Annotated in this window: 51 protein-coding genes, 6 tRNA genes, 1 rRNA gene and 1 riboswitch (1 of these 59 running past the window's edge); of the genes, 23 read left to right on the forward strand and 35 right to left on the reverse strand. The window is 41.6% G+C overall.

The annotated features are described in order from the left end of the window. Window positions 1-125 (reverse strand): 16S ribosomal RNA (locus tag FTU64_RS06245); the annotation flags it as partial. A 525-nt stretch (window positions 126-650) separates the two neighbouring features. Between FTU64_RS06245 and FTU64_RS06250 the strand changes: the two genes are divergently transcribed. Genes FTU64_RS06250 through FTU64_RS06260 form a run of 3 tightly spaced genes read left to right on the forward strand, consistent with a single transcriptional unit; the run spans window position 651 to window position 2853 of the window. After that, complete coding sequence (locus FTU64_RS06250) at window positions 651-1151, forward strand: YfiR family protein (RefSeq protein ID WP_180055830.1); 501 nt, start codon at window positions 651-653, stop codon at window positions 1149-1151. Then, window positions 1148-2365 (forward strand): diguanylate cyclase domain-containing protein, encoded by a 1218-nt coding sequence (locus tag FTU64_RS06255; protein WP_180059411.1) that lies wholly within the window; start codon window positions 1148-1150, stop codon window positions 2363-2365. The genes FTU64_RS06250 and FTU64_RS06255 overlap by 4 nt, the downstream gene beginning before the upstream one ends. Window positions 2366-2373: 8 nt before the next feature. Further along, the gene (locus tag FTU64_RS06260; RefSeq protein ID WP_180059412.1) at window positions 2374-2853 is read left to right on the forward strand and encodes an OmpA family protein; all 480 of its coding nucleotides are present in this window, start codon (window positions 2374-2376) and stop codon (window positions 2851-2853) included. A 112-nt stretch (window positions 2854-2965) separates the two neighbouring features. Here FTU64_RS06260 and FTU64_RS06265 read toward each other — a convergent pair. From FTU64_RS06265 to secA, 10 genes are all read right to left on the reverse strand, one after another. Beyond that, window positions 2966-3042 (reverse strand) — tRNA-Pro (locus tag FTU64_RS06265). 3 nt (window positions 3043-3045) lie between these two features. After that, window positions 3046-3121 (reverse strand) — tRNA-His (locus FTU64_RS06270). Between the two features lie 105 nt (window positions 3122-3226). Further along, window positions 3227-3303: transfer RNA gene (locus FTU64_RS06275), tRNA-Pro, on the reverse strand. A gap of 3 nt (window positions 3304-3306) precedes the next feature. Next, window positions 3307-3382, reverse strand: a tRNA-His gene (locus tag FTU64_RS06280). Between the two features lie 44 nt (window positions 3383-3426). Further along, a tRNA-Arg gene (locus FTU64_RS06285) sits at window positions 3427-3503 on the reverse strand. A gap of 45 nt (window positions 3504-3548) precedes the next feature. Then, window positions 3549-3625: transfer RNA gene (locus FTU64_RS06290), tRNA-Pro, on the reverse strand. 154 nt (window positions 3626-3779) lie between these two features. After that, the gene (gene nadA, locus FTU64_RS06295) at window positions 3780-4847 is read right to left on the reverse strand and encodes a quinolinate synthase NadA (protein WP_078191211.1); all 1068 of its coding nucleotides are present in this window, start codon (window positions 4845-4847) and stop codon (window positions 3780-3782) included. Between the two features lie 153 nt (window positions 4848-5000). Next, the gene (gene argJ / locus FTU64_RS06300; RefSeq protein WP_180011740.1) at window positions 5001-6221 is read right to left on the reverse strand and encodes a bifunctional glutamate N-acetyltransferase/amino-acid acetyltransferase ArgJ; all 1221 of its coding nucleotides are present in this window, start codon (window positions 6219-6221) and stop codon (window positions 5001-5003) included. 160 nt (window positions 6222-6381) lie between these two features. Then, entirely contained in the window at window positions 6382-6738 is a 357-nt protein-coding gene (locus tag FTU64_RS06305; RefSeq protein ID WP_078194125.1) for a hypothetical protein, read from the reverse strand. A gap of 144 nt (window positions 6739-6882) precedes the next feature. Next, window positions 6883-9606: a preprotein translocase subunit SecA gene (gene secA / locus FTU64_RS06310; RefSeq protein WP_180059413.1), complete on the reverse strand. Its 2724-nt coding sequence runs from the start codon at window positions 9604-9606 to the stop codon at window positions 6883-6885. 337 nt (window positions 9607-9943) lie between these two features. Between secA and FTU64_RS06315 the strand changes: the two genes are divergently transcribed. The 3 genes from FTU64_RS06315 to FTU64_RS06325 all read left to right on the forward strand — a co-directional run bounded on the left by FTU64_RS06315 (window position 9944) and on the right by FTU64_RS06325 (window position 12291). After that, window positions 9944-10579 carry a peroxiredoxin gene (locus FTU64_RS06315; RefSeq protein WP_078194127.1) on the forward strand — a complete coding sequence of 212 codons (636 nt, stop codon included), beginning with the start codon at window positions 9944-9946 and terminating at the stop codon, window positions 10577-10579. Window positions 10580-10874: 295 nt separating this feature from the next. Continuing rightward, window positions 10875-11702 carry an MBL fold metallo-hydrolase gene (locus tag FTU64_RS06320; RefSeq protein WP_168378781.1) on the forward strand — a complete coding sequence of 276 codons (828 nt, stop codon included), beginning with the start codon at window positions 10875-10877 and terminating at the stop codon, window positions 11700-11702. A 49-nt stretch (window positions 11703-11751) separates the two neighbouring features. Continuing rightward, window positions 11752-12291 (forward strand): dual specificity protein phosphatase family protein, encoded by a 540-nt coding sequence (locus FTU64_RS06325; protein ID WP_373683584.1) that lies wholly within the window; start codon window positions 11752-11754, stop codon window positions 12289-12291. Window positions 12292-12311: 20 nt separating this feature from the next. Here the strand turns inward: FTU64_RS06325 and FTU64_RS06330 are convergent, their stop codons facing one another. From FTU64_RS06330 to trpA, 4 genes are read right to left on the reverse strand one after another with little or no spacing between them, the layout of a single operon-like run. Continuing rightward, on the reverse strand, window positions 12312-13331 hold the full coding sequence (locus tag FTU64_RS06330; protein ID WP_373683938.1) for an SPOR domain-containing protein: 1020 nt from the start codon (window positions 13329-13331) through the stop codon (window positions 12312-12314). Beyond that, the gene (gene folC, locus FTU64_RS06335) at window positions 13322-14605 is read right to left on the reverse strand and encodes a bifunctional tetrahydrofolate synthase/dihydrofolate synthase (RefSeq protein WP_180049949.1); all 1284 of its coding nucleotides are present in this window, start codon (window positions 14603-14605) and stop codon (window positions 13322-13324) included. The genes FTU64_RS06330 and folC overlap by 10 nt, the downstream gene beginning before the upstream one ends. Beyond that, window positions 14602-15498: an acetyl-CoA carboxylase, carboxyltransferase subunit beta gene (gene accD, locus FTU64_RS06340; RefSeq protein WP_111885388.1), complete on the reverse strand. Its 897-nt coding sequence runs from the start codon at window positions 15496-15498 to the stop codon at window positions 14602-14604. The genes folC and accD overlap by 4 nt, the downstream gene beginning before the upstream one ends. After that, on the reverse strand, window positions 15495-16298 hold the full coding sequence (gene trpA, locus FTU64_RS06345) for a tryptophan synthase subunit alpha (RefSeq protein WP_078191221.1): 804 nt from the start codon (window positions 16296-16298) through the stop codon (window positions 15495-15497). Before trpA ends, accD begins: the two co-directional genes overlap by 4 nt. 363 nt (window positions 16299-16661) lie before the next feature. Between trpA and FTU64_RS06350 the strand changes: the two genes are divergently transcribed. Further along, window positions 16662-17996, forward strand: a complete 1335-nt coding sequence (locus tag FTU64_RS06350) for a Na+/H+ antiporter NhaC family protein (protein WP_180059414.1) — start codon at window positions 16662-16664, stop codon at window positions 17994-17996. A gap of 85 nt (window positions 17997-18081) precedes the next feature. On the opposite strand, the gene FTU64_RS06355 is transcribed toward FTU64_RS06350, so the two are convergent. Beyond that, entirely contained in the window at window positions 18082-19110 is a 1029-nt protein-coding gene (locus FTU64_RS06355) for an AraC family transcriptional regulator (RefSeq protein ID WP_180059415.1), read from the reverse strand. A gap of 145 nt (window positions 19111-19255) precedes the next feature. Between FTU64_RS06355 and FTU64_RS06360 the strand changes: the two genes are divergently transcribed. Further along, entirely contained in the window at window positions 19256-20131 is an 876-nt protein-coding gene (locus FTU64_RS06360; protein WP_180059416.1) for a metal-dependent hydrolase, read from the forward strand. Window positions 20132-20182: 51 nt separating this feature from the next. On the opposite strand, the gene FTU64_RS06365 is transcribed toward FTU64_RS06360, so the two are convergent. The 6 genes from FTU64_RS06365 to FTU64_RS06390 all read right to left on the reverse strand — a co-directional run bounded on the left by FTU64_RS06365 (window position 20183) and on the right by FTU64_RS06390 (window position 26627). After that, window positions 20183-21175: a DUF2804 domain-containing protein gene (locus FTU64_RS06365; protein ID WP_078194136.1), complete on the reverse strand. Its 993-nt coding sequence runs from the start codon at window positions 21173-21175 to the stop codon at window positions 20183-20185. 139 nt (window positions 21176-21314) lie between these two features. Further along, a complete protein-coding gene (locus FTU64_RS06370; protein WP_180055840.1) occupies window positions 21315-21839 on the reverse strand; it encodes a DUF1543 domain-containing protein in 525 nt (174 codons plus the stop codon). A 22-nt stretch (window positions 21840-21861) separates the two neighbouring features. Continuing rightward, the gene (locus FTU64_RS06375; protein ID WP_180059417.1) at window positions 21862-22587 is read right to left on the reverse strand and encodes a CPBP family intramembrane glutamic endopeptidase; all 726 of its coding nucleotides are present in this window, start codon (window positions 22585-22587) and stop codon (window positions 21862-21864) included. A 207-nt stretch (window positions 22588-22794) separates the two neighbouring features. Beyond that, a complete protein-coding gene (trpB, locus tag FTU64_RS06380) occupies window positions 22795-24021 on the reverse strand; it encodes a tryptophan synthase subunit beta (protein ID WP_111885382.1) in 1227 nt (408 codons plus the stop codon). After that, window positions 24005-24646, reverse strand: coding sequence for a phosphoribosylanthranilate isomerase (locus FTU64_RS06385; protein ID WP_180059418.1), 642 nt, complete (start codon window positions 24644-24646; stop codon window positions 24005-24007). Before FTU64_RS06385 ends, trpB begins: the two co-directional genes overlap by 17 nt. A gap of 160 nt (window positions 24647-24806) precedes the next feature. Then, entirely contained in the window at window positions 24807-26627 is a 1821-nt protein-coding gene (locus tag FTU64_RS06390) for a TonB-dependent receptor domain-containing protein (protein ID WP_180005545.1), read from the reverse strand. 127 nt (window positions 26628-26754) lie between these two features. Then, window positions 26755-26912, reverse strand: a riboswitch (cobalamin riboswitch). 236 nt (window positions 26913-27148) lie between these two features. On the opposite strand from FTU64_RS06390, the gene FTU64_RS06395 reads away from it, so the two are divergent. The 3 genes from FTU64_RS06395 to FTU64_RS06405 all read left to right on the forward strand — a co-directional run bounded on the left by FTU64_RS06395 (window position 27149) and on the right by FTU64_RS06405 (window position 30526). Continuing rightward, a complete protein-coding gene (locus FTU64_RS06395) occupies window positions 27149-28996 on the forward strand; it encodes a TonB-dependent siderophore receptor (RefSeq protein ID WP_257222203.1) in 1848 nt (615 codons plus the stop codon). A gap of 46 nt (window positions 28997-29042) precedes the next feature. Continuing rightward, window positions 29043-29627, forward strand: a complete 585-nt coding sequence (locus FTU64_RS06400; RefSeq protein WP_180059420.1) for a cob(I)yrinic acid a,c-diamide adenosyltransferase — start codon at window positions 29043-29045, stop codon at window positions 29625-29627. Window positions 29628-29812: 185 nt separating this feature from the next. Next, window positions 29813-30526, forward strand: coding sequence for a glycerophosphodiester phosphodiesterase (locus tag FTU64_RS06405; protein WP_180059421.1), 714 nt, complete (start codon window positions 29813-29815; stop codon window positions 30524-30526). A 66-nt stretch (window positions 30527-30592) separates the two neighbouring features. Here the strand turns inward: FTU64_RS06405 and FTU64_RS06410 are convergent, their stop codons facing one another. Further along, complete coding sequence (locus tag FTU64_RS06410; protein ID WP_180059422.1) at window positions 30593-31126, reverse strand: META domain-containing protein; 534 nt, start codon at window positions 31124-31126, stop codon at window positions 30593-30595. 189 nt (window positions 31127-31315) lie between these two features. Between FTU64_RS06410 and FTU64_RS06415 the strand changes: the two genes are divergently transcribed. The 4 genes from FTU64_RS06415 to FTU64_RS06430 all read left to right on the forward strand — a co-directional run bounded on the left by FTU64_RS06415 (window position 31316) and on the right by FTU64_RS06430 (window position 35169). Further along, complete coding sequence (locus FTU64_RS06415) at window positions 31316-32476, forward strand: acyl-CoA desaturase (RefSeq protein WP_180027147.1); 1161 nt, start codon at window positions 31316-31318, stop codon at window positions 32474-32476. A gap of 121 nt (window positions 32477-32597) precedes the next feature. Then, window positions 32598-34043, forward strand: coding sequence for a YdiU family protein (locus FTU64_RS06420; protein WP_180059423.1), 1446 nt, complete (start codon window positions 32598-32600; stop codon window positions 34041-34043). Window positions 34044-34155: 112 nt separating this feature from the next. Beyond that, window positions 34156-34761: a murein L,D-transpeptidase family protein gene (locus tag FTU64_RS06425; RefSeq protein WP_180009088.1), complete on the forward strand. Its 606-nt coding sequence runs from the start codon at window positions 34156-34158 to the stop codon at window positions 34759-34761. Window positions 34762-34800: 39 nt separating this feature from the next. Further along, complete coding sequence (locus FTU64_RS06430) at window positions 34801-35169, forward strand: MmcQ/YjbR family DNA-binding protein (RefSeq protein WP_180059457.1); 369 nt, start codon at window positions 34801-34803, stop codon at window positions 35167-35169. A gap of 73 nt (window positions 35170-35242) precedes the next feature. Here the strand turns inward: FTU64_RS06430 and FTU64_RS06435 are convergent, their stop codons facing one another. The 6 genes from FTU64_RS06435 to FTU64_RS16335 all read right to left on the reverse strand — a co-directional run bounded on the left by FTU64_RS06435 (window position 35243) and on the right by FTU64_RS16335 (window position 42451). Continuing rightward, window positions 35243-35998: a hypothetical protein gene (locus FTU64_RS06435; protein WP_180009091.1), complete on the reverse strand. Its 756-nt coding sequence runs from the start codon at window positions 35996-35998 to the stop codon at window positions 35243-35245. 296 nt (window positions 35999-36294) lie between these two features. Continuing rightward, window positions 36295-37650, reverse strand: coding sequence for an amino acid permease (locus FTU64_RS06440; protein WP_180055851.1), 1356 nt, complete (start codon window positions 37648-37650; stop codon window positions 36295-36297). A 354-nt stretch (window positions 37651-38004) separates the two neighbouring features. Beyond that, complete coding sequence (locus FTU64_RS06445; protein ID WP_180055852.1) at window positions 38005-39702, reverse strand: carboxypeptidase regulatory-like domain-containing protein; 1698 nt, start codon at window positions 39700-39702, stop codon at window positions 38005-38007. Between the two features lie 438 nt (window positions 39703-40140). Beyond that, window positions 40141-41232: a hypothetical protein gene (locus tag FTU64_RS06450; protein WP_233945001.1), complete on the reverse strand. Its 1092-nt coding sequence runs from the start codon at window positions 41230-41232 to the stop codon at window positions 40141-40143. 26 nt (window positions 41233-41258) lie between these two features. Continuing rightward, a complete protein-coding gene (locus FTU64_RS16330) occupies window positions 41259-41864 on the reverse strand; it encodes a hypothetical protein (RefSeq protein ID WP_257222205.1) in 606 nt (201 codons plus the stop codon). Window positions 41865-41869: 5 nt separating this feature from the next. Further along, window positions 41870-42451, reverse strand: coding sequence for a hypothetical protein (locus FTU64_RS16335; RefSeq protein WP_257222206.1), 582 nt, complete (start codon window positions 42449-42451; stop codon window positions 41870-41872). Window positions 42452-42482: 31 nt separating this feature from the next. On the opposite strand from FTU64_RS16335, the gene FTU64_RS16250 reads away from it, so the two are divergent. After that, window positions 42483-42731 (forward strand): hypothetical protein, encoded by a 249-nt coding sequence (locus FTU64_RS16250; RefSeq protein ID WP_218947314.1) that lies wholly within the window; start codon window positions 42483-42485, stop codon window positions 42729-42731. A gap of 27 nt (window positions 42732-42758) precedes the next feature. Here FTU64_RS16250 and FTU64_RS06460 read toward each other — a convergent pair whose 3' ends face one another. Continuing rightward, window positions 42759-43445 (reverse strand): response regulator, encoded by a 687-nt coding sequence (locus FTU64_RS06460; protein WP_111885370.1) that lies wholly within the window; start codon window positions 43443-43445, stop codon window positions 42759-42761. Between the two features lie 12 nt (window positions 43446-43457). Then, window positions 43458-45134 (reverse strand): sensor histidine kinase efflux regulator BaeS, encoded by a 1677-nt coding sequence (baeS, locus tag FTU64_RS06465; RefSeq protein ID WP_180055853.1) that lies wholly within the window; start codon window positions 45132-45134, stop codon window positions 43458-43460. A 134-nt stretch (window positions 45135-45268) separates the two neighbouring features. On the opposite strand from baeS, the gene FTU64_RS06470 reads away from it, so the two are divergent. The 3 genes from FTU64_RS06470 (at window position 45269) to FTU64_RS06480 (ending at window position 49992) form a co-directional block, all read left to right on the forward strand. Next, window positions 45269-45898 (forward strand): hypothetical protein, encoded by a 630-nt coding sequence (locus tag FTU64_RS06470; protein ID WP_180059424.1) that lies wholly within the window; start codon window positions 45269-45271, stop codon window positions 45896-45898. Between the two features lie 316 nt (window positions 45899-46214). Next, window positions 46215-48017 carry an acyl-CoA dehydrogenase C-terminal domain-containing protein gene (locus FTU64_RS06475; protein WP_078194152.1) on the forward strand — a complete coding sequence of 601 codons (1803 nt, stop codon included), beginning with the start codon at window positions 46215-46217 and terminating at the stop codon, window positions 48015-48017. A 193-nt stretch (window positions 48018-48210) separates the two neighbouring features. Continuing rightward, window positions 48211-49992 carry an acyl-CoA dehydrogenase C-terminal domain-containing protein gene (locus FTU64_RS06480; RefSeq protein ID WP_078194153.1) on the forward strand — a complete coding sequence of 594 codons (1782 nt, stop codon included), beginning with the start codon at window positions 48211-48213 and terminating at the stop codon, window positions 49990-49992. A gap of 44 nt (window positions 49993-50036) precedes the next feature. Here FTU64_RS06480 and FTU64_RS06485 read toward each other — a convergent pair whose 3' ends face one another. Then, on the reverse strand, window positions 50037-50672 hold the full coding sequence (locus tag FTU64_RS06485) for an FMN-binding negative transcriptional regulator (RefSeq protein ID WP_180055883.1): 636 nt from the start codon (window positions 50670-50672) through the stop codon (window positions 50037-50039). Between the two features lie 169 nt (window positions 50673-50841). Between FTU64_RS06485 and FTU64_RS06490 the strand changes: the two genes are divergently transcribed. Further along, complete coding sequence (locus FTU64_RS06490) at window positions 50842-51339, forward strand: phosphate-starvation-inducible protein PsiE (RefSeq protein ID WP_180059425.1); 498 nt, start codon at window positions 50842-50844, stop codon at window positions 51337-51339. Window positions 51340-51407: 68 nt separating this feature from the next. Here FTU64_RS06490 and FTU64_RS06495 read toward each other — a convergent pair whose 3' ends face one another. Continuing rightward, the gene (locus tag FTU64_RS06495; protein ID WP_373685226.1) at window positions 51408-51872 is read right to left on the reverse strand and encodes an RcnB family protein; all 465 of its coding nucleotides are present in this window, start codon (window positions 51870-51872) and stop codon (window positions 51408-51410) included. 183 nt (window positions 51873-52055) lie between these two features. On the opposite strand from FTU64_RS06495, the gene FTU64_RS06500 reads away from it, so the two are divergent. Then, window positions 52056-52514, forward strand: coding sequence for a hypothetical protein (locus FTU64_RS06500; RefSeq protein WP_180059426.1), 459 nt, complete (start codon window positions 52056-52058; stop codon window positions 52512-52514). Between the two features lie 89 nt (window positions 52515-52603). Here the strand turns inward: FTU64_RS06500 and FTU64_RS06505 are convergent, their stop codons facing one another. After that, window positions 52604-54070 carry a phospholipase D family protein gene (locus tag FTU64_RS06505; RefSeq protein WP_180059427.1) on the reverse strand — a complete coding sequence of 489 codons (1467 nt, stop codon included), beginning with the start codon at window positions 54068-54070 and terminating at the stop codon, window positions 52604-52606. A 109-nt stretch (window positions 54071-54179) separates the two neighbouring features. Next, window positions 54180-56264, reverse strand: coding sequence for a zinc piracy TonB-dependent receptor ZnuD (gene znuD, locus FTU64_RS06510; RefSeq protein WP_180059428.1), 2085 nt, complete (start codon window positions 56262-56264; stop codon window positions 54180-54182). Window positions 56265-56411: 147 nt separating this feature from the next. Between znuD and FTU64_RS06515 the strand changes: the two genes are divergently transcribed. Both FTU64_RS06515 and aspS read left to right on the forward strand, forming a co-directional pair. After that, a complete protein-coding gene (locus tag FTU64_RS06515; protein ID WP_180059429.1) occupies window positions 56412-57191 on the forward strand; it encodes a DUF4184 family protein in 780 nt (259 codons plus the stop codon). A 160-nt stretch (window positions 57192-57351) separates the two neighbouring features. Next, window positions 57352-57671: the beginning of an aspartate--tRNA ligase gene (gene aspS / locus FTU64_RS06520; protein ID WP_180055859.1), read on the forward strand. The gene runs 1465 nt beyond the window's last position; only the first 320 of its 1785 coding nucleotides appear in the window; it begins with the start codon at window positions 57352-57354; its stop codon lies off the right edge, out of view.

Genomic DNA, 57671 nt, shown 5'->3' on the forward strand with positions numbered 1-57671 from the left:
TTCCTAAGCATTACTCACCCGTCCGCCGCTAGAAATCGGTAGCAAGCTACCTATTCCCGCTCGACTTGCATGTGTTAAGCCTGCCGCCAGCGTTCAATCTGAGCCATGATCAAACTCTTCAGTTTAATACTTTGTAGCACCTTAAAGGGTGCCAATCTTGGCTCATCAATTACTGACAAAAATTTGCTCAAATAAACTTCGAGTAATTTCTACCATCAATCAATGAAAATAATTTCGATCGATCAATCAGTAAAAATCCACACAAGTTGTTCTTCATAATCTCTTAATGATCTTCTTGTTGGTTCGTCACCAGCAAGCTAGGTCGGCTATATTACTCTTTATTTCTAAAGAGTCAACCAGTAATTCAAATTATTTTTAAACTTATCAAATAAAACCCAACTTAATCAATTCAACCAAGTCATTGTTTTATCAGAAGTTTTAATCTTCATCACTGCCAATGGATGTGCATTCTACAGTATTTCACATTCGTTGCAACACCTTTTTTATGATTTATTTTACGCATGTCGCTTTTTTAAACACATAAACATTCTTTTGTATTATTATTGGGCTATATACGCCCTATTTCATATAATAAAACGTATATACACCCAATTTTCTTTCCATTTAATTTAAGACTTTTTTGATTTCGTATGGTTGTTTTTAAAAAAACTGCCTATTTAATAATGGCGTGCTCTATTTCCCCCTTATTATATGCAGCTCCCACAGCAAATATTTTCACAACCACTTTCTCTATTTTGAGTTATGCCAAGTGGGAAACCACTTCACCCAAATTTTGCGTAATTAATAATTCAAGTTTAGTCAATGATTTTAAAAAACTTGCGCCAACCCACAGCACTTATAAAATTACAGCCATCAATGTGAATGACATCAAATCCAGTCATTGCCAAGTTTTATTTTTTTCCAACCTAACAGCAAAAGAAGAACAGAGCATTTTAAACAATCATGTCAATTTCCCTGCCCTCTCTCTAAGTAGCAACAATAGTGAGTGTGAGTCGGGCAGTGCATTTTGTTTGTATAAAAAAAATCAGAGTTATTCGTTTAAAATTAATATGGAAAGCTTAACGCAATCACAAATACATATTGATCCACGGGTTTTATTACTGGCGAAGTCATCGGAGTCAGCTGAATGAAACAACTCTATAACCCAATTACATTACACCAATTATTTACACGTTCGCAGCTCACCATCTTTGCTTTAACTTTTACGATTTGTTCTGCGATTTTTTTGGTGATTTCCACCTATACCATGCATACATATGCAAAAAACAGCTTAACGATTTTATCGAACGCGATAAACGAACGCGTTCAACCTGCTGTGGTCTTTAATGACCAAACAACGATGCGTCAAATTTTAAATGAATACACCCAACTGTATCCTATTCGCTCTATTGAAATTACAAACCATCAAAATGCATCGCTTGTTCATGCCGAGCAACAAGAAATTTCAACATTTTCCAGCCAAGCGATTTTGGATTATTTCTTTTTTAGCCAACCGATTCGTTTAGATATCCATCATGATCAGAAAAGTTATGGCGAACTGATCGTATATGGAAACTCTTCAGATTTAGTTAGTTTCTTCCATAAAATTTTGCTGGGTTTATTTTTAGGTTTTATTCTTTTATTGGCTACTGTGTTTTGGTCGGTGAACTCTGTTTATCAATACTTAATGCAATCCGTTCGCTCTATTGTTGAATCAGCTCAAACCATTAGTATTAAGAAAGATTATAAAATGCGGGTTTCAAACTCTGATATTCAAGAATTACACGCACTCAGTACCGCCTTTAATGGTTTACTTAGTGAAATTGAACAGTCAAATAAAAACTTAATTTCAGAAAATGACAAGCTAATTCATCTAGCACGTCATGATGCATTAACCCAATTACCAAATCGCAATTATTTTTATGAAAAGCTGTTTGAGCTATTTGACTTACAAGCGAACGCTGCCGTGTTCTTTGTCGATATTGAAAACTTTAAACATGTGAATGACCAATATGGACACTTAGCTGGGGATGCTGTACTGCGCGCCTCATCACACTGTTTAAAGCAAGCACTGCCAGATGATGCTTTCGTTGCGCGACTCGGTGGTGATGAATTTGCAATTATTATCAATCGTTTAAATTTCTTGACAGAACTCGAAGTCTTTTGTCACAAAATACATGAATGCTATGGTTCCACATTTGTTTATGAGCAACATAATATTGCATTACAAGCTAATATTGGTGTGGCACTGATCCAAAATGCGAAATCACCAGGAGATCTGATCGCAGATGCGGATCGCGCCATGTATGATGCTAAACTTTCGAATAATCATTGTTGCATTGCACCACAACTCCCCAACTCATAGGATTTGCTATGTTAAAGAACGCATTTAAAGTTTTATTTATACTTGCATTCACGGCCACTATGACAGCCTGCATGAGTTTAGGTAATTTAAGCTACAAACAAGCACGCATGCTTAAAAAAGAAGGTTTTGTCTTAACCAATGATGGTTGGACACTTGCCTTACCAGAACGTCTTTTATTTGGTTTTGATGATTATCAAATTCAACCGCACCAACAAGGCAAGTTAAATACACTCGCCACTCAACTGATTAAATATGACCTGAATAAAATTAAGTTTATTGGTCATACGGATAATGTTGGACAAGCCAATTATAACCAACAACTGTCAGAAAAACGTGCGCAAAGCGTCGCAAACGTCTTCTTAAAGCAAGGTTATAACAGTTCAAATATTCAAATTATTGGTCGTGGTGCTGAACAGCCGATGGTCTCTAATGACACCGAAACAAATCGTGCCATCAACCGTCGTGTAAATATCACCATCGTTCCATAAATAGCGAAAAATAAAAAAGCCACCATAAGGTGGCTTTTTTATTTTTTATAAATTTCAGGCATAAAAAAACCGCTAAATGCGGCATCTTTTACAGTATTGCTTTTGAGATAAATGGTCGGAGCAGTAGGATTCGAACCTACGACCCCCTGGTCCCAAACCAGGTGCACTACCAGGCTGTGCTATGCTCCGAATTGGGGTGAATGATGGGATTCGAACCCACGACAACCGGAATCACAATCCGGGGCTCTACCAACTGAGCTACATCCACCATCATGTTCTTGCTTGTGAATAACCAATATAACTCATTTTAAATTACAGGCATAAAAAAACCGCTGTATGCGGTATCTTTTATCGACCGTTTTCCTTGAGAAAATGGTCGGAGCAGTAGGATTCGAACCTACGACCCCCTGGTCCCAAACCAGGTGCACTACCAGGCTGTGCTATGCTCCGAATTGGGGTGAATGATGGGATTCGAACCCACGACAACCGGAATCACAATCCGGGGCTCTACCAACTGAGCTACATCCACCATCACAACAAGTTTCAGATTCTATTATCAGAACACCATTAAAATGGCGCGCCTGACAGGATTCGAACCTGTGACCATCCGCTTAGAAGGCGGATGCTCTATCCAACTGAGCTACAGGCGCATTACCGATGACATAGACTATCACGCGATTTTTGCCTTGAGAAATTGGTCGGAGCAGTAGGATTCGAACCTACGACCCCCTGGTCCCAAACCAGGTGCACTACCAGGCTGTGCTATGCTCCGTTTCATCTCAGCTTTCGCTGTATCGCATATCGTGCGGTACGGTGTGCATTCTAGGCGTGACGTTGATTAACGTCAACACCTATCTTCAAAAAAACATAAAAAATCATTTCAAGCGATTATTTATCAAGCACTTTAATCATTTTTCAAGCAAAAATTAACGTTTTAAACTGGCGCTGAAATTCAACATCCGATCTAAGGGCAATTTAGCACGCTCAGCCAATGCCGGATCTACAAAAATTTCCTGATCGCCTTTTTGTAAAACTTCCAGAATGCCATCCAATTCATTCATCGCCATCCAAGGGCAATGCGCACATGAACGACAAGTCGCTCCCTCACCTGCCGTCGGTGCTTCGATGAGAATTTTATTCGGCACAGCTTGCTGCATTTTATAAAAAATACCGCGATCTGTTGCCACGATTAAACGTTCGTGTGGCAAGGTTTGTGCAGCCTTGATCAATTGCGAGGTGCTACCGACGGCATCTGCAATATCCACCACAGATTCTGGTGACTCTGGATGTACCAAAACTGCTGCATCAGGATACAGCGCTTTCATATTGGCAATACCACGTGCACGGAACTCTTCATGGACAATACATGCCCCATCCCATAGCAACATGTCTGCACCGGTTTTCTTTTGAATATAGCGACCGAGATGCTGATCGGGTGCCCAAATAATTTTTTCACCTAAACTATCTAAATGCTCAACAATTTCAACAGCACAGCTCGAGGTTACCACCCAATCTGCACGCGCTTTCACTGCCGCCGAGGTATTGGCATATACCACAACCGTATGATCCGGATGTGCATCGCAAAATTTGGTAAATTCATCGACAGGACAACCCAAATCAAGTGAGCATGTTGCTTCTAGGGTTGGCATCAATACAGTTTTTTCAGGAGATAAAATCTTCGAGGTCTCCCCCATGAATTTCACCCCTGCAACCACCAACGTCGTTGCTTCATGATCCCGACCAAAACGTGCCATTTCAAGTGAATCCGAAACGCATCCACCGGTCAGTTCTGCTAGTTCCTGCACTTCAGGATCACAGTAATAGTGTGCAACAAGGACAGCGTTACGTTTTTTGAGTTCCGCTTTAATTAATTCAAACTTTTCAAGCTTTGCAGCTTCCGTTAAGTGATGCTCTTTAACATCACCCAAACGATCCAAATGCGCTTGTACAATTGATTTTGCTTCATTTGCAATTAAGTTGTTTGCATTATTCATCACAACGTCTTCTCTATCCTTAATGCCTGCTACTACACAGGTGCTTCACAACTGACCCATAAATATGGCACTTGGCTATTTTTTACCGGTCATTAAAAAGTTCCACTTATAAAAAAGCCTCACAACGGAGGCTTTTCAAAAACATCAAATATCTTATGAACGGTAATCTGCGTTAATCTTGACATAATCATACGACAGGTCACAGGTATACACAGTATCTCGAGCACTGCCACGTCCTAAATCTACACGGATCGTGATCTCAGATTTCTCCATCTCTGCAGCCCCTGCTGCTTCGGTATAATCTGCTGCGGCACCACCGTCTTTACAGATTTGAATATCACCTAACCAGACCTGAATTTTTTCAACATCTAAGTTTGGCACACCTGCATAACCAATAGCTGCCAAAATACGGCCCCAGTTTGGATCTGATGCGAAGATTGCAGTTTTAACCAACGGTGAATGTGCGATGCTATAAGCAATATCACAACATTCTTGAGTATCTGCGCCGCCTTCTACCGCCACAGTAATAAACTTCGTCGCACCTTCACCATCACGGACAATGAGCTGTGCAAGACGCTTCATTACACGTGTTAACACGTCTAAAACAGCAGCATAACGTGAATCTGATTCTGAAGTAATTTCTACGCCACCAGCTTGGCCCGTTGCAATCAAAATACATGAGTCATTCGTTGAGGTATCACCATCCACCGTAATACGGTTAAACGACAGGTTAACTGTGGTTTTCAAAAGCTGTTGCACTAGCTCACGGCTAATGGGTGCATCAGTTGCCACATAGCTCAACATGGTCGCCATATTTGGACGAATCATGCCTGCGCCTTTAGAAATACCTGTCATGGTATACAGAACGCCATCTAGTTCGAACTGTTCAGATGCACCTTTAGGTGTTGTATCTGTGGTCATAATGCCCGTTGCCGCATCCAACCATGCATCTTCCTGCAAACTATCTAATGCGGGTTGCAAGCCTTGAACCAAACGATCAATAGGTAATTGCTCACCAATTACACCTGTTGAAAATGGAAGAACTTCTGTATTTTGAACACCTGCCAGTTCTGCCAGTTTCGCACACGTCGCCTCAGCATTTGCCATGCCGATTTTGCCAGTACCGGCATTGGCATTTCCGGTATTAATCACCAAATAACGTGGATTACCTGCTAATAAGTGTGCTTTCGAAATATGAACAGGCGCGGCACAAAATGCATTTTGAGTAAATACGCCTGCAACATTAGAACCTTCAGCAAATTCAAAAATGACAAGGTCACGTCGGTTCTGATAGCGCACATACGCTTCAGCCGAACCGATTTTTACACCTTTCACCACATGCATCTGTGGCATAGATACGTCACCAACTGCCATTTTTCAACGTCCAACTATATGAGTTATAAAAAATACAGCTTAGTGCAAAATCTATAAAAAATCGAGCAGAAGCACGGTTTTGCTGTAATTTTATTGTGGATTTCTTTTGCACATAAAAAAACCAGCCTTTCGACTGGTCTTTATCGCTGTTCGTCGTAAATTAGTTACGCGCCAGCTGAGTTGCTTCATCAAGAAGCACTTGTTTCGCTTTTTGTTGACTCGCAGCTGAAAGTGCTGGGTTTTCAGCCACAATACGGTCAGCATTCGCCGCATTGGCTGCTGCAATTTTCGCAGTTTGCAATACGATCGGACGATTTGGATTGGCAAAGGTATAACGAATACCCGTACGCGGGCTTGCTACAGTCACTTGACCGTCAGTACCAACCTGTACTTGAGTTGTTGTTGGACCAACTGCTTGTTGAACTTTCTCTAAAGAAGTCGTCTGAGGAGCGTTTGCAAAGGCAAAAGTTGGCAAAGCCAAAGCAGCAATCATGAACGGTTTTAGTACTTTTTTCATTGTCTTTTCCGTCTTACGGTTATTGATAGAAACTAAATAACATTTAATCTACTGAACTGCAAATACTATTCAGGTCAGATCAGTAGTGTAAATTAAAAATCAGAGCGCGAAGGCTCTGATTTATTTGAAATTAAGCAATGTCGTTTAGATTTTACCGTGACACTGTTTATATTTCAGACCTGAACCACATGGGCACGGTGAGTTACGGCTTTCCGGTGGCACAATCACTTGCTCTGCAGGTGTATATTGCGCATCGATAACATCATTACCGTTGGCTTCAGCCAATAAATTATCAAAGTCATTGTGTGACAATTGAAGATTCATTGATTCTGCTTGAGCCTGTTTTTGAGCTTCCATTTCTGCAAGTTCTTCGGCTGTTGGTACATGAATACGAGATAAATCTGTCACGACATCTGACTTAATCACCGCAAGCATGTTTACAAATAAGTTAAAGGCTTCTTTTTTGTATTCTTGCTCAGGATTTTTCTGCGCATAACCACGTAAATGAATCCCTTGACGTAAGTAATCCATCGCTGCCAAATGCTCTTTCCAATGGCGGTCCAATGAATTCAGCATAAAGTGACGTTCGAGCATTGCAGCCGTTTCGTCACCCATTTGCGTACGACGTGAACGGTAGTGCTGAAGAACTTCATCAGTAATACGTTCAACCAAAGCTTCTTCATCTAAACGACGATCTTGCTCTAGCCACTGTGAAATTGGCAGTTCAATCGATAGATCTTCACGAAGTGCTTTTTCAAGACCTTCAATATCCCATTGATCGTGAATAGACTCGGGTGGAATATATACTTCGATCATGCCTTTAGTCACATCGTGAATCATTGTTTCGATGTAATCTTGCAATGATGCTTCTTCAAGAATTTCATCACGCTGAGAGTAAATAATCTTACGTTGTTCGTTGTTTACGTCATCGTATTTCAATAAATTTTTACGAATATCGAAGTTACGTGCTTCAACTTTACGTTGTGCATTTTCAATCGAGCGTGACACCATTTTATGTTCAATGGCTTCATCTTCTTTCAGCCCCATGGCACGCATCATCGCAACTACGCGATCACCTGCGAAGATACGCATCAAGTCATCTTCAAGCGACAAGTAGAAACGTGATACACCTGGGTCACCTTGACGACCCGCACGACCACGTAACTGGTTATCGATACGACGAGATTCATGACGTTCTGAACCAATGATGTGTAAACCACCAGAGTTCAGCACCATGTCATGATTTTGTTCCCACTCAGCTTTTAAACGCGCTTCATCTGCTTCAGTCGGCTCTTCAATCTTCGCCAGTAACGCTTTCCAGTTACCACCCAACAGAATATCAGTACCACGACCTGCCATGTTGGTAGCAATCGTCACTGCACGAGGTGAACCCGCTTGCGCAATAATATCCGCTTCACGCTCATGTTGTTTCGCATTGAGTACTTCATGTTGAATGCCAGCTTCTTTCAGCTTATCTGATAAAATTTCAGAGGCTTCAATGGTTGCTGTACCAATCAGAATCGGTGCAACACCTGCTTCATGAACACGTTGAATTTCTTGAATGATGGCGTTGTATTTACCTTCACGGTTTAAATAGATTAAATCGTTTTGGTCATTACGAATCATCGGGCGATGGGTTGGAATCAGTACAACATCCAAGCCATAAATTTCTTTCATTTCTGCAGCTTCAGTATCTGCAGTACCCGTCATCCCTGATAATTTTTTGTATAGACGGAAATAGTTCTGGAATGTTGTAGTTGCTAAAGTTTGGTTTTCAGGTTGAATTTCCAAACCTTCTTTTGCTTCCACTGCTTGATGCAAACCTTCTGACCAACGGCGACCCGGCATGGTACGACCAGTGTTTTCATCGACAATGATCACTTCACCTTCGTGGATGATGTAATGCACGTTGCGTTGGTATAGGTAATGCGCACGAATGGCCGCAGAAACATGGTGCACCAAGTTTAAATTAGCAGATGAATATAAACTTTCACCTTCAGCAAGCAAGCCCATTTGAATCAATTCAGCTTCAACAGTTTCATAACCGACTTCGGTCATTTCTACTGAGCGCTGTTTTTCGTCAATCCAGAAGTGACCACCATCTGGTACCTTCTCTTCTTTTTGTGCATGAAGTTTTGGTGGAATGCTGTTAATGGCAGCATACAACTGAGATGAGTCTTCTGATTGACCAGAAATGATCAACGGTGTACGTGCCTCATCAATCAGGATCGAATCGACCTCATCGATGATGGCATAGGTTAAGCTGCGCTGTTTTTTCTCAGCAGCAGAAAAAACCATGTTGTCACGCAAGTAATCGAAACCGAATTCGTTGTTGGTACCGTAAGTAATGTCAGCACGATACGCTTGAGCTTTTTCAGTTGGGTCTTGCATTGAGTAAATAATCCCAATGCTTAAACCTAAAAATTCGAATAATGGACGGTTTAATTCAGCATCACGCTGTGCGAGATAGTCGTTCACCGTAATCACGTGAACACCTTCACCACTAATCGCATTGAGGTAACAAGCAAGCGTTCCCATGAGGGTTTTACCTTCACCGGTACGCATCTCTGCGATCTTACCTTCATGTAAAGTAATACCACCAATCAGCTGTACGTCATAATGACGCATGCCCATGACACGCTTTGCAGCTTCACGACAAACAGCAAACGCTTCAGGTAATAATTTATCAAGGCTGTCGCCTTTTTTATAACGTTCTTTGAATTCTTCAGTTTTTGCAGATAAGTCTGCATCGCTTAGAACAGATATCGTCGGCTCGAGCGCATTTATCTTCTCTACGATTTTACGCATGCGTTTGAGTTCGCGCTCATTTTTGGTACCGAAGATTCCTCCGATCAGACTTGCCAACATGAATAGACTCTCTAAATCTTGCTTGTCAAATGAATATATTTTCTTAGTCGTTATTATGGTGCTAGAAATTCGAAGTACAAGGGTTTTGCACAAAAATCCCCTTAAATATTCTGCGCTCGGGTTCTAGCCCCGGAGACTTAAGGCAAGCTAATGTAACAAATTTTCTGCAGACAACATAGTGACTCTGTCGTGAGATATTTCGCATTTATCCCCCAATAAAACTGTTTTATATGAAATATATTCATAAAGAAATGAAAAAACACTATTTTTAATCATAAAAAAAATCCTTCATATTTATTTTTGAGTTAAACAAATTCAATAAATACGGGGATATTCCATGACGATTCGTTTAGGTGATACTGCACCAGACTTTACTCAAGACTCAAGCGAAGGCAGCATTCATTTTTATGACTTTTTAGGTGACAGTTGGGGCATTTTATTTTCGCATCCAGCCGATTACACCCCAGTCTGCACCACAGAACTTGGATTTACCGCAAAACTAAAAGATGAATTTAGCAAACGTGGTGTCAAGGCCATTGCCCTGTCTGTTGATGATGTTGAGTCGCATCATGGTTGGATTAATGACATTAATAATACTCAAAATACCACGGTGAACTTCCCGATCATTGCAGACAAAGACCGTAAAGTGTCTACCCTTTATGATTTCATTCACCCCAATGCCAGCGAAACATTAACTGTTCGCTCTTTGGTGATCATCGATCCAAATAAAAAGGTCCGTTTAATCATTACTTATCCTGCATCTACAGGGCGTAACTTCCATGAAATTTTACGTGTCATTGACTCTTTGCAACTGACAGACAACCATAAAGTTGCAACACCGGCCAACTGGCAACAAGGTGAAGATGTGGTGATTGTGCCGTCATTAAAAGATGAAGAGGAAATCAAACAACGCTTTCCTCAAGGATATAACGCAGTTACGCCTTACCTTCGTTTAACGCCTCAACCTAAGTGAGGATAAAACGGAGCATTACGCTGTCCGAGCGCAAGATAAGAAGCTCTGCTGTGAGTGACCAAAGCGAAGGTACAAATTTAACTATTTTTAAGTGCAGCACCTGACCCAACTCAGAATCATAACCATAGTTACTTATAGTTTTCCCCTCAGAACGAATGATGAGCCCGTTCTGGCATTCTCCAACCTGCTCATCTTCGGATGAGCTTTTTTTTTGATTACAAATTCCTCTCTGGGATTAGATTGGTTAAACATCACAATTCCGTTATAACTAAGAAAAACTTGAAAACAACAAACCGTGATTCATCAAATTCATCATTTACATTGTGGTAGTTTTTGTCCAACGTGTGCCCCTTTATTTGGACAGAAAGGCTTTCGCGCACATTTGGTCTGTCATTGCCTGCTCATTGAAACAGATAAAGGGCTCGTCTTAGTCGATACAGGACTGGGCTTACAAGATTATATACATCCACAAAATCGTTTAGGTCGGTTTATTTCACGCACAGCGCAGATCAAATTTAATCCGCAACTAAGTGCGATTCATCAAATTCAAAAATTAGGCTATAGGGCTCAAGATGTTCAACACATTTTGTTGTCACACCTAGATTTTGATCATGCTGGCGGGATATCAGATTTTCCGCAGGCGACCGTGCATGTCTTAGCCAGTGAATATAACGCCACTCAAAATCTTCACAACCTTAAATCACGACTGCGCTATCGACCACAGCAGTTCCAACAGCATCGTTATTGGAACTTTATCGAAAACATCGGGACGCAAGCATGGTTTAACTTAGAGCACACTGCCGGTCTATCTATTTTTCAAGAGGATATTTTAATGCTCCCACTTTTGGGACATACCGCGGGTCATGCCGGTATTGCGATTAAAAACAACCATCGCTGGTTGTTATATTGCGGCGATGCTTATTACTCACAGCATCAATTAAATCCAAATTTTCATTCGCGGGCCTTAAATCAGCTTGAGCGTTTATTTGCCACCGACAATACACAGCGACTGCACACACTTCATAAGATTCAGCAGTTAGCACAGCATCCGGACATCGATCTCATCTGCGCACATGACCCATTCGAACTCGCTCGCTATCAGAACACAAGCAATGACCGCTAAAATCCTGCCAATGATCCTCCTTAGTGTTAGCTTCAGCTTCACGGGTTGCATGACATCAAATCCATTACCGTTAAATGAACGTCCTAAGCATTGGGGAAAAGTCGTTCATCAACAGCATAATTTTTATCAAATCAGCCCAACAGTATTTCGCAGTGAACAACCTGATGTAGATCTCGCCCCTGTTCTACGAGAACAGCACATCGATGTGATCATAAATTTACGTTCACGGCACCATGACCCAGAACGCTTAAACAATGTCATTGATACGCAAAAGGTTAAATTTGTACATATTCCGATACACACGTGGCAAATCGATCGTGAAGATTTACTGACGGTGATGAAAACCATAAAAGAAGCTGAACAACAGCAGCAAAAAGTGTTAATCCATTGCTACCACGGCTCAGACCGTACAGGTGCGAGTGTGGCAATGTACCGAATTATTTTTCAGCATTGGTCCATTGAGGAAGCAAAGCGTGAAATGAAACAAGGTGGCTATGGCTTCCACCCTATTTGGAAAAATATTGACCGTTTATTCAGCCCTGAAAATATAAAATGGATTCAGCAACAACTACTGAATCCATCTTATTAAAGGTCATTCCTCAAATAAACTTAGCGTTTATCGAGAGGTACCCAATCAATCACCCAAGCCGATTTCATATTCAAACTTGCATCTGAATTGATCTTTTTACGTGTTGCGTCCGCAGCATCACGGTCCTTCGAAGGGCCAACCATAATACGAATGCCTTTAGATGTAGGACTCTTCGTCACTTTATAGCCTTTTGCACGTAATTTTGCAGCGACGGCATCTGCATTGGCTTCATTGGCAGCCAGTGCAACTTGTACCATCCATTGCTTATCGCCATTTTCCAACAGATCACGTGCTTTTTCAGCTTCAGCTTTTTTCTTGGCTTCGGCTTTACGCTTTTCTTCTGCCTTGTGTTTTTCTTCGGCTTTACGCTTTTCTTCTGCCTTGTGTTTTTCTTCGGCTTTACGCTTTTCTTCAGCTTGTTGCTTCGCTTCGGCTGCTTTCTTATCTGCTGCTTTTTTCTCAGCTTCAGCATGTGCTTTACGTTCAGCTTCTTTTTGAGCATCCGCTTTACGTTTTGCTTCGGCTTTTTGTTTATCTGCTGCGATACGTGCCTGATCAGCCTTTTGCTGCGCCGACTGAGTCTCTAACTTTTTTTGAGCCGCCAACTTATCCTCAGCTAAACGCTTTTGCTTGGCTTTTTCATCTTCAACCAATTCGGGAGGAATATTATCCGAACTTTGTTGAGCTGAACGATGTGCGTTTAAAGCTGCATATTCTTCTGCTGCTTTACGTGCTGCATCCGCTTCCGCTTGTTGTTGCATCGCTAAAAATTCTGCTGCACGTGCTTCTTGCTCCGCAACCGATTTTTCACGGGTACGTCGTTGTTCTTCGAGCAAACGCTTTTCAGTTTCAACATCAACAGTCAATGATGACATTTTACCCGCACCCTGACCTTGTTGCTCAACTTGAGCCATTTCAGGGGTTTGGCTTTGATTTTGATGTATTTCTTCTTTGCCTTTAAGTAAAAGTGCGGCCAGCAGTACACCACCACCTAATAAAACAACACCACCCATCCAGCGTTGTTTGTTATTCATTGACATTCTTCCAGATACTCCCATACCGCTTCTAAGGTATGAAATGAACCACATACCAGAATCAGCTGATTATTCTTTGTTTCTTCCAGCGCGGACTTAAAAGCTAATTGCACATTGTCATAATGTTCTACGACTTGATGCTGCAGTGCGCTATCCAATTGTGTGATAGATGCCGCACGTGGCACATTTAATTGTGCAATTTTCCACATTCTTACCGTATCTTTCAATAAGTTAACGACAGAATTTATGTCTTTATCAGTCAGCATGGAGAAAACGCTGATCACTTCTGTGTATTGTTTATTGTACTGGAGGAAATTTCGCAATTGCTTTAACAAAAATTCAACACCATGCGGGTTATGTCCCGCATCGAAAATCACCGTTTTACCTGCAATTTCTCTAACTTCAAAACGGCCTTGTAACTTGGCATTGATAATCCCCTGAGCGATCGACTGCTGAGAGACCACTAAACCACTGGCCAATATTGCTGCTACAGCCGTAGAGATATTTTCGAGCGCCAAAGAACCCACGGGCAGTTTTAAAGTTGTACCTGATGAAGCAAACATCCAAGATTGTCCGTCATCACTGTACTGATAAAAATAATCACGATTGAGTACATGTAAAGCAGCTTGGCAATCTTCTGCTTTTTGACGAATGGCTTCAGGCAAAACTTGCTGCCCGCCAAAAATTACGGGAATATTTGGACGAATAATTCCTGCTTTCTCAAAAGCAATTTTTTCAATGGTGTCGCCCAACCAATCGGTATGGTCTAAACCAATATTGGTAATCACTGCAACATCTGGATCGACGACATTGACCACATCAAGTCGACCACCTAGGCCTACTTCAAGTACCCATACATCGCAATGTTGCTGTTTAAAAATAACAAAAGCGGCCAAAGTGGTCGCTTCAAAAAAAGATAAACTTAATTCACATTCACGACGCGCCTGATCAACGGCTACAAAAGCATCAATCAGGATTTGGTCGGCCACTTCAACACCTTGAAGCTTTACACGTTCATTGAATCGATAGATATGCGGTGATTGGTATAGCCCCACGTTATACCCTTGGGCATTTAAAATCGCAGCCAAAGTGGTCGTGGTTGAACCTTTACCGTTTGTTCCCGCGACCGTCAGCACTTTCGCATCAGGCTGGGTTACACCGAGTCGTTCCGCAACAGGAATCACCCGTTCCAGACCCAAATCAATACCCGTAACATGAACATGGCTCCAATAATCGAGCCATGTACTTAAAGAATCAGATGCAAATGGTGCTGTGTTCAAGGCAAGTTCATCAATTTCGCTACAATACGATAAACTGTATCACGTAATGCATGACGGTGGACAATTTGATCGACTACACCATGATCAAGCAAATATTCCGCACGTTGGAACGGTTCTTCCAATTTTTCACGTACAGTTTGCTCAATTACACGCTTACCAGCAAAACCAATCATGGCTTTCGGCTCAGCCAAGTGAACATCACCGAGCATTGCCAATGATGCAGTCACACCACCATAAACTGGATGTGTCAATACCACTAGATAAGGCAAGCCTGCATCTTTCATTTTTTGGATGGCAGCAGAAGTACGCGCCATTTGCATGAGTGACAACATGCCTTCTTGCATACGCGCACCACCAGAGGCAGCAAAGCAAATAAGTGGTTGTTTGGATTTAATTGCAAGTTCAGCCGCTTGAACAAAGCGGTCACCAACCACAGTGCCCATTGAACCGCCCATGAAATCAAATTCAAATGCGGTTGCAATCATTGGAATGCCTTTCAGCGTTCCTTGCATTACCACTAAAGCTTCTGTTTCACCGGTTTTCTTCTGCGCTTCAGACATACGGTCTGGATACGCTTTGCTATCAACAAATTTCAGTGGATCTTTGGCTTTAAATTCTTGACCCAATTCTTTTTGTACTTGGTCAAAGAACCAGTTCAAACGATCACGCGCTTTCATTCGCAAGTGTTCATCACACTGCGGACAAACGTAGGCATTAAATGACATTGCAGTACGAGTCACAAGTGCATGACACTCAGGACATTCAATCGTCGGCTCAGTAAATGTCGCCTTTAATGCTTGCTGTTCATCAGGTACATGAATACCTGGTACCGCACGCTCTGTCCATGGCGTAGATGCGCTCAGAATTTTGCCTGTTTTTGCGTCTTGACTCATACTAACTCATCGAGCGCAGCTCGAAGCTCCTTCACTTTATTCACTGTTTCGATTACAGCTTGTTCTGGCGCTAAGTTTGCAAATTGTTTAACAAAAGCACTACCTACAATCACCGCATCTGCAGCAACACCCATGGCTTTCGCCGATGCTGCATCACTAATACCAAAGCCAACGCCGACAGGTACCTGAGTATACGATTTGATTTTTTGAATACGTGCCGCAGCTTCAGCAACATCTAACGTCGCTGCACCTGTCACACCTTTCAAAGAAACATAGTAGATAAATCCACTGGCTTGTTTCACCACATGCTGAATACGTTCATCAGTGGATGTTGGCGCAAGTAAGAAGATTTGATCCATGTCGTATTTTTTCAATACTGCATCTAGATCTTTTGCTTCTTCAGGTGGAAGGTCCACCAAGAGCACGCCATCTACACCGCATTCATGTGCATAGGCAACAAACTTTTCATAGCCGATTACTTCAACTGGGTTTAAATAGCCCATCAGTACTACCGGTGTTTCTGTATCGTTTTTACGGAACTCTTTCACCATGTTCAAGGCATCTAGAGTATTGGTTCCTGCAGCAAGCGCACGCTCCGCGGCAAGTGCAATAACAGGACCATCCGCCATTGGGTCTGAAAATGGAAGACCCAATTCGATCACATCTACACCTGCCTCAACCATTTGATGTAACAAAGGTACCGTTACTTGTGGATGAGGGTCACCAGCCATAACATAAGAAACCAAGGCCTTACGCTGTTGAGATTTAAGCGTTCCAAAACGAGTGGCTAAACGTGACATAGGGTTATACTTTCCTTGAATGAATCAAAACTATGATGTGGGTTTTGTCGAAATACAAGACATCGCATTGTAACGCTATTTTTTACCCATTGAACAGGGTATACAATCCTCCGTCGGCATTTCTCATGCAAACATAATTTTCCAGAACAACCCGAAAGCATCATTTACCGATATTTCAGTTTTTTTCACAATGATCAAAGATGCCTAATTTTAGGATCTGGCAAAATTATAAGGTTTTAGATTAACTTAATTTTATCATCAAAAAAATGTTAAAAATAACAGGCTTAGCATTTACATTTTAATTTTCCTTAAATTGCAAAACCTGCTTTATACTAGCCGCATACTTTTATTTTTTTATCTCCTATGTCCTCCGATTCACAAGTGAAAGTGCCTGCTCGGGCATTTGCACTGCTCCCGCTTATTGTTTTTCTGACCATTTTTTTGGGCAGTGGTATTTACCATTCCATCATTGGAACTGAGTTTGCGTTCTATCAAGTGAAAGCCCCAGTCGCTGCTCTTCCTGCAATTGTATTGGCAATTTTGCTCTATCGCGGCAAGATCAATGACGCGATTGATACATTTATGAAAGGTGCTAGCCACCCGAATTTGATCTTAATGTTCATGGTCTTTATGCTCGCTGGTGCTTTTGCCAGTGTCAGCAGTGCCATCGGTAGTGTCGATGCAACAGTGCAGTTGGGACTATCGATGATTGCGCCTGAGTTCGTGCTGCCCATGCTGTTTATTATTGCGGCCTTTATTGCCACAGCGATGGGAACCTCCATGGGCACTATTGCAGCCTGTGCACCAATTGCCTTTGGTTTTACTCAAGTCACCGAAATTGAAGTGGTGTATGCCATTGGTGCTGTGGTCGGCGGTGCTATGTTTGGTGATAATCTGTCGATGATTTCAGATACCACTATTGCTGCAACGAACAGTCAAAAAGTTCAGCTTCGCGATAAATTTAAGGTCAATGTTTGGATTGCTGTTCCTGCATCGATCGTTAGCATTTGTATTTATTTATTTATGAGTCAAGGCTCACAAGCGATTGAACACAAAGCCTATAATGCTTGGCTGATCTTGCCTTATTTAGCCGTATTTATTTTGGCCTTTTCACGTTTACACGTGCTTGCTGTGCTGACTATTGGTGTCTTACTGTCTGGTTTTATTGGGTTGGTGATTCAACCTGAATTTAATTTCTTAAGCTTAAATAATTCTATTTATGATGGCTTTACCGGCATGTTTGAAGTTGCCCTGCTTTCTATTTTCTTGGGTGGTATTTCTGCCATTATGCAAAAAGAAGGCGGTTTAGAATGGCTGATTCAACGTATTTACAGCATGACACGCTGCTTTAAAGTTGGTGCTGAACGCGCAGGTGAGATTGGTATCAGTTTCTTGGTGATTTTCTCCAACCTATTTGTGGCAAACAACACTGTCGCAATTATTTTATCTGGTGACATGGCACGTGAAGTCGCCAAAGAATATGGTGTAGACCCTAAACGTGCTGCTGCGCTCTTGGATATTTTCTCTTGCGTAGCCCAAGGTCTCATTCCTTATGGCGCACAGCTGTTACTGGCTTGTTCGATCGCAAAACTTTCGCCTGTGGAACTGATTGGTAGTGTGTACTACTGTTGGGTCTTAGCGATCTTTGCCATCCTTGCCATTTTACTGCGTTATCCAAAATTAAAAGCTGCGGCATAAGCTTGGTTTAAAAGAAAGAGCGGTCGTTTGACCGCTTTTTTTAATGCTGTATGAATGGCTTTTCTTGACGAGCAATCTGCACGTTTTATTCTAATTTCAAGGCTTTTTTTCGCGCTAATAATGTCTCTCCGCTATATGCCTTAAAAGCACGTGCCAAAGCCGACTGATCTGAATAACCTAGCTGTAAAGCGATATCCGTCAAATGGGTTTGTTGTGAAAGTAGATATTCACAGCGTTTCATCCGTTCCAGCTCCAAAAGCCGCTTAAATGAGGTGTCTTTCTCCTTTAACTGTCGTTGCAGGGTTCTGACTGACAGGTGTAACTCCTCTGCTAACCATTCTATTTTAGGGGCTTGCTGCTGTAATTTGAGATAATCTGCTATGCATTGTTGCATCTGTTGAATTGGATCTGAATGTTGCGAACGAGCAGCTATCGCCTCTTCGGCTTGACGTAATAACAATTGCATCAGCGATGGATCTGCAAGTTCTGACTTTAAATCCAAACTATCGGCATGAATCACAAATGAATATTTAAGGGTCGAAAATTCCATTTGGCAACCATAAAACTTTTCATAGTGATAACGTGCCATCCGCGGCACATGTGCAAAATGAATGCGGAGTAACTTTAAAGAATCTGGAAAAATTTGCTTGGCCAAATGTGCCATACAGGCCATGGTCAATTCATTCACCAACGCATATTCATCATCATGCTGTGGCCAAGACAGTATAATTTGATGATCTTGATGGCTCATATTCATCGGCACAATTTGCGCGCCATCAATCACCAAACGACTAAACCGCATCACATATTGCAAAGCATCTGCTACGCTATTACTCAGTGTCGCCATATAGCCTAACACCCCAAAATGCTCTGCACGAATATACTTGGCCATTTCAAAGACCAATTGCGGGCAATCCAGATGCTGCTGAGTCAGTTGCATGATGGTATTAAAAAAAGAATTCGGCGATTGAGAGTCGATCGGCAAAGACAGCACATGCTGAATTTGCGCAGCATACGGCGCAATCCATTCGAGCTGTGTATAGTTTAATTCACGCTCAATTAAGACCATATTCCATAGTTGGAAGTAACCATTTGGGATCTGAATTTCAGCCATCTCGCCCCTCTTTCTGACCTGCCAATTCTGACATTTTATATTTTCATCATGGCGTAAAATGTATAAAAATTGGCAATATCTGTCAAAACAAAGTGCAATTTCTCCGACATACTGCAATCAATACGACTCGCACAGAAAAAATATCATGAATGCTATCGTCAAATATCAAGTCGAACCCATTGTTCGCACAAAGCTGAATTTTAAGTTAGAAGAAATCCCGCGCTATTGGTTTGGCGGAGACCCCTTTTTAACACGTATGTTTGATGCCTTGAGCCTAACCTTTCCTGATGGCGAGCGCTATTTTATTGAATCTGTACGTCTGTTCCGCAGTCAAATTCAAGACCCTGATTTACAGCAACGTGTCGCTGACTTTATTCGTCAAGAAGCACAGCATGGTATGGCGCATGACAAAATGAACATGTTGATGAAACAACAAGGCATGCCTGTCGATGCGTTCATTAAACGCCTGAATAAAATTTTTAAATTTGAACTGAGCAAGCGCTCACCAGAATACAACATTGCCATGACGGCTTCCGCCGAGCATTTAACTGCGCTGATGGCTGAAACGTTCTGTAGCCAAAAGTCCGTCTTAGAATCTGCGCATCCTTATGTCCGTGCATTATTTATTTGGCATGCGATAGAAGAAATGGAACATCGCGATGTGGCTTTTGATGTGATGAAAGATGTGGCTAAGGTCAATGAAAATCTAAAGAAATTTACTTTGGTCTGGACCAGTGGATTGATGCTTGGCTTTACCTTATACCGTGCTAATGTGATGCTGAAACATGACGGGTTCAGCTTCACTGAACGTTTAAAATTAAATATGAAAGGCTTACCGTGGTTCTTTGGTAAAAATGGCACCCTCACCCGTATGAGCAAGCCATATCGAGATTGGTTTAAAAAAGACTTCCATCCGAGTCAGCATCCCATTGTGCAAAATTATGATCTTTGGTTAAAAACTTATGAAGAAAACAATGATCCAATTCAAGCTGCGGAAGTGTTTTGGCAAGCTGCAAAATAAAAACTGAATAAAAAAAGCCGCATCGATTGCGGCTTTTTTATAGGCTTAGACTCACCATTTGGCATAGTGCTGCTCAAGTAAACCATATTCATTTAAGAATACAATTTCTTCGCCATCACGTTGAATTGTACCGCTAATTTTTGCCTGCCATTGACTGAATTGACTACCAACCAATCTTAAATTCAGGTTTTCATAGCGCCGCCAACCTGTGGTGACAATCAAATTTAAGCTGTTATCTAATGAACTAATATTCCATTGATTATCGCCTTGTTGCTGGAACAGCACATCAGACATGGCATATAGATGTCCATTGACCCACAGACAATTTTCATTACCAAAGCTTTCATTTACCCCAGAGGCAAGATTGATCCCAACGCGTCGATTTTGACTGTCCCAAAAGTTACACGATAACCAAAACCATGCGGTTTCAGGACGAAGAAAACCACAGGTATCATCTAAAGACACCAATGTTCGGTCATGAAATTGAATGGTCTTGCCTTGCTTATTGATAAAAAAACCTTCACAGCCCAACGTCGTCAATTTTTGAGTATAGGTCCAACCATTAATTCCTGTAGGGCTACACATACTCAGCGGATCAGTCCCCGCACAAAACACTCGAGCGCTCAGTTTGAGTTCGCCATGTTTTGACATTTGAATGTATCGCACACCATTGGCATGCTGAATGTCTAGTTGAATCCCAGACTTAATAAAATGACTTTGATTAAATAAAGGTTGTTCATCTAAAACGGTATTACGTGACAGGAAATTAATCGAATTCCATTCCAACACTTCATTCGTAATATGATCATACACATAGACAAAACCGTGCCCCGCCCACGCGATATCGGCGATCGCTAGACCAATCGTATAATGTTCATGCTGAATACAACAAAATTTAAATTTTTTATATTTTAAACGCTTACGCCAACCTTGAAGTCGTTTTCCATACGGTGTCTTATATTCATACTTACTTAAATCGATGCGATTGGGAAGTTCACTAAAACGCCCATAATGCGGCTGTCCATTCGGCCGTATTAAATCCATATACGCCATTCCATTGAGGTTTAAGGTCTAAATCCTGAATGTTATTATGCCTATTATTTAACTCCTGAAAAGACAATCCATCTGATTTCAGGCGAATATCACAAAAAAATATAAAAGCTGACATTTCAGCTCTTAATCATCACAAATGTTCATTTATTAAGATGTAATCATTTTTCCATGAATTTTGCTGGCTATGCGGGGTTTCAACCAATTCGATATAGCGCCCATAGACATGATCAATCGCAATACAATCGTCAACATCTAGGGTTCGGTCGGTATGTTGTTTTTGCCAATGTGACTCAAAAAAAGCCTTGCCCCGTTGTTTTGCGACACTAGCGTTTTGTCCTGTCACCAAAACATAACGATGTAATTCACCAAATTCGCGAGCATCATATCCCCCGAGATTAATCAGCCATAATTTTTCATCTTCAGCTCGGGGCGCGGCATCACAAAATTGGATGCGATAATGTCGATTTTCAGTGCTGACTGTATGTACTTGTGCCCAAGCATCAATATGTAAGCCTTTTTGCTCCCCAAACCATGCCGTTCTAAGTTGCGGATAAACCTCTTCTAATGCGTTACCCACTGCAAGAATGACATCATGCACTTCGATATTTGCTCTTGGATGGCGTCCGCCGAGCATCACCATAAATAAACTGGACACAATCTCCCCCCTATTTTTGACTTCAACTGCCCACATAGGGCTGAAGTAATTTCAACAAAATCACGCCGCCTAAAGAGAGTACTGCATTGTTGACGAAATGAATGAGTAAGACATGCCAAATGTTACGCGTCCACAAATAGATGAGGTTGAGAAATAGGCCTGCCGCCATAAAACTGATGGTCGCAATCAAATCGCCATCGAAATTATGATAATGAATCAAGCCGAATAAGATTGAGTTCAGTAAGACCAAAATCACTCGCCATAGACACGGCTGTACAAACAGCTTTTGCAGCAAGGTATAGCGGAAAATAATATCTTCGAGCAAAGCGGTAAATAATGGCCCAAGGCTGATGATCAGCAAGCTAAAAAACGCAATCGTATTGGGATCAATGGTCGATTCTTTTTCAATGTTCTCACCAACGGGCAACAGACTGCGTGTAAAAGAAATCACTACTTGTAAAGCGACTGCACCAACAACCACCAACAGGCTTGAACGCCAAAAAGCCTGTTTATACTTTTGCCAGTGTGTATACAGCATCGTTTTATAGAGCCAACATACGGCAATAAATAAAATACCGCGAAAGATCGAATCGCCCAAAGCAACCTGAGCTGAAACACCAAAAAATTGGTCTAAGACATAACTGTTGAACAAGATCAGCGGAAGAATGCACAGCGCAAAAGTATCACGCCATTGCCAATAAATATGAGTGGGAAAGGATTCAGCACGAACCAATTGGGTAAACGTCATTGTTATAAAGTCTTTCTAAAGCAATAAAATTTCCACAGTATTGTGATTTATTTCACACTTTTATTCTGCATCTGTTTTGTAGTAGTTTGCCTCAATAAAATTTTCAGCCCAAAAAAAATCGCGCGGAATGACTTCTGCGCGATTTGATATTTCAGAATATATAACCTCTCCCAAACCCTCTCCTTAAAGGAGAGGGCTTAAAGGAATTTACATCTCAACCATTTCCACACCATCAATGCGGGCAACGGTCATTAAGTCTTTATCACCACGGCCTGAAACCGTCGCAATAATGATTTGGTCTTTATCCATCGTCGGCGCAAGTTTCGTCACATAAGCCATTGCATGTGAGCTTTCTAGCGCAGGGATAATACCTTCAATTTGGGTTAAATCACGGAAACCTTGCAGCGCTTCAGTGTCATTGATTGGCACATAGTTCACACGGTGCATATCTTTGAGGAAGCTATGCTCAGGGCCTACACCTGGGTAGTCCAGACCTGCAGAAATTGAGTGGGTTTCAATGATTTGACCTTGATCATCCGACATCAGGTAAGTACGGTTACCGTGAAGTACACCCACATGACCTGCATTGAGTGGTGCAGAGTGTTTGCCTGTTTCAATGCCATAGCCTGCAGCTTCGACACCGTACATTTTCACATCTTCATCATTTAAGAATGGATAGAACAAGCCCATCGCATTTGAACCGCCGCCCACACATGCAACAAGCGCATCCGGTAAACGGCCTGCTTGTTCTTGAATCTGTTTACGCGCTTCACGGCCAATGATCGATTGGAAATCACGTACCAATTGCGGATATGGATGTGGACCTGCAACGGTACCAATCACGTAATAAGTTGAATCAACATTGGTTACCCAGTCACGCATTGCTTCGTTCATCGCATCTTTCAATGTTTTTGAACCGCTTTCCACAGGTACAACAGTCGCACCCAATAAACGCATACGGTACACGTTCATGGCTTGACGTTTTACGTCTTCCGCACCCATAAACACCACACACTCAAGGCCTAAACGCGCTGCAATCGTTGCCGTTGCTACACCGTGCTGACCCGCACCTGTTTCGGCAATAATACGTTTTTTACCTGAAAGCTTAGCCAGTAAAGCCTGACCAATGGTGTTATTCACTTTATGTGAACCTGTATGGTTCAGGTCTTCACGTTTTAAGTAAATTTGCGCACCACCCAACTCTTTCGACCATCGCTCAGCATAATACAATGGACTAGGACGACCGACGTAATACGCCAAGTCACGGTCGAATTCTGCCAAAAACTGTGCATCATCTTTCATGCGGAAATAGAGTTTTTCTAAGTCCTCAAGTGCTGCCATTAGAGTTTCTGACACAAAACGCCCGCCATGAATACCGAAATGCCCTTGTGCGTCAGGGAATTGGGTATAGTCAATCTTATTTTGCTGATCCACGATGGACTCCTTGCATAAAGCGTTCTATGAGTTGTTGGTCTTTAATACCTTTTGCCAATTCTACACCACCGCTCACATCTACGGCATAAGCGCCTGTGGTTTGAATCGCTTCTTCAATATTGTCAGGCTTTAAACCACCTGCCAATATTAAAGGAATATCGAGTTTAGGGAATTGTGACCAGTCAAAGCTGTGCCCTGTTCCACCTTTTAATTCGGGATGCCATGCGTCTAACAGTACGGCGCTTGCCCCTGCCTGCTGAAAAGATTGAATCTCGCTAATCACGTCCAAATCTGGCTTCACCTGAATGGCTTTATACCAGCGGCGCCCAACAGTCTGTGCAATCGTTTTGCACTGTTCAGGGTTTTCATCACCATGAAATTGCAGTATGTCTACAGGTGAAATTTTTAAAATATCCTGTATCTCTGTAGCTGATGCATTCACGAATAAACCCACGGTCTGTACGTACGGCGACACATGCTGAATCAGCTCAGCAGCCTGCGCTGCCGTTACACTGCGCGGGCTTGGCGCAAAGAATACAAATCCGATCGCATCTGCGCCAGCTTGGACGACAGATTGGATATCTTGAATACGTGTAATTCCGCAGATTTTGGCACGGGTTCGCATATTATTGTGGCTCTAACTCCGCCCTATTCATAGCCTATCTATGAATATGAAGGCGAATCATTGTAATGCAATTTTCATGCATTGCGTGGATTTTCAGCATGATTACTGCGCAAAAATAAAAAGCCCTGAATGATCAGGGCTTTTTAAATAATTGAATCAATTATTTCATTGCATAACGTAAGGTTAGCCAAGCAGTACGGCCGTCTTGACGGTAGTAATAGTCATCAAATGAGTCATACACGGTGTAATATTCTTTATCAAACATATTGGCAAGTTTGGCTTGTACAGAAAATTCAGGGGTCGCTTGATAGGTTAAACGTACATCTGCTGTCGCAAAACTGCCAAAGCTTGTTGTATTAGCGGCATCCTTATAACGCTGGTCTTCTGCGTGTACAGAGCCACCTAGCGTCCATTTATCCATCGTATAATCTGCAGATACATTCAATAATTGACCTGCACGACCCGCAATTTGATTGCCTTTGGTCGCCCCCGAATTATATTCAGGCTCTTGATAAGTATAGTTTAAGTTCAACGTGAAGTTATCCAGTGACTGTCCGAACTCAGCTTCCACACCCTTAATTTTTGCTTTTGCAATATTGGTTCCGCCTGAAATCATATTATCAATTTCATTATGGAAGGCAGAAACAGACCAGTTCAGCCATTGCGACCCTTTGAATCCAATTTCAATATTTTCAGACTCTTCAGGGACTAGGTTTGGATTTGACCAACCCGGATAATACAAGTCATTAAATGTCGGCGAACGGAAAGCGGTGCCGTATGAAACATAAGTGCTGTAGTTGTCATTAAACGAGTAACCAACAGCGGCATTGCCTGTAGTGTGATCACCAAACTGCTCATTATCATCTAGGCGAATGGCTGCTTGCAGGTTCACTCGACCAAAATCACCAAGATACTGCGCATAGTAACCGACATTATCACGCTCTTTTTCATCGTATTTGGTGGTGCTATCGACTTGATCATTTAAGTAATCCACACCTACCAATAGTGTGTTATTTGCATTAAAAGATAATGTGTTTAACCAGCTAATGCTGTCTTTTGTGGTATCAAATACACCTGTCGATTTATCTGCACTAAAGGTTTCGTATTTATCTTCTGACCGGCCAAATTTCAGCTGCGTTTTCCAAAGGTCTATAGGAGAATAGCTAAAGCCAACGCCATACACATTTTGCTCAACCTTGTTATAAGGATTTACGTTATATGGACTATCGTAATTTGTTTCACCGTTGACATACAATACGTTCAGGTCTGCTGAAAATTGATCATTAAACTGATGACCCGCTTTAATTGACGCAGAATAGTTATCATAGCCATCTTTATCTGTTTCAGTCGGCAAAGTTGTTACATCCATGCCTTGTGTTTTCAAGCCTGCCAAACTTAGCGTCGCCCAAGAATTATCCTGACGAATATTCACACCGACATTGGCATCATAGGTTTCATGTGAACCATACTTAAGTGAAGCAAATGGTTTTACGCCATTTTGCGTCCCTTTACGGGTAAAGATTTGAATCACACCGCCTACAGCTTCAGAACCATATAAACTTGAACGCGGGCCTTTTACAACTTCTACACGTTCAATTTGATCAATCGGTAAATGCTCAAAAGAAGTTTGGCCTGAAGTTGCCGAACCCAGTTTTTGACCATCCACCAATACCAATACCGCAGTAGAGCCTGTACCACGAATTGAAATACTGGTTGGCTGACCTAAACCACCAGAGTTGGTATACGTTACGCCTGGCACAGTGCGTAGTAATTCTTGCAAAGAAGTAAACTGCTTACGTTCAATTTCTTCACGGTTGATTACGGTGACTGCCGCCAAGGTTTTTTGCGAGTCTTGCTCAACAATGCTAGCAACCGTATTGGTAATGACTGGAAGTTGATGAACTTGGTCTGCTGCCATCGCAGCAGAAAGTGGAGATAAAACAAAAAGTGACCCGAGTAGAGTCTTAGAGAAAGAATGCATGCTGTATTCCCCGATCGCACCGCCCGTGCGAAATAAAAGTGGTTAACGCGTGGCGGTTTTTGGGTAAGCGATGGCTTGCCATTTTTCAGACAAAAGCATGCAATCCCGCTATAACGCCCGCCGCATTATGAATAGGTCTGCATCAGGCCGGTCTCCGGACTTACGTTATTGAATAACGATTCACCGTTGCGGGGGCAGTGTCAGATGACAATAGGCATAGCCTTTTGGACTGACTTCCCAGTTTCACTTTTCAATTAAGAAAGCACCTGAAGCGCAGGCAGATTAATTTCTGCTCCACAGCAAGTCAAGCTGTATATGCAGCTATCTTAAAATGCCCGACAGATTCGATTGTTCGATAAATCGGAGTTCTCTATACTTAAGCCATTCACAACAGTTGGCATGGGAAGTCTCTACAACACTGCCCCCGCAACGGTGCGCAAGCGAAACCTTGCCAGTCCGATACCTGCCGACCGTGTTCTATCACTCAATCATTTACGTGGGGTAAATGCATGGAGCTTTGTATGCCTTTTCCTTTTCAGCCGACTGCGCTTGCAGCTGGCATATCTGCCCTTTGTATTTTTAGCTCCCAACTGTCTGTTGCAGCAGATTCCATTGCACAACCTAGAATGGACACCATTGTCGTCACAGCAACACGTTCTGCTGAAAAATTAGAAAATGTACCTGCACGTATAGCCATTATTGAACCTGCAACAGTTGCACAATCTCCTATTTCCCAAATGAGTGATTTGCTGCGTAACGATGCGTCTATCAATATGGTGCAAAACGGCGGTTTAGGACAAGTAGCTTCCATTTTTGTGCGAGGCACAGAATCTGACCATACCTTAGTACTGCGCGATGGCGTGCGCTTGAACTCAGCAACATCAGGCATGGCGCCATTACAGTTTTTAGATACTACCGATATTCAGCAAATTGAAGTTTTAAAAGGCCCTGCTTCTGTATTGTATGGCTCAGATGCGATTGGCGGTGTGGTACAAATTATTTCCAAGACACCAACGGAGAATACAGCCTTTGCCAGTACGGAAGTGGGTGAACACAAAACCTATAAAAGCATTATTGGCGCAGATGCCGCAAAAAATGGTTATTACGCACAGATTCGAGGGCAACGCTTAGAATCAGATGCCACCAAAGTTTTTGACCTAGATGAACTGAGCACAGCAAGCTATGACCAAAAAGGCTGGAGTGCGAAAGTCGGATCAAAACAAGAAAATCATGCATATTCATTGGACTACAGTCATAACGATGGTCGCAGCTTTTATGTCAGTTGTAGCAATGAAGATAAAGACTATAACTGCCTAACCTACAGCAATGTCGCGCAAGACTTTAACAATGAAATGATCAACCTACGTGGTGAAGTGCGTCTATTACCTGCTTTAGAATTACATGCTCGACTTTCTCAATTCAAAGATGAGCTAGATCAGGTCACAACAGCTGATTTTACCCACAATAAAACCCAAGAGGCGGAAATCTATTCCAAATTTGATCTGACGCCAAAGCAAACGCTTTTAAGTGGGATCACACACCGTAAAATCAGCGGTGATATTGTGTCTTATGGCACGGCTTATCAAGATGATAACCGCAGCACAGGTTATTACTTACAGCATCAATATCATCAAGATGGTCTTAATACACAGCTCGGAATTCGCCTAGAAGACGATGCAAAATATGGTAGCCATACCATTGGTCAAACTGCAATTCGTCTGCAAGCACTGCCTCTTACCAGTGTGTATGCCAATATTGGTACTGCGTTTAAATCGCCAACCTTAGATGAACGCTATAACAGTTGGTCAGGTAATCCAAACTTAAAGCCTGAAGAAAGCATTTCTTATGAAATTGGCGTCGACCAAAAGCTTAATCATGGGCTAAGTACCGGCCTGTCTATGTACCACACCAAAGTCGATCACCTGATTGTGAATGGCCCTAATTACACTTTAGAAAATCTAAATACAGCGGTGTATCAAGGTGTGGAAACCTATCTGCAATGGCAAAATGGTGGATGGTCAAGCACACTCAGCTATCATTATGTGAAAGCGCAAGATGATGAGAAAAAACAAGATTTACAGCGTCGACCACGTCAGAATTTAAGCTTAACTACGGGTTGGAGCAATGACATTTATGGCATGAATGCAACCTTGAATGCCAAGTCAGATACCGTGGACTATCAGGCACGCAATCCCGGTTATACCACCATTGATATGAGCGCATTTTGGAATATCAATCCCAACCTCAAAGTCTTTACCAATTTACAAAATATTGGTGATGTCGAATACAAAACCTCATCGTATGGTTCAGGTTTGTATTATATGAATGGCGGGCGTTTAGCCTCTATAGGTGTCACTGTTAAATATTAATGCGCATCTCTTTATTCAACTTTTAATCAAAAAATGGACAATTAAAATGGGCCACCGTTTAAGTAAAATTTACACCCGCACTGGCGATTCAGGCACGACAGGTTTAGGCGACGGATCACGTGTCGCTAAGGATGATTTACGCATTGAAGCCTTAGGCGATGTCGATGAACTCAATTCAAGTATTGGTATTCTTCGTTCGCACATTGCGCTTAGCCACATTGAAGATAAAGCGACTTGGGACAAATCCCTTAGCCTGATTCAGCATTGGTTATTCGACCTTGGTGGTGAAGTCTGCATTCCAAACTTCAACTTGGTACAGCCTGTGTCGATTGAATTTTTGGAAAATGACATTGACCGCATGAATGAAGCACTGCCAATGCTGAAAGACTTTATTTTGCCATCAGGAACATTGGTGTGCAGCTTTGCCCATCAAGCTCGTGCAGTTTGCCGCCGTGCAGAACGTCGTTTAATGGCTGTACATAACCGTGACCAGAACATTCAAGCACCGTCATTGCAGCTACTTAACCGACTCTCTGACTGGTTATTTGTCGCATCGCGTACATTACAACGTGCTGAAGGTGGCTCTGAAGTGCTGTGGCAGAAAAATATTAACGACACGATTGATCAATAAGTTTTGGATTCAAAAATTGCTCAAATCCTTTGACCAATTAAAAGTCTATTTTACATTGAAATAAATCGGAACATTTCGTCCGATCATTCTTGTAATTCAAAATGATCGGCTCAAAATAATAGTGTCATCTCCCTGTCATGCTTACAGGACACTATGTTTTTATCTTTCAATTTTGCAGGCCCTTTATGCGCATAATCGGACATCGTGGCGCTCGTGGCGAAGCACCTGAAAACACCCTTGGCGGTTTTCAATATATTCAAGACTTAGGAATTCGTGCTGTCGAATTTGACGTTCGGCAACTGAAAGATCGTGCCCTAGTGATCATGCATGATGACCAATTTATGCGAACGGCAGGTCAAGATAAACATCTATATGAATGTAGTTCACAAGAGTTAGAACCCTATAACCATGCTGTGACTTGGTCAAAATGGAATAAAGTTGAGCCGACGCCACTGCTCGAACAAACGCTCAAAATTATTCATAACTTCGATCATATTGAAGTCGAAGTGAAAGCAGTGAAGACACAGACTGAAGCTGAAGCACTGACTGAAACCTTGGAACAACAGCTCCAAGGTTTCGAACATTCCGCGGTGATCACCAGTTTTGACCCTAAAATTCATCTTGCTTTGCAACAAAAAAAATCCGGCTTCAAACGCGGGCTACTGGTTGAAACAGACGTAAAATTTAAAGCGATTGAACAAGCACTTGAATTAGGTTGTATCCAAATCGGTTGGATGAACCAACTCGCCAATTCAGACATTATTCAGGCCACGCAGCAGGCAAAATTAAATGTGAGCGTATGGACTGTCAACGACGTTGATCGTGCTAAACAGCTTAAAGATTGGGGCATTAACGGCTTAATTACCGACTATCCTAAATTAATGATGCAGCATTTTTAATGCTGCTTTATTCACCTAGATTTGTGTAATTCACTTCTCGATCAACACGTCGCTATTTTAATCGGTCTATTTTCTTTCCAAAACCAATACAGTTTGTCCCCGACTGTTTTGCATCGTCATGTGTTTCCCTTGTATTTGGAATTGTGTTGCGGCTTGCAAGGCATCTGAAAGTTCAGCCTCTTGAGCCAAAGCCGAATCACAGCTGAAATAACCTGCTCGGGCATTCAGATCAATGCTGTGTTTTAAGGTATCAATCACATAAGTGCCACTGATAGTGTTACATCCCGTATTTCCCTGAATTTGTCGAAATTGCGAATTGAACTGAAGATAAGGTTGATGATGAAAGAACTTAGCTTTTTGTCCAGCGATTTTCACAATCATCCATGGAATATCTTGTATCCCATCGTTCACGCGAATAACTTTTAATGGCTGCTCAATACTGTTGCCCAGTGACTTTCCGTGTGACTTTATAGTCACCGTCTGCGTAGGAGAATTTTGACAAGCCATCAGTCCAAGACAACTGATCAGAAAGCTGCCCCAGATGCAGTATTTGATAAGTAATTTCAGATTATTTTGACAAATTTGCTGATTTTTTGGCATCTTTTTACTCCACAAAAAGTCAAATAACTTCAGTCGTATTATGTTACTGTTTAGAACAATACAACTGTACAATAACAGTGGTGAAAACGGGTTTTCCCGTGCTACTATTCTGTACGTTTAAAATCCCTTAAAAAATTAATGGGATTCTTCCTATCTATACCTCCCAAGGTTTCAGGAGTGCTGTTGGAGATGAATGCTCCCCTACCCAAAGCCCCAATGAACTGGATTGCTATTTTTGCATTGGTGTTTTTACCTATTGTCGCAGTTATTGCAATTCCGTTATATGCCATTAATCATGATTTTAGTGCCGCTGCTTGGATCAGTATGTTTGTTTTACTGGGTGTCAGCAGTTTAGGTATTACCGCAGGTTATCACCGCTTATGGGCACACCGTGCTTATGAAGCAACCTTGCCTTTAAAAATCATTTTAATGCTCATGGGTACTTTTGCTGTTCAGAACAGTATTTTGTACTGGGCTTCAGGTCACCGTACACATCACCGTCATGTAGACGATATTGACCAAGATCCATACTCGATTAATCGTGGTTTCTGGTATGCCCATATCGGGTGGATGCTTCGTGATTATCCAGCAGCAGAACCGAACTACAAAAACGCGCCAGATCTTTTAAAAGATAAAGTCGTTTTGTTCCAAGATAAATACTACATTCCACTGGTGATTGCTGTGCATGCAGCGATTTTAGTGCCAATTGGTTGGGCTGTTGGCGACATGTGGGGCGTTCTATTATTGGGCGGTTTAATGCGTCTAATCTTGAGCCATCATGTGACGTTCTTTATTAACTCACTGTGCCACATGTGGGGTAAACGTCCGTATACTGACGAAAATACCGCTCGTGATAACTTCTGGCTCGCTATTGCTACTTGGGGTGAGGGTTATCATAACTATCACCACATTTTCCAATACGACTACCGTAATGGTGTGAAATGGTGGCAATACGATCCAACAAAATGGTTAATTTGGAGCTGCTCTAAATTAGGCCTTGCCAAAAATTTACGCCGTATTCCTAGCTTTAATATTAAAAAAGCTGAGTTGGCTATGAAGTTCAAGTATGCGGAACAAGACCTTGCGATCTATGGTCTCAACATGACCGATGACATTGCAACAGCAAAACAACGTATTTCTCAAGAATATGATGCGTTTTCGCAAACTTTGAATGACTGGGCAAAATTAAAAGAACAGGAAATTCAAGCGAAGAAAACAGCAGTTGCTGAAAAAATTCATCAAATGGATGACAAACTCAAACTTGAATTCCTACAAGTTGAACAGCGTTTGTCACAGCACCGTGAAACACTGAATCAATTGATGCGTAACTTGAAAAAGAAAACCGCTTAATTCTTTTAAGCCTCTCAAATGATAAAGCCTCCCTTGTGGAGGCTTTATTGATTTTAAGCTACAGTTTTTCTATCTGGTCTTTGCTATAGTTTAAACATAATTTGAATTTTTAAAGATCATTATGCTGTTCAATGCCCGCTATAACACCATGCCGTCTCGCCTGTACCACCATCAACAGCCTGTACCCTTAAAAGGCACAAAAGCTGGGCATTTTAATGCGGCTCTTGCAGATGAGCTGCAATGGTCTGAGACAGATAAACAGGCTTGGGTTGAAATCTGCAGCGGTCAAAAAACCTTTGCTGAATTTGAACCTTTGGCCATGGTCTATGCAGGTCACCAGTTTGGACAATGGGCCGGCCAATTGGGCGATGGACGCGGCTTATTGATTGCGCAAATCATCGATAAACATGGGCAAACCATTGACCTGCACCTTAAAGGCGCCGGCTCTACGCCTTATTCACGCATGGGCGATGGACGTGCAGTGCTGCGCTCGACCATTCGTGAATATTTGGCAGGACATGCGCTGAACAACCTAGGCGTTGCATCCAGCAATGCGGTGGGTTTTACCAGTTCTGAGCAAGGTGTAAAGCGCGAAAAACTCGAACTCGGTGCAATGATGCTGCGTACATCTGACTGTCATATCCGATTGGGACATTTTGAATGGATCAATCAATATCAGGGTGATTTACTACCTGAATTCACGCAAAAATGTATTGAGTGGCACTACCCTGAATGCTTGGATGCTGAACAGCCCATTTTGGCTTTTGCCACTCAAGTTATTCAGCGTACCGCAGTGATGATTGCCAAATGGCAGCTGATTGGTTTTGCACATGGCGTGATGAATACTGACAATCTGAATATTACCGGTTCAACTTTGGACTTCGGCCCTTATGGCTTTATGGAGCGCTTCCGTCCAAACTGGATCAACAACCATTCGGACTACCAAGGCCGCTATACCTATCAACAGCAGCCAAGTATCGGGCATTGGAATTTATGGCAATGGCTGAATAATCTCGTTCCGCTCTGCCCTTCAGATTATGACAAAGAACAGTGGAAAGACGATCTAGCCAAATGCTTAGAGCATTTTGAACTGACCTTCTTGGAACATTATAAATTGGGCTTAGCTCAGAAAATGGGCCTGCCGAGTTTTCATAAAGGCAGCTTCGACTGCGCTATGGCCTTTTTGCGTATTCTACAAAGTGAGCAACTGGATTACACACAAAGCTTTATCCGTCTGCAAAATCATGAATATGAAGCCATTAAAGATGACTGCTTAGACCGCCGCGCCTTTGAAGGTTTCTTGGCACAATATGAAAGCATCCGTGGGCATCAGGACACCCATGCTTTAGATGCTGAAATGGCACAAGCCAACCCGCAATATATCTTGCGCAACCATATGGTTCAAAAGGCGATTGAACTTGCTGAACGTAATGATTTTTCTGAAGTAGAGCGTTTGTTTACATTGCTCAGTCGGCCCTTTAGCAAACAGCCTGAACTGGAAACAACAGAAGATTTAGGACCTTTACCAAGTGATGTGCCTGAAGTGATGGTTAGCTGCTCGTCTTAAACATTTATCCACAAATCCACATTTCACTCGGGTCATAATTGTGGATAATTTAAACATTATCCACAATTCAGAAATCGATGGACTGTGAAAGCACTTCATCCTCTAAAAAATAATGACAAGAAAAAATATCACGATCTTAAGTTTCGCTACCCTCTTCTGTATTGCGGTAGCCTACTTTGCCTATCAAAAATTTGAAAAATATCTACCTACACCTGCCAATGCACTGGTCTTTCCACCTGAATTAAGTGATTTGCAAATTCAAAAAATTCGCAAAGAAACGCCGATCGACAATATTCAGGTACATAAAGCTCAGCGTTATTTGGAATTAAAACATCAGGATCAAGTCATTCGGCGTTACCCGATGCGTCTGGGTTTTCAACCGCTAGGACATAAAGTTCAAGAAGGTGATGGCAAAACGCCTGAAGGCAGCTATATGATTGATTGGCGCAATCCGCAAAGTTCATTTTATAAGTCTTTGCATATCTCTTACCCCAATGCGACCGATAAACAGAAAGCTAAAGATTTAGGGGTTTCTGCAGGCGGAGATATTATGATTCATGGTTCTGCGACCAGTTTACAAATGAAAGCTGCACCACAACTGATGACTTATTTCCCACAAAAAGATTGGACTTGGGGCTGTATTGCAGTGCGCAATATTGATATGGATGAAATTTGGCAATTGGTAAATAATGATACCGTTATTCATATTCATCCTTAGGCTTTAACGTTCAAGCTTATTTTTAGGTTATCCCCTATGATTGCATTACACGCTGTAGCTGCTAAGACGGCCTTAGCCCTGCCTGAAACTACATGCAGCCAGCCTTTTGGTGAAGGCTGTGATGTGTTTAAGGTGATGGATAAGGTTTTTATGCTGAGTTTTCATTTAGAAGGCAAAGCAGCTATCAATCTAAAAGTGCTGCCTGATAATGGCACGATGCTGAAGGATATTTATCCTTTTATTCGTGCGGGCTGGCATATGAATAAACAGCATTGGATTTCTGTTTTTACAGATGACGCATTGGAAGAAGAACTGCTGCAAGATTTGGTACTGAATTCTTATGAATTGGTGGTGTCGAAGCTAAATAAGGGACTGCGGCAAAGGATTGAGTTGCTGAGAAGTGTTTAGATTACACTTCTCTTACGATCTGGTTGATTTTGCGAATTTCAAATAATCACCATTATGTTAAATGAAACTAAAATCAGTTACTTTCTTGAGACGGTGGAGCAGAGTTCCATGTGCCTAATAAGCGCCAAATTGCACTATCTATTTCTTGCCATCTATCCCAATTATTCAAGTTCATTTCCCATTGAACCCAGATACCTCCATATTTATTGGGCTCATAACTTTCTCCTCGAATTTGAATAAATCGATTATCTGCCGTATTTTCTAAAGCAATTACATCTAATAAAATACCGGTAACATCATATTTTTTGGATTTTCCATAACAACCATAGAAATTATCAGCTACTTTTTTTTTGTAACAGGTCAAACCATATTTTTCAAATTTTGAATTTTCTTTAAAAAATTCTTTTCGTTGCGAAAATGTCTTATAGGTATCTAAATTTTGCTTTCGCATATCCATGGTAAGACCTTCTATCCGAACTCTCACTTGATCATCATGATCAGGTAAATAACCATCGGTTGCTTGAAAATCCGAATTGCTTAATTTTAAATCAAACTGTAATTGTCGATTCGAATCAGGCATAGGCAAACTGTTCGCTTCTCCTTGCATAATTGTTGGAAATTTTTCAGGAACATAATTTATGGGAAATTGCCCTAAATAATGTTCTCGAGCGGGTCTATAAAACTCATAATCAAATTGATCTGGTATATGTTTTCTGCGTGGTCCAAGTTTAGCTTTTACAATAAGTTGTGGATTTTGTTTCCATGTCACTATTTCCCCCTCTTGAGGAATATCCTTTGATGTACACCCAATAAGTAACAGTGCATACATGGAAAGAATCCAATATCCTTTTATTAGCATTATTTGACTCTTATAAATATTAAGATTCCAAAAAATTAGAATAGTTAAATTTTCCTAAAATTAACATAATACACGTTATACGAAATTCTTTTGTAAGCCCAAAGTAGAAATGTCCGGTTTCTCCAAAGTAAAAATGTCCGCTTTTAGAATATGCACTAGAGCGGTCTTTATATGAATGTTCTCTCAATTTTCGTACTTTGTTAGAACTTTTCAAAATCATTCTTTAGTAACAGTGAACAAAGGCTCGTCCCTAAGCCTTCATGGTATTAAACCTTCTTCGATTGCATCACTTTAAACAGCACAAACAGCAATAATATCCATAGCGGCTGCATCAGCACCGACAACATAAAACCCTGATTCCACATGATGTACAAAATCATCAGCATGAATGCTAATACAACGTAATTAGTGAACGGCGCAAATAAAGCAGGAAACTTAGTTTGTATGCCCTGCTGCTGCATCGCTTTTCTAAACTTCAGGTGAATCAAGCTGATTAACATCCAATTCAGTACCGCAGCACTCACCACGATATAAATCAAATAGCTCAATGCTTTTTCAGGCAAGAAATAATTCAGCAGCACACAGCCAAAAATCAACAAAGCTGAAAATAAAACCGCAGCAATCGGTGTCCCGTGCTTATTCACCTGTTTAAAGGCTTTTGGCGCATTGCCCTGTTCTGCCAAACCGAGCAGCATGCGGCTATTGGCATACATGCCGCTATTACAGACCGAAACGGATGCAGTCAAAATAATAAAGTTCAGCAAATGTGCCGCCCAATCAATCCCCATCTGATTAAAAATCATCACAAAAGGACTATGATCCAAACCGCCAAGTTTCAACTGATTCCACGGCACCAGCGACAGCAGTACCGCCAAGGAACAGATATAAAATAAGAACACGCGGATCACGGTCTGATTCACCGCTTTCGGGATATTTTGATCAGGATTTTCAGTTTCAGCCGCCGCCATGCTGATTAATTCAATGCCGCCAAAAGCAAACATCATAAAGGCTAGCATGTAGAATAAGCCTTCAAAACCGTGCGGGAAGAAGCCGCCATGTACCCATAAATTACTAATCGAAGCGGTAGAGTCTGCGCCAGCTGTAAGTAGCAGATATATACCAAAAATAATCATGGCAACAATCGCCACAACTTTAATCATCGACAGCCAAAATTCAGATTCTGCATACAGTTTGACATTGGCTAAATTGGCTAGCGTAATCACAGCAAAAAACACCAAAACTGAAACCCAAGCAGGCACATGCGGCCACCAGTAATTGACATATTTGCCTATCGCGGTCAGCTCGGTCATCACTACTAAAATATACAGAATCCAGTAGTTCCAGCCCGTTAAAAAGCCCGCAAATTTGCCCCAATACTTAAAAGCAAAATGACTGAATGAACCTGTGACTGGCTCTTGCACGATCATCTCGCCCAGCTGGCGCATAATCAGAAAAGCAATCAAACCACCAATCAAATAGCCCAGAATTATCGATGGTCCAGCCGACTCAATAATATGCGCAGAGCCTAAAAATAGCCCTGTCCCGATTGCGCCACCCATTGCAATCAGCTGAATATGGCGGTTCTTTAATCGGCGCTGCAGTTGAGGCATTTCGCTGCTCACAACACGTCTCATCTTATAAAAAAGTGGATTGTAGCCTGTGCAGCTCTTTGCAGCCAAATATTCGCAGTTTATTTCTGTATGAATCATTATGGAATACAGCGTGTGAGCTGCATTACTCCATAGCACTTGGTAATTTATAGTGCTTGACAATACAGGCCATATGATTCCATTACAACATCCGAAATCTTTAGCCGCCAGTGTGCTGAAGTGGCTGAATATATTGCCCTTTCAAATATAAACAGCTCTCAATTGAGAGCTGTTTTTAGCATTCACCACGCTTGATGGTTGATTGATCGCGAATGCAGTACGCCTAAACCTATTCTAACCATTCATACTGCGGCACCATGTAAATCGTTATTTACGCTGTGGAACATCCGCCCAACGTGCATAACTATTCGTGCTTTTCAGCACAGCGCCCGCTTGTTTTGCAGCGACGCCAGTATAGTCCTGAGAGAAACTATCTGAATTTTCATCAAAACTCGCTCCATCAAATAATGGGAAAGTTCCGGCTTTTTTCTGAATCACCACATCATCAATCATCCATCCGCGGAAACCGTTATAAAGTTGATCGACCGTTTTGAATTGGAATTTCAGTTGAACATTGGCCTTGCCTGCATATTCATCCAATGAAATTGCTTCTTGCTGAACAGCAGCCGGCGCGAGGTTAAAGCCTAAATTACTGTATGGAATCGGCGCGCGCTCATATGCAGAGGACGGATCTGCCAGCGGGTTTAATCGAGCCAAGGTCTTAAAGCTGTTGCCACCGTCGGTAGAAACTAAAATATTCATCAAATCGAACCCTTGATTATTTGGATTGACCGACTCAATTTCCCACCATGTTTTAAAGCTTAAACTCAAAGGCGCTTGATACTGGCTTAGATTAATGGCAGGTGAGATTAACTCACCCATATTATGGGTATTAGATGTTCCGCCATCAAACTCTGGAGCCAAAGATGAATCACTTAAAGCGCCAATAAAGTTGCCATTTACTTTGTCGCCATACCAATATGCCGTATTACCTTGCAGTGGCTCAGGTACCTTGCCTTGACTTTGGTCATTCGGCGCTAAGCGTACACGCTGATTCACTTGATTATTACGGATGTTGTGACCTTTGTTTAGCAACTGCCAATCAACATTGGCCACACTTGGCTGCGACCTTGTCCATGCATTGCGGGTTGCAGAGTCTACTTCAAAAGTTTCACGCCATACCACATCTGCAGATGCTGTTTCGGGCAGCACTTCAAATTGATAGCCCGATGCAGAAGAAGCAATGACCGTAACTTTTTTCGTAATAGCATTAATTCCTGCACCGTTAATGGTGAGCGTGGCATTTTTCAATGCTTCAAGCAGCGCACTGGATACATTAAATGAAAGCGTGAAATATCCATTGGCATCAGTCAAAGCACTAACAAATGCGCCATTGGTCGCTGTACCGCCAGACAATGACACTTGCGCATTCGCCAAAGGCTTCCCTTTAAAAATCACTTGACCAGACAATGTTCCGACCACTGCATCATTGACTGGTGCATCACTTAGTGTCTGACAGTCTTGGTCTAAGCAGTTGAGAACCACATTCAACACAATGCTCTTATTGGTATTTTTAGGATGGATCAAGAATGCCGAAACTGCAGACTGTCCATTTTTAGTGACCAAAACATAATATGTGCCTGCAGCCAATTTAGGCAGTTTAACGATGCCTTGGGCATTGGCAAGATAACTTTGACCTTTAAAATGAGCCTCTGTCGGTAAACTATTGATCGGTGGAAATAGCTGCTCAGAATCATCCGCTGTGATTGTATTTGTTGCTATTTTCAGACTGCCTGCTTGTACTTTTTGCCATTCTTCATCACTTAAAATCTGAATCGACGCAGCATTTAAAGCAAGATTATTCACATCTAATAAAGTCAGCTCTTCTACGCTTTTTTGAACCATAGCATCGGCAACTGCCTCTGGCGGTACACTCCCTGTCTCGTCACGATCATTACCGCCACACGCCGTTAAACCCAAGACACCTGTGACCATTATTATTTTTGCAAATGCGCTATTTTTCATCTGTTCTGCCCTCTGGCTTTTCCATTTTTAAAAATTGTTATCTCAACATTGAACTCTACCAGCCCAAACATACTGGTGAATATTCCAGCAAAATAATAACCAATTTTCATTAAATGCGCAAATTTCGCATTTTTATGTGATTTTTATCATTCATCCAATTGCCATTGTTTTGCTGTTAAGGGATGCCCATTCCTTCAAAAATGGAATACTAATAAATATCTAATACTGATAAAAACTTTAAAAAATAAAAAATTTACGATATAAATAAAAAAGGTTATAGATAAATTCAAACTTATCCATAACCGAACAATTTAAATTCCATTATGACAATGCAAAGCTTTTTTTAATACATATCAATACGGTTAAATAAAACAACTGCTTAAAACTTTACACATTCTAAAGAAGCTAATCTGTTTACAGTCGCTGGTCCAACAGCACTTACCATAGATATTGCGCATATATTTGCGCGCCCATACGTTTTGCTTGGTTGGTATTGAATGAATCTGCTATGTATTTAAAACCAAAGTTTTCATGTTTGACGGAAAGGCCAAACGAATTGGTTTGGGGTTCAAAATGGATTCCCCACATTAGCCCTGTATTCCAATATGCATTGAGCTGCCAAAGACTTATATACTCATTTGAGATTGAACTGAGTCCTAAACTCCAAGCCTGCTCTGAGTCATAATTTAAATCCGAATAAATTTTAAATGGCAGCTTTTGCGCATAGGTCTTATCTTTATCAAACTCTCCCTGAATATCAAACCGTGGACGCTTATCTTGATCATAGCTGATGTTATATCGTGTGTATGGAGCATCTTGCCAATATAAATATGCCAATGCATCCTGAATATTAATTTTTAAATTCCAATTTTTTGCAATAGCACCTCTTAAAGTCGCATCTAGGGCATAGCCATACCCGCTATGCGCCTGCTCATTCCAGCCCATTTTATCTTCTTTCAAAGCAGGATGATCATAACTGTAATCTATGCTCCCATTCAGCCATTTGACGCGGTCCATAAGTTCTTGCTGATCTGTCGTTACCCCTAGCGCATTAATATGACCATCAATATAATGACGCCCAATTAACGCGGTTATACCCGTTTCTAAATTCCAATTCGAACTAATGGGCCATGTATAGGCAGCCCGAGACCCAACAGTATCAATATGCTGTGCTTCAAGCCTCAAGTCATACGTTGAGTTTGCATCGATAGGCAGTTCATTCTGTATTTGATAATAAAGCTTTGCTGTATCCTCACTGAAATTGAGCGCATAGTCATATCGCCAGATCCAGCTAAAATCCCAATTACCCTGCTTTACGCCCAATTGCATTAAACCATGAGCAAATGCATTTTTTCCTGATTTAAACTTAGAATCATCCCAATCATCTGTAAATGCATGAATCGCTAACGGTTCACTATAAACATCTGCTTGCACTTGATAATAGATAGCCTCTTGTGCATAGCTATAAAACGGGAGCGATAATCCCAATAATACTAATTTTTTTTTCAACATAGAAAAAAGGGGGAACATCGTTACCCCCTCTCCTTAATTCATTATTATGGTGCAATCATTAGCACAGTGTTATCGGTAAATTTCGCAGAATAAATGCTATTCGATACTCTATTGATCGTACCGTAGCTAACAGTACCGACTTTAATATCAGCAGAACTGAATTGATCTAAATCTGGAATTTCTACAAATGCACCATTCGCATGAGATACTCTTGACCAGATAATTGGAGATTGCGCGATCAGATTGTCAGTTTTTACATCTATATTTAATGTATTTTGATCAACTGTAACTTTAAGATTTGCTATCCCTTTTTGGTAATCATTCCTTTTAGCGTTAAGCAGTAAACTGAATGGCTTCACAGCAGCCCCCCCACCTTTTACGTTACCAGAGAGATTAACTGTCAAATCTGCATTAATAAATGCAGCCGCAGATTCGCCTTGGGTAATATCAAAGGTTTTAGTCAGATCATTTTTTAGCTTAATATTTGCATCTAAGCCTAAGTTTTCTGCTCCGCTTAAAGCCTCACCTTTCAAAATAATTTCATATGGAATAATTTGATTAAATGTTTCAGTACCATTTTTGAATTTAACTCGAGCAGCTTTGCTTGAAAGTTCAGTTAAATTCAGCTTCGCGTTCTGAGTTGTTAACAAAACATTTAAAAATTTAAAAATTTAAATTGTGCCGTAACCGGAGCATTTTCACTTTCTGAGTCTTCCAGCTTGATATCTGTATCATAAACAACTTGAGCGGTACTGTTGCTATTAAACCCTAAGCTTGATTCTAATCCATCCGCATTTTTAGCTGTGATTTTACCGCCTGAAACTATTTTAAAATCATGCTGTTTTGCAGATGCTGTGAATGGCGCATCCAACTTTAAATTGCTTACAGTAATCAAAACCGCATCGCTAAAAACATCTTTTCCAGTAAAAGTACTGCTATCCCATATATAGTCCATCCAATATTTAGCCGATACACTTCCATTAACAGAAACTGAAGTCGGTGTTACGCTGATTTTAAGACCATTTTTGCTCAAAATATAATCTGGATAATATATCCCCCCATAGGTCGCATCATCCTCTAAAAGTGCCTCTAATTCTGCAGCGGTATAGTCTTTTGTGGAACCTTGAGCATCTTTCTGCGCCAATGAAGCTAAAGTAATGATGAGATCAGAAGCATTACTAATATCATTTCCTGCATTACTTACAGCATCAAATGCAGGCTCATACTGAGACTGCAAACCTTTAAAACTGTCAAAATAGGCAATAATATTGTTCGTAGTTTTGATTAATACTTTAGCTTTCTCTAAATCTGTTGCTGGATTTGATGGGTTAGCTGTTTCCCCATTTGAACCGCCATTATCTGAAGTCCCACCGCTACTAGAAGACCCGCCGCCACCACCGCCACATGCAGTTAAAATTACAGAACAGCTTATTGCTAATAAGGTTTTTTTAAAATCATTATGTTTTTCCCTCTTAAAAATACAAATAAAAAAGCCTTTAAAAATTAAAGGCTTTTAAAAAAAGATTCAAGAACAAAAAGTAACATTAATCCTCTGGATATTCAAAACGGTAGCCGACGCCATACACAGCTTGAATCCACTCATGACGGTTGCCAGTTTCCGCTGCATCTGAAATCTTACGACGTAAATTTTTAATATGACTATCAATCACACGGTCAGCCACTTCAAAACTGTCTGGGTTAATATGATCAAGCAATTGCGCACGTGAATACACCTGCCCTACATGCTCTAAAAACAACTCAAGTAAACGAAACTCAGTTGGCGTTAAGCTCAACGCTTTTTGTTGATACCAAATACGTTGCTGTGCTTTGTCCATACGGAATAAATCATTCACCTCTGGCTCTGCTTTACGTTCTAAACGACGTAATACCGCTTGCACACGTGCCACCAACTCTTTCGGACTAAACGGTTTGCAGACATAATCGTCAGCACCCATATTGAGCCCCAATACACGGTCAATTTCTTCAGTGCGTGCAGTCACCATAATAATTGGCAGATCAGACTGCTCACGGACTTTACGGCAAATGGTTAAGCCATCCATACGTGGCACCATCAGGTCCAAAATCATTAGACTCGGCTTACGCTGCGTGAAGCTCTCATAGGCTTCTTGACCATCATGAAACATGCTGACTTCAAAGCCTGCAGCCTCTAGATAATCACGCACTAGCTGTGCAAGTTCCACTTCATCTTCAACCAACATGATATGTTTCATGCATGCTTCCTTTTAATGTTTCATCTGTTTGGGAAATGTCAATTTGCAACGCAAACCGCCCAATGGAGAATGATCAAAACTCAATTCTCCGCCCAATGCTCTAGCTATTTTTACGGATAACGCCAATCCTAATCCTGTACCACCAGTTGCACGCGTACGTGAATCATCCACACGATAGAAACGCTCACCTAAACGTGCCAACTGTTCATCAGTTAAACCAAATGGGCTGTCATCGACATACACGGTCCACTGGGTTTCATCTTGCTCAGTATGAACATGCACTTCACCACCAGCTTCCGTATAACGAATACTGTTACCCAATAAGTTGACCATAATCTGTTTAAAACGGTCTATATCTAATTGTAATGAAGTGCCATCGCCCGTTGCGGTAATTTTCAAATCGGCTTGTTCAAACTTCGGTTTAAAGCTTTCAACCTCCTGCACAATGACATCCCACGGATTGAGCGTGGTCAAATAACAATTCAGTTGCTGTGCATCGGCTTGCGCCAAATCCGCCAAATCTTTGGTCAATTTTTTCAAACTACTCACTTGATTGAGCATTGAGGCAAAATGCTCTGGCGTTGGCTTACGAATACCGTCCTGCATCGCCTCAATTTGAGCCTGCAACACCGCCAATGGGGTTTTTAATTCATGTGAAGTATCGGCCACCCATTGACGACGTGACGTTTCATGCTGATCGAGAATCACAGCCAACTGGTTCAATTCATTCGATAAATCACCAAGCTCATCATTACGGTTCACCGCGACTTGATGTTGATAATTGCCCTTTGTTAACTCACGTGTTCCCATTAACAAACGCTGAATCGGTTTTTTAAAGTAGGTCGCCAATAACAGTGCAGCAATTAAACTTGCAATAAATGTCAGCACATAAACCAATAACAAATAACGTTTTTGCTTACTAAAGAAGTTAATACTGATCGCATCATCTTGCTCGAGTACAGGTTTGAGCCCCAAATACCCCACGATTTGATTATTTACCATAATCGGACGATAAGAAATCTGTTCATCTGTCGGCTCACCCACCACAAATTGGCGCTGTGCATCATATAAAGATAAACGTGAACTCAAGCCCAAGCGGTCAGGCATTTGAATAAACTGTTTTTTACCACCATTGTTGGTATTGTTTTGAGAGGATTGACCGGCATCTTTATCTTTTTCATCCGCATTCGACTCTTTGGGGCGGAACACATTTTGATTCGCGCTTAAAGGAAATTTTAAACCTTCAAAGGGTTGAAACTCAGACGGTAAGTTTTGTTCAAGCCATTTTAGCTCTTCAGTTTTTTGTTCTGCCGTTTGCTGTGGTGTCGCCAACATCGACGTTGCATTCAAACTATGATCTTGGAAATAGCGCTGCTGCAATGCAATGTCATATTGACGACGTAGCCACCACCGAGAGAGACGATCATAGTCATCGGGTGCTGCCTGCCCTTCAATTTGCAGAATCTGTGCCTGAATCGCATTGCCCCAATCATGATAGACCGTATACACATCGGCTAAATTTTCAATGACATGGTCAAGCTTTTGCATCTCGACATCGGCCACATATTTGGTGAAATTACGCTGCATATTCCAATGCAAAACGCCAAGACTTACCGTTGTGATGACGAGCGTCGTCAACAGCACAGTCAGAAACAAGCGTAGGGCAATCGGGATACGACGTATTTTCAAAAGAGAACTCTCATTTTTCTTCTATATTCATTATTGTAGCGAACACGCAACTAAAAAACTCTCCATTGTTTCTACATCTTTATTATTTAATCTTTAACCATTGAAAAAATATCTAATCTGGTGGGGTATAGACTATGAAACACATGACCAAAATGGCTTTAATCGGTGCAAGCGTATTGAGCATGGGTGCATTAACTGCCTGTCAATCGACAACCGCACCAAAAGATAACGATCATGGCCGCATGATGAAACAACATCATGGTGATCAAGATCGTCGTATGTCACCTGAGCAACGTGAACATTTTAAACAAATGCGTGCCGAGCAACGTCAAGTGTTTGCTGATATGCAAAAAGCCTGCGATGGTAAGGCTACAGGTTCAACAGTTCAAGTAAAAGCTGGCGATAAAAATATTGATGGTACATGTACCATGGTGTTCAAAGCAGACCGTCAAGACATGAAAAAAGCACGTGGTGAACACAAACCAATGCGCGGTGAACATCATCCAATGCGTGGCGACATGCGTGGTCAGATGCAACGCGGTGAGCCACTGACTGATGCAAAACGTGCAGAACTGACTAAAAAGTTTGATCAACGTTTAGCAGAACGCCAAACGAAGCAACAAGCGATTATGAAAGCATGCCAAGGTAAGACTGATGGTAGCGCAGTTGCCATTAAAGTTGGCGAACAGCAAATCAATGGTAAATGTGAAGTTCGCTTCCAACCTAAAGCCCCTGTTGCCCCGACGCCAGCCCCAGTAAAATAATCCAAACTTAGATCGCAATATCATTGTGTAAAAAAGGCACTCCCATGAGTGCCTTTTTTATTGGACATATCTTTTTACGCTTTTTGACTATTTGTGTCATTCATTTTCATCTAAAAGCGTTTACACTCAATGCACTTAGCTTTTTCAAGGGATATTTCTTTGACTTTACAGTCACCAACAAATCACCCTGAAATGCTTGTACCCAATAAGAAGATGTTGCACGATTAGAACCATTCCAATACGTGTCATTGAAGACACGTTCAAATGTTATTTAGGATTACTAACGCTGGTAGAAACCAGTATTGAGGAAAACGATATGCCACAATACAAAGCGCCCTTACGTGATATGCAATTTGTTCTGCATGAACTTTTAAAAGCAGAAGATCACTATGCACAACTGCCTGCATTTTCTGACACCGTAAGTCGTGAGTTGGTTGACCAATATCTAGAAGCTGCTGCTGACTTCTGTGAAAATGAACTTTCTCCTCTTAACCAAGTCGGCGACCGTGAAGGTTGTACTTGGAATGATGGCGTTGTAACAACACCAACTGGTTTTAAAGAAGCGTATCAAAAATATATCGAACTCGGTTTCCCATCTTTATCTGCTGAAGAACAATACGGCGGTCAAGGCTTACCGGTTTCTTTAGGCAACATCATTTCAGAAATGGTGGGTACGTCGAACTGGGCATGGGGTATGTACCCTGGTCTATCTCATGGTGCTGTCCGTACATTAGAACATCACGGTTCTCAAGAGCAAAAAGACACTTACCTTCCTAAACTTGTTTCAGGTGAATGGACTGGTACGATGTGCTTAACAGAATCTCATGCAGGTTCTGACTTAGGTATTATCCGCTCTAAAGCTGAACCACAAGCAGACGGTAGCTATGCAATTTCTGGCGAGAAAATCTTTATCTCTGCTGGTGAACACGACATGGCTGAAAATATCATCCATATCGTCCTTGCTCGTCTTCCAGGTGCACCAAAAGGCACGAAAGGTATTTCATTATTCATCGTACCTAAATTCAATGTAAATGCTGATGGCTCAATTGGTGAGCGCAATGCGGTACGTTGTGGTTCGATTGAACACAAAATGGGTATCCATGGTAACGCGACTTGTGTCATCAACTTTGATAACGCAAAAGGCTTCTTGATTGGCCCTGAAAACCGCGGTCTAAACTGCATGTTCACATTCATGAACACTGCACGTATCGGTACTGCTGTACAAGGTCTTTCAGCTTCTGAAGGCGCTTTCCAAGGTGCACTTGCTTACGCAAAAGACCGTTTGGCAATGCGTTCACTTTCAGGCCCTAAAGCACCTGAAAAAGAAGCAGATCCAATTATCGTTCACCCTGCAGTACGCAACATGCTGCTTACGCAAAAATCATTTGCTGAAGCTGGTCGTGCTCTGGTTTACTTATTGTCTTTCCATGCCGATATCGTGGAACAAGGTGCAACTGAAGAAGAACGTAAGTTCTCTGACAATATCTTGTCATTATTAACTCCAATTGCTAAAGCATTCTTGACTGAAACAGGTTCTGAATCTGCAAAACACGGTGTTCAAGTATTTGGTGGCCACGGCTTCATTTCTGAACATGGTATGGAACAAATTGTACGTGATACACGTATTTCATGCTTGTACGAAGGTACGACTGAAATTCAAGCAATTGACTTGTTAGGCCGTAAAGTATTGGGTACTCAAGGTGCAATGTTGAAAGACTTCACCAAGATCATCCATAAATTTGTTGAAGCTAACAAAGACAACGCTGCCATGAAAGAATTTGTTGAGCCGCTTGCTGCGCTAAACAAAGAATGGGGCGACTTAACCATGCAGATTGGTATGAAAGCAATGCAAAACCCTGAAGAAGTAGGTGCTGCTGCAGTCGATTACCTCTACTTCTCTGGTTATGTAACGCTTGCTTATTTATGGGCTCGCATGGCACTAGTTGCACAAGAAACTTTAGCTGCAGGAACAACAGATGTTGATTTCTACAATGCAAAAGTAACGACTGCTCGCTTCTACTTCAAGAAAATCTTACCACGCGTTCGCTCTCATGTAGAAGTGATTGCAGGTGGCCTAGATCCTCTTATGGCATTGGATGCAGAACACTTTGCATTCTAATGTGAATATCTAAAACATATTCAAAAAATTGTACTCGTGAGTGCAGAAATAGAGAAAGGACGGTCATAGCATTGGCAGTCCTTTTTCTTTATAAATAGTCCCATAATTTTACTTTGGTCAATTTTCTCCACGCTTTGTGTCGATACAAATTGCCCCAAGTCCATAGATTCAAACAATAAACAGGTGAACGAACATGCCAATTTATAATGCGCCGCTTGCAGATATGAAATTCATCTTAAATGATGTTTTTAAAGCAGAACAATTCTGGCAAAACAACGAAAATCTTGCTCACGTTGATGCTGCAACTGCAGAAGCCATTCTTGAAGAAATGGCAAAATTTGCGCAAAACGTCACTCATCCTTTAAACCGCACAGGTGATGAAGAAGGCGCAACCTATAGTAATGGCAATGTCACGACTCCTGCTGGTTTCAAAGAAGCATTTAAACAATATGCAGAAGGCGGCTGGATTGGTCTAGGCGCAGATGAAGAATGGGGCGGTCAAGGCATGCCGAAAATGCTGACTGTTCTGTCTGATGAAATGCTGTTTGCAACCAACCCATCCTTCATGCTCTACCCGCTTCTTTCTGTAGGTGCAGGCATGGCATTAAACAGCTATGCATCACAAGAGCAAAAAGAAACTTATTTACCAAAAATGTACACAGGTGAATGGTCAGGCACCATGTGCTTAACTGAACCGCATGCAGGTACAGACTTAGGCATTATCAAAACTAAAGCTGAACGTAATGAAGACGGTACTTATAACATCACAGGTACTAAAATCTTCATCACTGGCGGTGACCACGACCTTTCTGAAAATATCATCCACTTAGTTTTAGCGAAAACGCCTGATGCGCCTGCGGGCTCACGCGGAATTTCACTATTCATCGTACCTAAATTCTTGGTGAATGCAGATGGTTCATTGGGTGAGCGTAATGCTGTAGGCCCTGGTTCTATTGAACATAAAATGGGGATCAAAGCGTCTGCAACATGTGTGATGAACTTTGATGGCGCGAAAGGCTACCTGGTTGGTAAAGAAAATGAAGGCCTTGCAGCGATGTTCGTCATGATGAACTACGAACGTCTGTCTATGGGTATTCAAGGCCTAGGTGCTTCTGAATTTGCTTATCAAAATGCAGCGCAATATGCGACTGATCGTTTACAAGGCCGTAGCGCTTCTGGCGTTCAATCGCCTGCAAAACCAGCAGACAGCATCCTTGTACACGGCGATGTACGTCGTATGTTGCTAAATGCACGTGCCAACAATGAAGCATCTCGTGCATTTGCAGTTTATGTCGGTCAACAACTGGACATTACCAAGTTCTCTACGGATCCAGAAGCAGTCAAAGCAGCCAATAACCGTGTTGCGCTGTTAACACCAATTGCAAAAGCGTATTTAACAGATACCGCTTTCCAAGCAACACTGGATGCGCAAATGGTATTTGGTGGTCATGGCTTTATTCGTGAATGGGGTATGGAACAATGTATCCGTGACCTGCGTATTGCACAGATTTACGAAGGAACCAACGGTGTTCAGTCTCAAGACTTAATTGGTCGTAAAACCATTAAGTGCAATGGTGAATTCATTGCTGAATATATCCAAGAAATCCGTGATTTTGCCAATAACTTAGATGCCAGCTTGAACTACATCAAAGATGCAACCTTAGATGCAGCAGCTGAAGTTGAAGCTGTAACTCAATATGTACTTGAAGCTGCTCGTGAAAACATTGAGTTCCCGAACTCAGCAGCCGTTGATTACCTACATGCTGTAGGCTTACTCAGCTTTGCCTATATGTTTGCCCGCATTGCAGATGCAGCAAAAGACAAAGATGGCGAGTTCTACCAAAACAAACTTGCACTAACCCTTTACTTCACGCAGCGTATTTTACCTGAATTGGCTTTACGCATTGCTAAAGTGAAAGCAGGTTCTGAAGTGATCATGAACTTCTCTGAAGATTACTTTACCAACCAAGCTTAATTAGTCGCACAAAATCAAAAATGCCCGATTTATCGGGCATTTTTTTATTCATTGTAGTGATAATATTTCCTGACTGACCTAGCCATTTCAGAATTCGCATTTTCCAAAGCTTTTGCCACATTCATCGCATCTACAGCACTTCGGTTTTGACTGACTTTAAATTTCCCGATCATCGACTGGATATCGACTTCAATCGCCACAATTTTCTCTAACTGTTCAGCAATAAAATCATTAGACGCATCGCCCATTTTCCACGGCACGGGTTGGCTAGCTTCATGTTGTCGAGTCAACCGAGCCAGAACCCCTCGTAAATATTTTTCATCGTCAACTTTACGAATTGTGCCTTTGACATGCACCACACGGTAATTCCATGTCGGTACAACGCGATGATGCTCCTGTTTTCCTTCATACCAGCTAGGCGAAATATATGCATCATCGGCATGAAAAATCACATAGGCGTGCGCTGACTGATTTAGCAATTCAAACATTGGATTGGTCTTGGCAATATGACCGCGCAATATACCCAATTCGCCTGACTCAGTGTCATATTCTAGTGGTAAATGATTCACTTCCAACTCACCATTGGGTGCCGTCAGTATTACTGTCGCCAAAGCATGCTTACGCATAAGATCAATCAGATCAAGGAGTTCATTCTGTTTAAAATGCGTTGGTTGATACATCGTCGCTTCATTCTTATAGGACAAAATTTAAGCTCAAACTTAACATTAAAAACTTTATTAAACCTAAAAATATTTTTGTCATATGCGCTTCATGTGCATGAAATTTGCTTGATATTTAATGACTTGTTCTTCGTTGAATATTCACGCAATTTACAAAGGAGGAATATATATGACACACCGTGATCCCAAAGTAGAAAAAATCGAAGCCCTCCTCGACCGACTTGGCAATCTTGCTGTAGAAGGTTTTCATTATCTTGCACTGTTTGTCATCGGCTGTATGATTTTATGGTCTGCGGGTCATACCATTTTTGAAATTATTACAGTTAAGCAATTCGCCACGATTGACGATATTTTATTATTGTTTATTTACCTCGAACTCGGTGCCATGGTTGGTATTTATTTTAAAACCAACCACATGCCTGTTCGCTTCCTGATTTATATTGCTATTACTGCCCTGACCCGTTTACTGATTTCGGACATTCAACACGACCATAAAGCAGATATGGGCTTGGTCATTACCACAGGTTCGATTCTAATTTTAGCAGTAGCCATTTTGATTGTGCGCTATGCCTCTTGGACTTACCCTTCGGTTATTCGAGATAAGCATTCCGAGAAGCCATTACCTGAAGGAAAAACCCCACGTCCGCAAGATGATGAATTGGCTTAAACACTAATTCGTTCCCTCTCCTTTTAGGAGACGAGTAGCACTGCTACGCAAGGGAGAGGTTATAAACCTTATCTATTTGGCACCAATACATAGCGACCATTTTCAAAAATCCAGTACATGCCACTTGGGGGTGCAGGTAAACCTAAACGCTGCCAATCACTAATAAAGGTATAGGTCGAACTCGAAATACTAGCGCTGGCAGGATCGCCATTAACCCAACTATAGCTCTGCGAATTTTGAGTAATCGTGGTCGGCGCATTGTATTGAATACTAATGCCACTTTGTGGATACTGCGGATAAGGTCGATTTGGATATTGCGGATAAACCGGCGGGCGACTTGGATAATGAGGATAATGTTGAGGATAATTCGGCGCATGCTGCGGATAGCCAGGCCGATTCATCGACGGTGGGCGGTGTTGTGGTTTTGATGTATCCACACCTTGGTAGTTTGCCCATTTGTTTTCCGCAAAAGTACTGGCCGAAGCACTGATCAGCATCACACCTGCAATCGCATAGAATAATGTGGTTTTCACTTAAGCTCTCCTCGACGGTTTATACGCTCAGTATAAATTCCATTGTAGGAGAAAAAATGAATAAAAATCCATCAAGTGCAAGAATTTGTTAATTTTCCGACCAAGCTGATCGTACCTTCAGGCTAGCCTGTTTTTGATTGGATTATGCTAAGATTGATTTTATTTCGTAGTGGATCAAATGCTGTGTCTGAATTAAGTTTTGACCGACTTCATCAATTTTTTTCGAAAGTACCAAGTATCCAAGAAGCCTTAATCGACTCCTACGGCACCGATGGTAAAACTGCTTGGTGGTTTAAATTTCAAATTAATGTAGATCACCCTTTAGCATGGCAAACTGTTCAAGAATTGGGCCATGTATTGAACTATATTTCTAAAAATGAACGCTTACCGACTCAATTTTTACCGGTTTCTCCGCCACCATATATGAATGGCGAAGCAAGACAATTCTTGTCTTGGGTGATTCAATGTAACCATGCTGACTTTCCTCCAGACGTAATTTGCGACTGGTTAGAAGCTCGTTTACCTCAACCGGTAGATGATGCCGATAAATGGAAAATCAAAACGGATATTAAAGAATTGGATCAAATGACAGATAAAGATTTAGATCAAATCGTTCCGCCGAATCCTGTACCGAAGAATTAATAATTGCTAAATACACCTCTCCCTAACCCTCTCCTGAAATGAGAGGGAATTCCTTCCCCCTTTGGGGGAAGGTTAGGATGAGGGAAAAATTAAAAAGTAGATATTCCGCTCCATTCCATAAAGCGATACAACACATATTTCAAGGTCGATTCATCTGCATATTTACTATAATCGACACTCATTTGTTTACCATCCAGATTTGACCAAGCCGTATTGAAGTACTGTGATGCATCTTTAAAAACTTGCGCATCTTTCAGACCAATCACGCGTAAATCCGTTTCTAAATTATAGTTTTTCAAGTTACGCGCCGTGAAATTTGCCGAACCTAAAATCATATCGGCTTGATAAGCAGTTCGTTTTAAAATCATCTTGCTATGGCACTGCTCACCATGGGTATTACACCAACGTACATCAATACCCGCATCATGTAATTCGGATGCTACAGGTCGATTTGGAATGCCATTTTTGGTACGACCAAAAGCATCTTTATTCGGATCGAGTAATACACGAACTTTCACGCCACGTTCATGCGCAGCAATGAGTGCCTTGGTAATTTTACGTTCTGACAAGTAGAACATAGCAATATCAATTTCAGTTCCAGCTTTCTTCGCACTATCAATTAAGTCGAGTGTGGCATCATAAATGGCTTTTTCAGTCAGCACTTGAACCTGTGGCTGAGTTTTCGCGGCTTCAACATCCTTAATCACCACAAATGGAATATTGGCTTTTGACATCATGCCTACGGCTTGCTCAGTCTTTAACAGATCAATCGCAGTCATGCCTTTGACGGTTAAGGCCACATTAGAATGTCGTGAGCTACCATCATGCGGATTCATAGAGGTGACTAAACCTTTCCAACCTTCAACGGTATCTACCACCAAGGTTTTACGATGATTGGCTTTAAAGTTGAAAAGATCCATATAACTGCGGATCGTCACCTTTTCGGTTCCCAATGGGTTCGGTAACCAGCCTTTTTCAGGATTATTGCCAATATCTTGACAACAGATATACCAAAAACCTGACCATGCTGGATTAGACGCACGAAGCGGCACCAAATTGGTTTCCATCAACTCAATGCCCCCTTGTCGTAATTGACGATAATGCTCGGGTTGAATGCCGCCATATACCGAATTGACAGGGTCAGTAATCACAAAAATTTCCACTTGAGGTGATACGCGACGCTTCAAAATCAGCGCATCGGTCAGCTCCTGTGTTAATTGTTCGTGTTTTAATTGAGAGTCGCCAACTTGCGGATTAAAGAGAAACATATCCAACACAATGGTCGACTGTGCTTCTTCAATCATTTTCAGCATTTCTTTAAAAATGCGATGTTCCTGTTGCTGCTTTCCTTGCACATCGATATAGGTTTCATCCACTAAAAAGTTCACTTCAGCATGGCGAAGTTTTCCCGTGTAGTTCAGCCCTTCAGGGAGTGGTTTTAGCGTGTGATAGGTTGCCGATGCCAAATAACCTAAAACCAATAAACCAATGACCACACCCACATAGCGACGACGTGACCAATTGAGCTTGTGATGTATTCGTTGAATGATGCGCATAAGAAAAAACCTAGTCTAATGCGCTCAGACTAGGTTTTATTCATTGATTTTTCAAGAGGATTTCTGTGACTTTACCTAGACTTACTTAGAAAAGTCTGTGCAAATTCAATTAGAAACCAAATTCAAGACCGACCGTAAAATTACGACCGACTTGAGGAATATTGGCAAGGAATGACGTGTGAGAATAAACATCTTCATCCAATAAATTATTGGCTTTGAAATAAACCCGATAATCATTTTGATCTTTCAACTGACCACTATAGGCTACACCCAAGTTCACCATGTTGTAGCCATCTGTTTCACGCTCAAATGCAGTGATTTTGTCTTGTTTGAATACATGTGAATATTCTGCAAGACCTGACCAACCATCGGCAAAGTCAACATCGACCTTGGTTCCTAAACGCCCTGCAGGCACACGTGGCGCATTTTCACCATCAATTTTGCCGCGAACATAATCACCAAAGACACTGAGTTTATACATATCATTGATGGCATAGCCTACTTGAGCTTCCGCGCCATAAAACTTAGCTTTGTCTTGGGTGTAATCAACTAAGCGGAAGTTTTCAAAATTATCTTTGGTTGCGGCATAAATGTAGTTGTCATACCAGTTGTGGTACACATGAACGTGATAATCCAACTGATCTTTTTCATAATGGAAACCTAATTCTAGATTATTGGATTTTTCAACATCTAGATTTTCATTCCCACGTTCATAGGTATTGGTCGCAAAATGCTTGCCATCTGCATACAGCTCTTGCGCCAATGGCAACCGCTCTTGATGAGAACCCACCAAGGACAATTTATAATTGGGTGCAAACGCCCAATTCACAGCACCTGAATAAGAGATGCCATAATCATCATAGTCTTTTTGTGCAGAATCGATTTGAATTTTCTGCTGATCTACACGGGCGCCCAGCTCGACATGAAAATCACCAAATTGTTTATGTTCTAAACCAAATACACTCCATTTTTGGGTTTTATTTGGGTTCATCAGTGACTCTTCACCACTGATATTGAGCTTTTGCTGATTGTATTGTGCGCCAATCACACCTTCCCAATCCGCAATCGGGTTATGCACCAACTCTAAACGACCATCATAGCCCTGACTTTTAAAGGTCGTTGCCGCTGTATCACCTTCAATTTCGTCATGTTGATAATCTGTATAACTTGCATGTGCACGGAGTTTTTGGAAGCCCGCAAACGGATTCGCAAGTTCGGTACGGAAATCATAACGTTCTGACTTTAAGTCGACCCATGGACCTGCTGCATCATGATCGTGATCATGTTCATCATGGGCTGAATGATCATGCTCATCGGTATGCCCATGGTTGTCATGACCATCACAATGTAAATGGTCATCATGTGGATGACAGCTTTCATATTCATGACTATGACCCGGCAGGCCATATTGGTCTTGTCGGTTGCTATAAGACAGTCCAGCAAAACCACGATCATGAATCCATGACGCGCCCACATTGACATTTTGCCCTTCTGCAAAAGTGTTGCCAACGCGGCGTTCTTTTTCTAATTCACCATCATGATCATGGAAATAATTGGGTGAAATATAGTCATTGGCTTTTCGTTTCGAGCCTTCTACACGGATGGCAAATTGCTCACCTAAAGCAGCCGTGACACCGGCACTCGCCAATTTTTCATCACTGCCTGAGTTATAACGAACCCCAACTTGCCCTTCATAACCTTTATCAGGAATCGCCGTTGGAATTTTCTGATCCGTCACATTGACCAAACCGCCAACTGTGCCTGCCGCGTATAACAGCGTTGATGGCCCACGGATCACTTCAATTTGTTTTGCCAAAATCGGATCAACCGTAACCGCATGGTCAGGAGATAAGGTCGAAACATCAGCAGTCTCTGAGGCATGTTCTAAGACTTTGACACGAGGACCATCTTGACCACGCAGCACAGGACGACTTGAACCTGCACCAAACTGATTTGAATATACACCCGGCTGTCCCGCTAGGGCATCACCAATTGTGACGCCACCTTGTGCAAGGGCCTTATGTTGAATGACATTATCGGCAACAGCAAAATCTGCCGCACTTTGGTTTAAAGGATGGACCTGAACATTAATAGCTTCGAGCTTTTGTACCTGTTGTTCTGGGTCATCGGCATAAAGGTTGGGTGCAATCACTGCAAAAATCGAAACAGTTATTAAATTCTTATGAAAAGACATGTTGGAGAGACTCAAATCAGGCTATTTTTGAATAATGTTATAATATAACATTTCATTCATTTTGCAATAAAAAACATTCTAATCTGCCCAAATCATATACACTCACCGATACCACATTGTATTTATTCATATATTTATTTTAGTTCAATGCCTTTTACCATATCCCATGCTGTACTTGCACCGCCCATTTCCAAATTAAGCGGAAATCGCCTGCCTATTGCAGCCCTCGCAATTGGTAGCATGGTGCCAGATTTATTCCGTTTATTTACCAATGCTGACTACAATGGATCCCATCAGTGGTCGGGGTTAATTGTTCCAAACTTAATCCTTGGTTTGCTGTTTTGTGTGCTGTGGTATGTGCTCTATCGCCCGATGTTATTTGCTTTTTTTGGTTTAAATAAGCCGCTGCATCTACAGAATTTCAATCAATGCTGTGGGTTTATCCTAAGCCTCATCCTCGCACTCATCATTGGAACTTCGACGCATATTGTTTGGGATGGCTTGACCCATGTTGACTTTCGTACCTTTGCATTTAAGGATCTATTGAGTCTACCGATTCAATTTTTTGGTCATTCATATCCCCTACATCGCGTGTTGCAAATTGGATTATCTGGCTTGGCACTCCCCGTTTTGGCATGGATGATTTATCGTCATCATCTTCACTATCGAAGTACTGTAAACGTCCCCACAACCATCAAAGTCTATGTATATGGTTTAGCGGCCCTGTCTCTAGCTGCGGGAATCGCAAGTTATTTTTATTTTGCTGACAGTATTTACTCAGATGCCTTTGTGCATGACCTGTATGCCTATGTCGGCAAAGCCATTAATTATTTTTTTCGTGCATTTTTGGCCACGTTTAGCCTTGGTAGTCTGATATTTCTGATCTTAAGCAAGAGCACTAACATTTTTTCTACGTCATCGGCTTAAGCCCTTCATTGAGCAAAAATTTGCTGTAAATTTGGCTGTTTTAGCAATAAGTCCTTGTGACAAAACAGCCAAAAAGAGGCATAATCCCCTATTCGAATAAAAGCGGTACGCTGTTTACGTATTCGCTGACCTTAACCCATATAGTTGGATTTCTAACGCTATGATGCGAACTCATTACTGCGGCTCACTTACTGAAGCCCAAATCGACCAAACCGTTACATTATGCGGTTGGGTTCACCGTCGCCGTGACCACGGTGGTGTAATCTTCCTTGACATGCGCGACCGTGATGGCCTTGTTCAAGTAGTGATTGACCCTGATACTCCTGAAGCTTTCGCGACTGCTGATAAATCACGTTCAGAATTCGTATTAAAAATTACAGGCCGTGTACGTCGTCGTTACGAAGGTACTGAAAACGCGAATATCGTGAGTGGTCAAATCGAAGTTTTAGGCAAAGAAATTGAAGTTCTTGCTGCGTCTGA

The sequence above is a fragment of the Acinetobacter sp. YH12128 genome (assembly GCF_013418655.1).
Lineage (GTDB): Bacteria > Pseudomonadota > Gammaproteobacteria > Pseudomonadales > Moraxellaceae > Acinetobacter > Acinetobacter amyesii.

What these genes read in the sequence shown, in the direction of transcription:
- FTU64_RS06260 (WP_180059412.1), top strand. Translation starts at nt 2,374, where the DNA reads ATGTTAAAGAACGCATTTAAAGTTTTATTTATACTTGCATTCACGGCC.
- FTU64_RS06255 (WP_180059411.1), top strand. Translation starts at nt 1,148, where the DNA reads ATGAAACAACTCTATAACCCAATTACATTACACCAATTATTTACACGT.
- FTU64_RS06425 (WP_180009088.1), top strand. Translation starts at nt 34,156, where the DNA reads ATGACAAGAAAAAATATCACGATCTTAAGTTTCGCTACCCTCTTCTGT.
- FTU64_RS06315 (WP_078194127.1), top strand. Translation starts at nt 9,944, where the DNA reads ATGACGATTCGTTTAGGTGATACTGCACCAGACTTTACTCAAGACTCA.
- accD (WP_111885388.1), bottom strand. Translation starts at nt 15,498, where the DNA reads ATGAGTCAAGACGCAAAAACAGGCAAAATTCTGAGCGCATCTACGCCA.
- FTU64_RS06355 (WP_180059415.1), bottom strand. Translation starts at nt 19,110, where the DNA reads ATGGCTGAAATTCAGATCCCAAATGGTTACTTCCAACTATGGAATATG.
- FTU64_RS06325 (WP_373683584.1), top strand. Translation starts at nt 11,752, where the DNA reads ATGACATCAAATCCATTACCGTTAAATGAACGTCCTAAGCATTGGGGA.
- FTU64_RS06375 (WP_180059417.1), bottom strand. Translation starts at nt 22,587, where the DNA reads ATGACGTTTACCCAATTGGTTCGTGCTGAATCCTTTCCCACTCATATT.
- FTU64_RS06480 (WP_078194153.1), top strand. Translation starts at nt 48,211, where the DNA reads ATGCCAATTTATAATGCGCCGCTTGCAGATATGAAATTCATCTTAAAT.
- FTU64_RS06485 (WP_180055883.1), bottom strand. Translation starts at nt 50,672, where the DNA reads ATGTATCAACCAACGCATTTTAAACAGAATGAACTCCTTGATCTGATT.
- FTU64_RS06470 (WP_180059424.1), top strand. Translation starts at nt 45,269, where the DNA reads ATGAAACACATGACCAAAATGGCTTTAATCGGTGCAAGCGTATTGAGC.
- FTU64_RS06505 (WP_180059427.1), bottom strand. Translation starts at nt 54,070, where the DNA reads ATGCGCATCATTCAACGAATACATCACAAGCTCAATTGGTCACGTCGT.
- FTU64_RS06445 (WP_180055852.1), bottom strand. Translation starts at nt 39,702, where the DNA reads ATGAAAAATAGCGCATTTGCAAAAATAATAATGGTCACAGGTGTCTTG.
- FTU64_RS06390 (WP_180005545.1), bottom strand. Translation starts at nt 26,627, where the DNA reads ATGCATTCTTTCTCTAAGACTCTACTCGGGTCACTTTTTGTTTTATCT.
- secA (WP_180059413.1), bottom strand. Translation starts at nt 9,606, where the DNA reads ATGTTGGCAAGTCTGATCGGAGGAATCTTCGGTACCAAAAATGAGCGC.
- FTU64_RS06250 (WP_180055830.1), top strand. Translation starts at nt 651, where the DNA reads ATGGTTGTTTTTAAAAAAACTGCCTATTTAATAATGGCGTGCTCTATT.
- FTU64_RS06435 (WP_180009091.1), bottom strand. Translation starts at nt 35,998, where the DNA reads ATGTATGCACTGTTACTTATTGGGTGTACATCAAAGGATATTCCTCAA.
- FTU64_RS06420 (WP_180059423.1), top strand. Translation starts at nt 32,598, where the DNA reads ATGCTGTTCAATGCCCGCTATAACACCATGCCGTCTCGCCTGTACCAC.
- FTU64_RS06385 (WP_180059418.1), bottom strand. Translation starts at nt 24,646, where the DNA reads ATGCGAACCCGTGCCAAAATCTGCGGAATTACACGTATTCAAGATATC.
- FTU64_RS06360 (WP_180059416.1), top strand. Translation starts at nt 19,256, where the DNA reads ATGAATGCTATCGTCAAATATCAAGTCGAACCCATTGTTCGCACAAAG.
- FTU64_RS06365 (WP_078194136.1), bottom strand. Translation starts at nt 21,175, where the DNA reads ATGGATTTAATACGGCCGAATGGACAGCCGCATTATGGGCGTTTTAGT.
- FTU64_RS06350 (WP_180059414.1), top strand. Translation starts at nt 16,662, where the DNA reads ATGTCCTCCGATTCACAAGTGAAAGTGCCTGCTCGGGCATTTGCACTG.
- FTU64_RS06305 (WP_078194125.1), bottom strand. Translation starts at nt 6,738, where the DNA reads ATGAAAAAAGTACTAAAACCGTTCATGATTGCTGCTTTGGCTTTGCCA.
- FTU64_RS06450 (WP_233945001.1), bottom strand. Translation starts at nt 41,232, where the DNA reads ATGTTCCCCCTTTTTTCTATGTTGAAAAAAAAATTAGTATTATTGGGA.
- FTU64_RS06415 (WP_180027147.1), top strand. Translation starts at nt 31,316, where the DNA reads ATGAATGCTCCCCTACCCAAAGCCCCAATGAACTGGATTGCTATTTTT.
- FTU64_RS06515 (WP_180059429.1), top strand. Translation starts at nt 56,412, where the DNA reads ATGCCTTTTACCATATCCCATGCTGTACTTGCACCGCCCATTTCCAAA.
- nadA (WP_078191211.1), bottom strand. Translation starts at nt 4,847, where the DNA reads ATGAATAATGCAAACAACTTAATTGCAAATGAAGCAAAATCAATTGTA.
- FTU64_RS06405 (WP_180059421.1), top strand. Translation starts at nt 29,813, where the DNA reads ATGCGCATAATCGGACATCGTGGCGCTCGTGGCGAAGCACCTGAAAAC.
- argJ (WP_180011740.1), bottom strand. Translation starts at nt 6,221, where the DNA reads ATGGCAGTTGGTGACGTATCTATGCCACAGATGCATGTGGTGAAAGGT.
- FTU64_RS06330 (WP_373683938.1), bottom strand. Translation starts at nt 13,331, where the DNA reads ATGTCAATGAATAACAAACAACGCTGGATGGGTGGTGTTGTTTTATTA.
- FTU64_RS06410 (WP_180059422.1), bottom strand. Translation starts at nt 31,126, where the DNA reads ATGCCAAAAAATCAGCAAATTTGTCAAAATAATCTGAAATTACTTATC.
- FTU64_RS06395 (WP_257222203.1), top strand. Translation starts at nt 27,149, where the DNA reads ATGCCTTTTCCTTTTCAGCCGACTGCGCTTGCAGCTGGCATATCTGCC.
- znuD (WP_180059428.1), bottom strand. Translation starts at nt 56,264, where the DNA reads ATGTCTTTTCATAAGAATTTAATAACTGTTTCGATTTTTGCAGTGATT.
- trpA (WP_078191221.1), bottom strand. Translation starts at nt 16,298, where the DNA reads ATGTCACGTTTAGCCACTCGTTTTGGAACGCTTAAATCTCAACAGCGT.
- FTU64_RS06400 (WP_180059420.1), top strand. Translation starts at nt 29,043, where the DNA reads ATGGGCCACCGTTTAAGTAAAATTTACACCCGCACTGGCGATTCAGGC.
- FTU64_RS06460 (WP_111885370.1), bottom strand. Translation starts at nt 43,445, where the DNA reads ATGAAACATATCATGTTGGTTGAAGATGAAGTGGAACTTGCACAGCTA.
- FTU64_RS06490 (WP_180059425.1), top strand. Translation starts at nt 50,842, where the DNA reads ATGACACACCGTGATCCCAAAGTAGAAAAAATCGAAGCCCTCCTCGAC.
- FTU64_RS06475 (WP_078194152.1), top strand. Translation starts at nt 46,215, where the DNA reads ATGCCACAATACAAAGCGCCCTTACGTGATATGCAATTTGTTCTGCAT.